Origin of the sequence: Fontibacillus panacisegetis (genome assembly GCF_900102215.1) — a bacterium.
GTDB classification, from domain to species: Bacteria; Bacillota; Bacilli; order Paenibacillales; family Paenibacillaceae; genus Fontibacillus; species Fontibacillus panacisegetis.
On the sequence record NZ_FNBG01000030.1, the window covers coordinates 1 to 57,671 of the forward strand.

At 43.3% G+C, this 57,671-nt stretch carries 61 protein-coding genes, 1 pseudogene, 1 riboswitch and 1 other annotated feature (1 of these 64 running past the window's edge); of the genes and pseudogenes, 4 read left to right on the forward strand and 58 right to left on the reverse strand.

Features of this window, described 5'->3' with window-relative positions; translation table 11 throughout:
* Positions 1-66: 66 nt before the first annotated feature.
* From BLS49_RS19800 to ribD, 18 genes and pseudogenes are all read right to left on the reverse strand, one after another.
* Entirely contained in the window at positions 67-1,011 is a 945-nt protein-coding gene (locus BLS49_RS19800) for an alpha/beta hydrolase (RefSeq protein WP_245742587.1), read from the reverse strand.
* Between the two features lie 166 nt (positions 1,012-1,177).
* Entirely contained in the window at positions 1,178-2,620 is a 1,443-nt protein-coding gene (locus BLS49_RS19805) for an ATP-binding protein (RefSeq protein WP_091234956.1), read from the reverse strand.
* 1 nt (position 2,621) lies between these two features.
* Complete coding sequence (locus BLS49_RS19810; protein WP_091234957.1) at positions 2,622-3,338, reverse strand: response regulator transcription factor; 717 nt, start codon at positions 3,336-3,338, stop codon at positions 2,622-2,624.
* A 62-nt stretch (positions 3,339-3,400) separates the two neighbouring features.
* Entirely contained in the window at positions 3,401-4,663 is a 1,263-nt protein-coding gene (gene ccsA / locus BLS49_RS19815; RefSeq protein WP_091234959.1) for a cytochrome c biogenesis protein CcsA, read from the reverse strand.
* Positions 4,660-6,330, reverse strand: coding sequence for a cytochrome c biogenesis protein ResB (gene resB, locus BLS49_RS19820; RefSeq protein ID WP_091234961.1), 1,671 nt, complete (start codon positions 6,328-6,330; stop codon positions 4,660-4,662). Before resB ends, ccsA begins: the two co-directional genes overlap by 4 nt.
* 21 nt (positions 6,331-6,351) lie before the next feature.
* Entirely contained in the window at positions 6,352-6,879 is a 528-nt protein-coding gene (locus tag BLS49_RS19825) for a redoxin domain-containing protein (RefSeq protein ID WP_091234962.1), read from the reverse strand.
* Between the two features lie 506 nt (positions 6,880-7,385).
* A pseudogene (locus tag BLS49_RS19830) lies at positions 7,386-8,093 on the reverse strand (pseudouridine synthase); the annotation flags it as partial.
* A gap of 117 nt (positions 8,094-8,210) precedes the next feature.
* Positions 8,211-8,744: a spore maturation protein gene (locus BLS49_RS19835; RefSeq protein ID WP_091234964.1), complete on the reverse strand. Its 534-nt coding sequence runs from the start codon at positions 8,742-8,744 to the stop codon at positions 8,211-8,213.
* 6 nt (positions 8,745-8,750) lie between these two features.
* Positions 8,751-9,380, reverse strand: a complete 630-nt coding sequence (locus BLS49_RS19840) for a nucleoside recognition domain-containing protein (protein ID WP_091234966.1) — start codon at positions 9,378-9,380, stop codon at positions 8,751-8,753.
* A gap of 39 nt (positions 9,381-9,419) precedes the next feature.
* Positions 9,420-10,562, reverse strand: coding sequence for a D-alanyl-D-alanine carboxypeptidase family protein (locus BLS49_RS19845; RefSeq protein WP_091234968.1), 1,143 nt, complete (start codon positions 10,560-10,562; stop codon positions 9,420-9,422).
* 162 nt (positions 10,563-10,724) lie between these two features.
* Complete coding sequence (gene ytfJ / locus BLS49_RS19850; protein WP_091234972.1) at positions 10,725-11,183, reverse strand: GerW family sporulation protein; 459 nt, start codon at positions 11,181-11,183, stop codon at positions 10,725-10,727.
* Positions 11,156-11,866 (reverse strand): DUF2953 domain-containing protein, encoded by a 711-nt coding sequence (locus tag BLS49_RS19855; protein WP_245742589.1) that lies wholly within the window; start codon positions 11,864-11,866, stop codon positions 11,156-11,158. The genes ytfJ and BLS49_RS19855 overlap by 28 nt, the downstream gene beginning before the upstream one ends.
* Positions 11,867-12,023: 157 nt before the next feature.
* Positions 12,024-12,680, reverse strand: coding sequence for an SMC-Scp complex subunit ScpB (gene scpB / locus BLS49_RS19860; protein WP_091234979.1), 657 nt, complete (start codon positions 12,678-12,680; stop codon positions 12,024-12,026).
* A complete protein-coding gene (locus tag BLS49_RS19865; protein WP_091235075.1) occupies positions 12,649-13,464 on the reverse strand; it encodes a segregation and condensation protein A in 816 nt (271 codons plus the stop codon). The genes scpB and BLS49_RS19865 overlap by 32 nt, the downstream gene beginning before the upstream one ends.
* A 78-nt stretch (positions 13,465-13,542) precedes the next feature.
* A complete protein-coding gene (gene ribH, locus BLS49_RS19870; protein WP_091234981.1) occupies positions 13,543-14,010 on the reverse strand; it encodes a 6,7-dimethyl-8-ribityllumazine synthase in 468 nt (155 codons plus the stop codon).
* Positions 14,011-14,039: 29 nt separating this feature from the next.
* Positions 14,040-15,272, reverse strand: coding sequence for a bifunctional 3,4-dihydroxy-2-butanone-4-phosphate synthase/GTP cyclohydrolase II (locus BLS49_RS19875; RefSeq protein ID WP_091234983.1), 1,233 nt, complete (start codon positions 15,270-15,272; stop codon positions 14,040-14,042).
* A 60-nt stretch (positions 15,273-15,332) separates the two neighbouring features.
* Positions 15,333-16,016 carry a riboflavin synthase gene (gene ribE, locus BLS49_RS19880; RefSeq protein ID WP_091234985.1) on the reverse strand — a complete coding sequence of 228 codons (684 nt, stop codon included), beginning with the start codon at positions 16,014-16,016 and terminating at the stop codon, positions 15,333-15,335.
* A 50-nt stretch (positions 16,017-16,066) separates the two neighbouring features.
* Complete coding sequence (gene ribD, locus BLS49_RS19885) at positions 16,067-17,170, reverse strand: bifunctional diaminohydroxyphosphoribosylaminopyrimidine deaminase/5-amino-6-(5-phosphoribosylamino)uracil reductase RibD (protein ID WP_091234987.1); 1,104 nt, start codon at positions 17,168-17,170, stop codon at positions 16,067-16,069.
* 224 nt (positions 17,171-17,394) lie between these two features.
* Positions 17,395-17,583: riboswitch (FMN riboswitch) on the reverse strand.
* Positions 17,584-17,796: 213 nt separating this feature from the next.
* Here ribD and tlp point away from each other — a divergent pair.
* Positions 17,797-18,021, forward strand: coding sequence for a small acid-soluble spore protein Tlp (gene tlp, locus BLS49_RS19890; RefSeq protein ID WP_091234989.1), 225 nt, complete (start codon positions 17,797-17,799; stop codon positions 18,019-18,021).
* Positions 18,022-18,214: 193 nt separating this feature from the next.
* Here the strand turns inward: tlp and BLS49_RS19895 are convergent, their stop codons facing one another.
* From BLS49_RS19895 to fur, 15 genes are all read right to left on the reverse strand, one after another.
* Complete coding sequence (locus BLS49_RS19895) at positions 18,215-18,652, reverse strand: peptidylprolyl isomerase (protein WP_091234991.1); 438 nt, start codon at positions 18,650-18,652, stop codon at positions 18,215-18,217.
* Positions 18,653-18,811: 159 nt separating this feature from the next.
* Positions 18,812-20,143 carry a diaminopimelate decarboxylase gene (gene lysA / locus BLS49_RS19900; RefSeq protein ID WP_091234993.1) on the reverse strand — a complete coding sequence of 444 codons (1,332 nt, stop codon included), beginning with the start codon at positions 20,141-20,143 and terminating at the stop codon, positions 18,812-18,814.
* A gap of 120 nt (positions 20,144-20,263) precedes the next feature.
* Entirely contained in the window at positions 20,264-21,913 is a 1,650-nt protein-coding gene (locus BLS49_RS19905) for a spore germination protein (protein ID WP_175471483.1), read from the reverse strand.
* Between the two features lie 29 nt (positions 21,914-21,942).
* Positions 21,943-22,365: a stage V sporulation protein AB gene (locus BLS49_RS19910; RefSeq protein ID WP_091234997.1), complete on the reverse strand. Its 423-nt coding sequence runs from the start codon at positions 22,363-22,365 to the stop codon at positions 21,943-21,945.
* On the reverse strand, positions 22,365-23,012 hold the full coding sequence (locus BLS49_RS19915; protein WP_091234999.1) for a stage V sporulation protein AA: 648 nt from the start codon (positions 23,010-23,012) through the stop codon (positions 22,365-22,367). The genes BLS49_RS19910 and BLS49_RS19915 overlap by 1 nt, the downstream gene beginning before the upstream one ends.
* 339 nt (positions 23,013-23,351) lie before the next feature.
* Positions 23,352-24,107 carry an RNA polymerase sporulation sigma factor SigF gene (sigF, locus tag BLS49_RS19920; RefSeq protein WP_091235001.1) on the reverse strand — a complete coding sequence of 252 codons (756 nt, stop codon included), beginning with the start codon at positions 24,105-24,107 and terminating at the stop codon, positions 23,352-23,354.
* Between the two features lie 11 nt (positions 24,108-24,118).
* Positions 24,119-24,571 (reverse strand): anti-sigma F factor, encoded by a 453-nt coding sequence (spoIIAB, locus tag BLS49_RS19925; protein ID WP_091235003.1) that lies wholly within the window; start codon positions 24,569-24,571, stop codon positions 24,119-24,121.
* Complete coding sequence (spoIIAA, locus tag BLS49_RS19930) at positions 24,568-24,921, reverse strand: anti-sigma F factor antagonist (RefSeq protein ID WP_091235005.1); 354 nt, start codon at positions 24,919-24,921, stop codon at positions 24,568-24,570. The genes spoIIAB and spoIIAA overlap by 4 nt, the downstream gene beginning before the upstream one ends.
* Before the next feature lie 89 nt (positions 24,922-25,010).
* A complete protein-coding gene (locus BLS49_RS19935; protein ID WP_245742594.1) occupies positions 25,011-26,216 on the reverse strand; it encodes a D-alanyl-D-alanine carboxypeptidase family protein in 1,206 nt (401 codons plus the stop codon).
* 366 nt (positions 26,217-26,582) lie between these two features.
* Positions 26,583-27,914: a pyrimidine-nucleoside phosphorylase gene (locus tag BLS49_RS19940; RefSeq protein ID WP_091235007.1), complete on the reverse strand. Its 1,332-nt coding sequence runs from the start codon at positions 27,912-27,914 to the stop codon at positions 26,583-26,585.
* 19 nt (positions 27,915-27,933) lie between these two features.
* Entirely contained in the window at positions 27,934-28,737 is an 804-nt protein-coding gene (locus BLS49_RS19945) for a purine-nucleoside phosphorylase (RefSeq protein ID WP_182535293.1), read from the reverse strand.
* A 65-nt stretch (positions 28,738-28,802) separates the two neighbouring features.
* The gene (locus BLS49_RS19950; protein WP_091235011.1) at positions 28,803-29,990 is read right to left on the reverse strand and encodes a phosphopentomutase; all 1,188 of its coding nucleotides are present in this window, start codon (positions 29,988-29,990) and stop codon (positions 28,803-28,805) included.
* Positions 29,991-30,042: 52 nt separating this feature from the next.
* Positions 30,043-30,960 carry a site-specific tyrosine recombinase XerD gene (gene xerD / locus BLS49_RS19955; protein WP_091235013.1) on the reverse strand — a complete coding sequence of 306 codons (918 nt, stop codon included), beginning with the start codon at positions 30,958-30,960 and terminating at the stop codon, positions 30,043-30,045.
* Between the two features lie 78 nt (positions 30,961-31,038).
* The gene (locus BLS49_RS19960) at positions 31,039-31,275 is read right to left on the reverse strand and encodes a DUF4227 family protein (protein WP_091235016.1); all 237 of its coding nucleotides are present in this window, start codon (positions 31,273-31,275) and stop codon (positions 31,039-31,041) included.
* Between the two features lie 177 nt (positions 31,276-31,452).
* Complete coding sequence (gene fur / locus BLS49_RS19965) at positions 31,453-31,929, reverse strand: ferric iron uptake transcriptional regulator (protein WP_091235017.1); 477 nt, start codon at positions 31,927-31,929, stop codon at positions 31,453-31,455.
* A gap of 386 nt (positions 31,930-32,315) precedes the next feature.
* On the opposite strand from fur, the gene BLS49_RS19970 reads away from it, so the two are divergent.
* Positions 32,316-32,732, forward strand: a complete 417-nt coding sequence (locus BLS49_RS19970) for a hypothetical protein (protein WP_091235019.1) — start codon at positions 32,316-32,318, stop codon at positions 32,730-32,732.
* A gap of 464 nt (positions 32,733-33,196) precedes the next feature.
* Here BLS49_RS19970 and spoIVA read toward each other — a convergent pair whose 3' ends face one another.
* From spoIVA to BLS49_RS20075, 22 genes are all read right to left on the reverse strand, one after another.
* Positions 33,197-34,675, reverse strand: a complete 1,479-nt coding sequence (gene spoIVA, locus BLS49_RS19975; protein WP_091235079.1) for a stage IV sporulation protein A — start codon at positions 34,673-34,675, stop codon at positions 33,197-33,199.
* Between the two features lie 91 nt (positions 34,676-34,766).
* The gene (locus BLS49_RS24895) at positions 34,767-34,937 is read right to left on the reverse strand and encodes a hypothetical protein (RefSeq protein ID WP_175471481.1); all 171 of its coding nucleotides are present in this window, start codon (positions 34,935-34,937) and stop codon (positions 34,767-34,769) included.
* Positions 34,938-35,263: 326 nt separating this feature from the next.
* A complete protein-coding gene (locus tag BLS49_RS19980) occupies positions 35,264-36,037 on the reverse strand; it encodes a hypothetical protein (RefSeq protein WP_245742592.1) in 774 nt (257 codons plus the stop codon).
* Positions 36,038-36,078: 41 nt separating this feature from the next.
* A complete protein-coding gene (locus BLS49_RS19985) occupies positions 36,079-36,426 on the reverse strand; it encodes a 2Fe-2S iron-sulfur cluster-binding protein (RefSeq protein ID WP_091235021.1) in 348 nt (115 codons plus the stop codon).
* A gap of 14 nt (positions 36,427-36,440) precedes the next feature.
* Positions 36,441-37,088 carry a nucleotidyltransferase family protein gene (locus BLS49_RS19990; protein WP_091235023.1) on the reverse strand — a complete coding sequence of 216 codons (648 nt, stop codon included), beginning with the start codon at positions 37,086-37,088 and terminating at the stop codon, positions 36,441-36,443.
* A gap of 16 nt (positions 37,089-37,104) precedes the next feature.
* On the reverse strand, positions 37,105-37,284 hold the full coding sequence (locus tag BLS49_RS19995; protein ID WP_091235025.1) for a DUF2768 family protein: 180 nt from the start codon (positions 37,282-37,284) through the stop codon (positions 37,105-37,107).
* A gap of 523 nt (positions 37,285-37,807) precedes the next feature.
* Positions 37,808-39,103: a glycosyltransferase family 2 protein gene (locus BLS49_RS20000; RefSeq protein WP_091235027.1), complete on the reverse strand. Its 1,296-nt coding sequence runs from the start codon at positions 39,101-39,103 to the stop codon at positions 37,808-37,810.
* A 172-nt stretch (positions 39,104-39,275) separates the two neighbouring features.
* A complete protein-coding gene (locus BLS49_RS20005; protein WP_091235029.1) occupies positions 39,276-40,151 on the reverse strand; it encodes a diguanylate cyclase domain-containing protein in 876 nt (291 codons plus the stop codon).
* Between the two features lie 36 nt (positions 40,152-40,187).
* Positions 40,188-41,291 carry a glycosyl hydrolase gene (locus BLS49_RS20010; RefSeq protein WP_091235031.1) on the reverse strand — a complete coding sequence of 368 codons (1,104 nt, stop codon included), beginning with the start codon at positions 41,289-41,291 and terminating at the stop codon, positions 40,188-40,190.
* A 169-nt stretch (positions 41,292-41,460) separates the two neighbouring features.
* A complete protein-coding gene (locus BLS49_RS20015) occupies positions 41,461-41,766 on the reverse strand; it encodes a stage VI sporulation protein F (protein WP_091235033.1) in 306 nt (101 codons plus the stop codon).
* Between the two features lie 51 nt (positions 41,767-41,817).
* Positions 41,818-42,858 (reverse strand): NAD(P)H-dependent glycerol-3-phosphate dehydrogenase, encoded by a 1,041-nt coding sequence (locus BLS49_RS20020; RefSeq protein ID WP_091235034.1) that lies wholly within the window; start codon positions 42,856-42,858, stop codon positions 41,818-41,820.
* Complete coding sequence (gene plsY / locus BLS49_RS20025) at positions 42,851-43,462, reverse strand: glycerol-3-phosphate 1-O-acyltransferase PlsY (RefSeq protein ID WP_091235036.1); 612 nt, start codon at positions 43,460-43,462, stop codon at positions 42,851-42,853. The genes BLS49_RS20020 and plsY overlap by 8 nt, the downstream gene beginning before the upstream one ends.
* Positions 43,463-43,476: 14 nt before the next feature.
* Complete coding sequence (der, locus tag BLS49_RS20030; protein ID WP_091235038.1) at positions 43,477-44,799, reverse strand: ribosome biogenesis GTPase Der; 1,323 nt, start codon at positions 44,797-44,799, stop codon at positions 43,477-43,479.
* Between the two features lie 217 nt (positions 44,800-45,016).
* Positions 45,017-46,252 carry a 30S ribosomal protein S1 gene (rpsA, locus tag BLS49_RS20035; protein WP_091235040.1) on the reverse strand — a complete coding sequence of 412 codons (1,236 nt, stop codon included), beginning with the start codon at positions 46,250-46,252 and terminating at the stop codon, positions 45,017-45,019.
* 122 nt (positions 46,253-46,374) lie between these two features.
* Positions 46,375-46,965 carry a lysophospholipid acyltransferase family protein gene (locus BLS49_RS20040; RefSeq protein ID WP_091235042.1) on the reverse strand — a complete coding sequence of 197 codons (591 nt, stop codon included), beginning with the start codon at positions 46,963-46,965 and terminating at the stop codon, positions 46,375-46,377.
* On the reverse strand, positions 46,966-47,667 hold the full coding sequence (cmk, locus tag BLS49_RS20045) for a (d)CMP kinase (RefSeq protein ID WP_091235045.1): 702 nt from the start codon (positions 47,665-47,667) through the stop codon (positions 46,966-46,968).
* A 126-nt stretch (positions 47,668-47,793) separates the two neighbouring features.
* Positions 47,794-48,006, reverse strand: a complete 213-nt coding sequence (locus BLS49_RS20050) for a hypothetical protein (protein WP_091235047.1) — start codon at positions 48,004-48,006, stop codon at positions 47,794-47,796.
* An 80-nt stretch (positions 48,007-48,086) separates the two neighbouring features.
* On the reverse strand, positions 48,087-48,740 hold the full coding sequence (locus BLS49_RS20055) for a flagellar brake protein (RefSeq protein WP_091235049.1): 654 nt from the start codon (positions 48,738-48,740) through the stop codon (positions 48,087-48,089).
* 136 nt (positions 48,741-48,876) lie between these two features.
* Positions 48,877-50,235 carry a germination protein YpeB gene (gene ypeB / locus BLS49_RS20060; protein ID WP_091235051.1) on the reverse strand — a complete coding sequence of 453 codons (1,359 nt, stop codon included), beginning with the start codon at positions 50,233-50,235 and terminating at the stop codon, positions 48,877-48,879.
* 318 nt (positions 50,236-50,553) lie between these two features.
* On the reverse strand, positions 50,554-51,243 hold the full coding sequence (gene prsW, locus BLS49_RS20065; protein WP_091235053.1) for a glutamic-type intramembrane protease PrsW: 690 nt from the start codon (positions 51,241-51,243) through the stop codon (positions 50,554-50,556).
* A gap of 71 nt (positions 51,244-51,314) precedes the next feature.
* Positions 51,315-51,935 carry a genetic competence negative regulator gene (locus BLS49_RS20070; protein ID WP_091235057.1) on the reverse strand — a complete coding sequence of 207 codons (621 nt, stop codon included), beginning with the start codon at positions 51,933-51,935 and terminating at the stop codon, positions 51,315-51,317.
* 207 nt (positions 51,936-52,142) lie between these two features.
* A complete protein-coding gene (locus BLS49_RS20075; protein WP_091235060.1) occupies positions 52,143-52,517 on the reverse strand; it encodes a hypothetical protein in 375 nt (124 codons plus the stop codon).
* Positions 52,518-52,706: 189 nt separating this feature from the next.
* Between BLS49_RS20075 and BLS49_RS20080 the strand changes: the two genes are divergently transcribed.
* On the forward strand, positions 52,707-53,477 hold the full coding sequence (locus tag BLS49_RS20080) for a polysaccharide deacetylase family protein (RefSeq protein WP_091235063.1): 771 nt from the start codon (positions 52,707-52,709) through the stop codon (positions 53,475-53,477).
* 55 nt (positions 53,478-53,532) lie between these two features.
* On the opposite strand, the gene serS is transcribed toward BLS49_RS20080, so the two are convergent.
* The 3 genes from serS to BLS49_RS20095 form a co-directional block, all read right to left on the reverse strand.
* Positions 53,533-54,819, reverse strand: a complete 1,287-nt coding sequence (serS, locus tag BLS49_RS20085; protein ID WP_091235065.1) for a serine--tRNA ligase — start codon at positions 54,817-54,819, stop codon at positions 53,533-53,535.
* A gap of 670 nt (positions 54,820-55,489) precedes the next feature.
* Positions 55,490-55,828, reverse strand: a complete 339-nt coding sequence (locus BLS49_RS20090; protein WP_091235066.1) for a hypothetical protein — start codon at positions 55,826-55,828, stop codon at positions 55,490-55,492.
* Positions 55,825-56,418, reverse strand: a complete 594-nt coding sequence (locus tag BLS49_RS20095; protein ID WP_091235069.1) for a CPBP family intramembrane glutamic endopeptidase — start codon at positions 56,416-56,418, stop codon at positions 55,825-55,827. The genes BLS49_RS20090 and BLS49_RS20095 overlap by 4 nt, the downstream gene beginning before the upstream one ends.
* A gap of 110 nt (positions 56,419-56,528) precedes the next feature.
* Between BLS49_RS20095 and BLS49_RS20100 the strand changes: the two genes are divergently transcribed.
* Positions 56,529-57,449, forward strand: coding sequence for a hypothetical protein (locus BLS49_RS20100; RefSeq protein ID WP_091235071.1), 921 nt, complete (start codon positions 56,529-56,531; stop codon positions 57,447-57,449).
* Between the two features lie 138 nt (positions 57,450-57,587).
* Positions 57,588-57,671, forward strand: a binding site (T-box leader) (it continues 144 nt past the right edge of the window).

A 57,671-nucleotide genomic window follows, 5' to 3' on the forward strand; every position in this document is an offset into this window, starting at 1 on the left:
CAGGAATTCCGCATCATGACACTATTACACATGAGATACGGTCATAGAATGTATCTTATACAGAAATTATCGATCCCTAAGCCATGATTTGGCTAACATAAGTGCACCCCTCGCTGCTTGTGTATCGACCAGAGCATTCAGCATAACAAAGTCATGAATGATCCCCTGGAACCGGACTGTGATCACAGGTACTCCTGCTTCACGAAGATGATTTCCATACGCTTCTCCCTCATCACGGAGCACGTCAGCTTCAGCTGTAATAATAAGCGCAGGCGGCAATCCTTCAAGCTGTTGTTTGGTCGCATGAAGCGGAGACGCTGTAATTTCTTTTCTCTCATTTGGGTCATCTGTGTATTGATACCAGAACCACTGCATGGCATCACGTCTCAGATAATAACCAGTTGCAAATTCGTGATAAGAATCCGTATCAAATGCAGCATCGGTAACAGGATAGAACAACAATTGCTTGTGAATTTTCGGTCCTTTACGTTCCTTAGCAAGCAAGGTTAAAGCGGCTGTCATGTTCCCTCCAACACTATCGCCTGCAACAGAAATATTGTTAATGTCGAATCCCTGCCCCTTACTATTACGTTCAACCCACTTTAGCACCTCATAAATTTCTTCAATAGCCGTAGGATATTTAGCTTCCGGTGAAAGACTATAATTTGGAAAAACGACACAAGCCTCAGCTCCTACTGCCAGCTCACGGATTAGGCGATCATGAGTATGCTCGTTGCCAAACACCCAGCCCGCTCCATGAATGTATAGGATAATCGGCAGCTTTCCAGTCGCATTTCGCGGGCGAAGCAATCGAATGGATACCCTCCCCTTCGGTCCGCCCTCTATTGTTAAATCCTCAATATTTACAGGGAGCTTATCAGCCTCGCCTAATTGTATTTCATTAACGGCATGTCGTCCCTTTTCAGGGCCTAACTGAAATAAAAATGGTGGTTCTGAGGTATCTTTAACGAAATTCATTGCCACTTCTTCCAATATTACGTTCTTTTTCACAGGAATCATCCCCTCGTATTTTGTTCGAAGCTTATTATTCTATTACCCATTATTCTTGATTTGTTGATCTAAAATACCTATTATTGTTTCACGTTGAACAAGATTAATCTTCTGAATTCAACAAAAAAACATCCCTTTTTTCAAAGGATGTTTGTCTTTGTGATGTTTATTTTTGCTTTTCGACAGGTAATATGATATGAAACACTGTTCCTTTGCCAATTTCGCTCTCAGCTTGAATCGAACCTTGGTGAGAATCCACGATATTTTTCACAATTGACAATCCAAGCCCTGTTCCGCCATTCTCACCGCGAACTCGTGCCTTATCGGCTTTGTAGAATCGATCAAATACATAAGGCAGATCATCAGGTGGAATTCCTACACCGTCATCCTGAATGTAAACATGCATCTCAGGGCCGCGTTTACCTTCCTTCAATTTAGCAGCGATAGTGATTTGTCCGCCTTCATGTGTATGTCTTAATGCGTTATCAAGCAAATTCGTTAACACCTGCTCAAGTCGATCCTCGTTAGCTTCCTGTAAAGTAAGCGTCCCGGCATCAAGTTCAAGCTTGAAATTAATTTCATTCTCCTTCGCGCGAACCAGAAACTTACGATACACCCTTTCAGCAAGCTCGCGAAAATCCATCGGTCTCATTACCATATCGGTATGACCCGCTTCCATGCGTGCTAAATCAAGCAAATCACGTACAAGTCTGCCCATCCGCAGGGATTCATCGTGAATGACCTGTACGAGCTCCTCTCTCTCCTCTGGAGATGTCGCCATGCCATCAAGCAGAGCCTCACTGTAGCCTTGCATCATAGAGAGCGGCGTCCGAATTTCATGAGAGACATTTGCAACAAAATCACGGCGCATTTTCTCAAGTCGTACTTCCTCGGTTACATCCCGCAGAACGGCTACAGCACCACGTACCTCTCCATCAGAAGTGAGCGGAGCCATATGTACAGACCATACTCCCTTTTTGACGTGAACATTCATGCTCTGGTCTTCTTCCTCATCAAGCACACGAGTATACATCGATAAGAGTGGTGTAGGAGCTTTAGTTAACGAAGAATGTACACTATTAATATTGACCTCCTCGAGCTCCTCTTCCTGCAAATCGCCCCACAAATGAAGCAATTCATCACCCGGCGGATTCGTCAAAATAACATAACCATCGCCATCAAGCGTAATCACCGCATCGTTCATGCTACGGAGTATGCTCGATAAATGCTCTTTCTCATGATTGAGACTGCGAATTGTATTTTCAAGCTCCTCAGCCATATGATTAAATGTACTGGCCAGCTGTCCAATTTCATCACTTGTTTTAAGCGACAATCTGGTATCGAATTTTCCTTTTCGCACAGAATCTGTTGCCCGGATCAATTGCTGCATCGGCTGTGTGATTTTGGTAATTAAAAATAGTGCAAAAAAAGTTGTAAGGGAGAAACCAATGATGCAAACAATCACAAACAGCTTCTTGATCGCTCCCGGATTTGTAAAATTGGTATCGATATATGGCAGCAAGAACAGACCTAGCAGCATTAATACACAGGCTACTAGACATATGATCGTAACCCAGAGTTTACCGACTAGCGTCCTCCAGAACCTCACGTTACTTTGCTACCTCCAATTTGTATCCTACACCCCATACAGTCGTAATCATCGCCGCTGATTCGGGAGACACCTTGTTAAGCTTTTCGCGCAGACGCTTCACATGCGTATCTACCGTTCTTAAATCACCAAAAAACTCATAATTCCATACGTCCTTCAGCAATTCCTCACGAGAGAACACTTTATCAGGAGATACAGCCAAGTAATGCAGGAGTTCATACTCTTTTGGAGTCAAGCTAACTTCCTGGCCACTTGCAGTCACCCGATGGGCGTCATGTTCAATTATAAGATGAGGAAAAACAATATTGTTGCTCGCACCAGTCTCTTTAGTCAAATAAGCTGTAGCTGAAGCGCGGCGCATAATTGCTTTTACCCGGTATATGACTTCACGTGGGCTAAACGGTTTGACAACGTAATCATCGGCCCCAACTTCAAACCCTTGTACGCGGTTAATTTCTTCACCTTTTGCCGTTAACATAAGTACAGGCGTTGCTTTGATCTGTCTCAGACGGTTACATACCTCGATTCCATCGATGCCTGGAAGCATAACATCCAGCAAGATAAGACCGTAATCATTTGTGCTTGCCTTTTTCAAAGCAGTCTCACCGTCTTCTGCCTCGTCAATTTCATATCCTTCTTTTTCCAAATACATTTTCAATAGACGGCGAATCCGTTCTTCATCATCTACTACCAAAATACGGTTCTCTTGATCTGACATGAACAACAACCCCTTCATCATCTTACCCATTCATTATAGAACATATGGATACGGTTATATCATTAATCTGTCCCTGCATATGAATGCAAACCGGCAATAATTAGGTTAACCCCAACAAGCGTAAACATAACCACTAGAAAACCAATAACAGCGAGCCAGGATGCCTGACGCCCCTGAAAGCCGCGTGACAAGCGGAGATGCAGATACGCACTATAGTAGAGCCAAGTAATTAAAGCCCATACCTCTTTCGGGTCCCAACCCCAGAAACGGCCCCACGCCTGCTGTGCCCAAATCATTGCAAACACAAGCGCTCCAAGCGTAAAGATTGGAAAACCAATCGCAATCGCCCGATAGCTGATCTCATCCAGATCATCTGGATCGATTCCATTTAAAGTTGGCGCGAGTACTTTACCAAGGGGACGACGACTAACCAGTCTGAGAATAACGTATAACAATACACCGGTTAATACTGCCCATATTACCGTATTAAACTTGCGGCCCGCATGAGCACCATTCATCCAGGATGGAGCTTCGAACCACGGTTTATCCATTCCTAGGAACGGTTGAATGCTCTCTATTTGGCTATTATAAGGAGCCACAATAGGGGGCAATTTATAGACCTCATTGTCTATTGTACTATTTTGCTCCACTTGGCTGTCAATGGTTGTCGTATTTTGTGTAAAAACAGCTTCATAACCAGATGCTCGGAAAGCGAAAACAGAAATAATAAAGCCCAATACTATAATAATAGAAAACATAGTAAATTCAACCCACCATTTTTGTCGGCGAGCTAATTTGTCAGTTCCATTGAAATCAACAGTTCTTAGCAAATACATAAATCCGGCGGCAAAACCGACCGCAAAAAACGATTCTCCGACAGCTGCCAAAGTAACATGGATGTAGAGCCAAATCGATCTCAGCGAAGGTATAAGCGGCTGAACATCCTGTGGAAACACAGCTGCATATGCCATAATAATAATTGCAATTGGAAGTGCGAACATACCAAGCAATATTTTGCGATAAATCAGAAAAATAATAGTAAATGCCGTCATGATCATCATCGACAGGAACGTCATAAACTCATACATATTACTTACCGGAATGTGACCGCTATAGCCCCACCGTGTTCCGCAATAAATCAAATGTGCAATGAGCCCCAATGTTGAGGTCGTGAATGAAATTTTACCCCATTTGCGTTCATGCTGCTTCGGATCACGATTACTCCAGGTACGTCCTGTTACAGCTATTACATAAAAAATAAATGCTCCACAATATAAATAAAATGCCGTGACAAAAGCGTACCTGCTAATTTCCAATAAACTCATGACCGGTTACCTCCGTTATCGAGTGACTTCTCTTCCACATCAATTCCCATGACCTTCAGTAACGAGGCCACTTCGCGGCGCATTCCGAACCAGTTTTTGGTCGTATGCCCCCCGAGTGTTAACACCCCGCCATCGATACGAAGCCAAATTCGCCGGTGCTGCCAATAAAATCCCATAATCAGGCCGAGCATAACAATACCAAGACCCGTCCATACGTAAGGCATCGCACGATCGATTCTTATGTTCAAATAACTGGAGGACTGTATGAAATCCACATCTTCCATTCCAATTACGTCTAAAACGAGCTTATTCTGCAAACCGCCTAACTTCTCGTTAATGGAATCCTGTTGAAATCTTTCTTTATCGATCTGTTTAGGAAAATAAATGTATTGACTGCCTTCCTCCGGTAAATCGGGACCTTTGATAACAAAAAGAAATGCCGGAGCATTAGGGTCCTTTGATTTAGAGATCGGTTGTCCCTGTTCATTCAAGGAGAAATCCATGAATTTATTTTTTAGCTCCAAAGTATATGGTCCTACATCAAAATTACGCTCCGGATTCGTCATCTCAAGCTTGAATTTACCATACTGTTCTCCGGTTACTTTATCTACCAGCATCGGTTGAACAGAGCGTAGTTTAGGAGTTAGATCATAATCGAACTGGTAAGCCTTCAAGCCCTTAAAATTGAGAGGATCATTAACCCTTATGGCATGCTGCTTAACCTCGGTTAACTGCGGTTCCCTGGAAGGATCGTCACAATCTGCGGTACACTCATAAAGTGTAACTTGAGTCTCAAACAGCTTGGGAACAATTTTTCCTGTGCTCCGAAACTCCTCAGACATTTCATCCTCCGTGTAATACTCGACAGTGAACTTCTCGTTCTTCATATACATCTTCGTATCCGGGATTTTCGTAATTTCACCCTCTGGAAACCAGTAATGCTTGTCAAGATGAAGTCCTGGAAGACCACGAAACAATACCGCTAACAAAAAGACAATAAGTCCAATATGAATGACATATGGCCCCCATCGACTGAATCTTTGCTTCTCAGCTAGCAGAGCATCATGCTCCACGTGCACCCGGTATCTTTTTTTCTTTAGTACAGCTGCAGCCTGCAATACCCACTGAGCCGCATCTCCATGAATCGGCCCTTGATACACAATCTTTTGACGGGTTAAAAACTGCATATGCTTGTGTATTTTTTGTTTTGAAAGCGCTTTGTAAAGTGGCAACACACGATCCAGGCTGCAGATTACAAGTGAGGCCCCGATCATCACGAGCAGCAGAACGAACCACCATGATTCGTATGTATGTGATAACCCTAGATTGTAGTAAATATCTCCGATCGCCCCGTACTTTTCTTTATAAAATGTTGAAGGGTCAAAATTAACAAAATTGCTCTCCTGTTCAAAAATCGTCCCGAAAATAGCTCCGATCAAGGTGATGATAATGAGATAGATAGCTACTTTTACTGACGAGAAGAAATTCCAAATCTTATCTATAAAATTCGGATTACTTCGTTGAGATCGTCTAGCGACACCATCATAACGCATCTCCAGCAATTCATCGGGATTCGAAATTTCATAGAGCGGTTTGCCACAAGCTTCGCAGAGCACCGTCCCTACTCTGTTCTGATGCCCGCACTCGCATTTTGTATTTTTAATCAAGATACGGCCCCCTTATATTCATCAAGGCTTCACCAGCTGCTTAATTTGATCATCTAAAGTAGTCAAATTAAGCTCCCCTTCATGGATAGAGGCAATCTTACCCTTCTTATCTACAAAGAAAGTCGTAGGCATCGGAACGACACCATATCGTACAACGGCTTCATTATTGGAATCGTATAAAACAGGAAAATCGACGCCCATTTGCTCTGTAAAATTCTGAACCGTCATCTTGTCTTCACCCGTATTAACGCCAAGAATCACTACTCCCTGATCACGCCACTTCTCCCATTGCTGCTGAAGAGCAGGCATTTCCTTGACACAGTAAGTGCACCATGTCGCCCAGAAATTGATAACAATGGCGTTGCCCTTGTAATCATCCAGCGTATGTACTTTGCCATCCAGACCAAGAAGCTTGACAGCTGGAGGTTTATCCCCAATCTGCGGCTTTTCGCTTCCATTGCCAAGAACAGCAGAGCCGATTGCATAACTCCCAAGGATAACAATAAATATGAGTATGATGATCTGTACGGGACGTCTCGCTTTCCCCATTGCCAACTCTCCCTTACCATGACATTAATCATAATTAATGGACAAATAGTGAATATCCTATGAACATTATAACGAAAAATGACACAGTTTCAGCAAGGAAAAATTTGAATATTATGTGTCCTTATAAAAAAATGCGGTGAAAACCGAAATAATTTGAGCCTTTTTACGGCAACCACTCAGTTGGCTTCAAATATTCCGCTTGTTCACCGCACTATTTATTATTATCGTATCAAAAATTATCTTTTCGGCGATTTGCCTGATCTTCCTGGATTGTTAGTTCTTCTGCTAGAATTATTGTCTGATTTATTTGGGCGATTCGGCTTATTGTTTCGTACGCTTGATTTATCTTGGCTCTGACTATTCGGCCTGGCAGATGACTTGCTCCAGTTGTTTGTTTTTGGCTTTCTTGTTCTTCTAGGCAGGGATTCAATTTGACTACTCGTACTAGAATCGGCTGATTCGGCTGGTGCTTCAGCCTTGTTATACTTACCGGCGAGTCGAACCTGCTTCAACAACCCTTCAATTTCTTCCTTCGTCAAATGGCGATAAGATCCTCTTTTTAAATTGCCGAGGAATAAATCGCCAAATGAAATTCGTTTCAGCTTATTTACTGGATGATTAATAGCATCAAACATGCGGCGAACCTGACGATTCCGTCCTTCATGAATAGTAATGGAGATCGTTGATTCTTTTCCTTCAGGATTAATATCGTGATATTCAACCTCAGCCGGTGCTGTCATGCCATCCTCCAGCATGACCCCCTTCTTCAGCTTGTCCAGCTCGCTGCCGTGAGGCACACCTTTTACAGTGGCGTGATATGTCTTGGGGACATGGTGCTTCGGATGAGTTAGCATATGAGCAAAATGTCCATCATTCGTTAACAGAAGCAAACCTTCAGTATCATAATCCAGGCGACCTACCGGATAGAGCCGCTCAGTTATTCCCTTCAAATAATCGGTGACGATTTTTCTGCCTTGCGGATCAGACGCGCTCGTAATAACGCCCTTTGGCTTATTAAATACAAGGTACATCTTCTTCTCGGCGCCAACAGGCTTACCGTCTACTGTAATTTCATCTACTGCAGGATCAGCTTTCGTTCCAAGGGTGGTAACCGTCTCACCGTTCACTTGGACTTTGCCGCTTAGTATCAATTCTTCGCATTTGCGACGCGATGCTACGCCCGCTTCAGCCATTATTTTTTGCAATCTTTCCATTGTTATTAAGTCACCTCATACACATGATACCTATAAGAGAACAAAATCACAATAGCGGCAACGATCGACAGCACAACAAAACAGTCAGACGAAGTAGATCGCCTGACTGCATAAATATTAGCCGAATAAGAGCAAACACACGAATATAGCGGCAACAAAACCGATTAAATCGGAGAAAAGCCCTACTTTCAGAGCATATCGTCCATTTCTAATGCCTACCGCTCCAAAATATACGGTTAACACATACAATGTAGTATCTGTACTGCCCTGCACAGTTGAAGCTATTCTTCCGATCATCGAATCCGGTCCATAGGTTTTGATCAGGTCTGTTGTGAAGGCCAATGACCCTGTTCCTGTCAGTGGCCTGAGAATTCCGAGGGGAAGCACTTCTGGCGGAATATGTAAGCTCTGTAGAAACGGAGTCATCCAACCTACGAAAAACTCAAGTGCACCAGATGCACGAAATACGCTGATAGCGACCATCATACCGACCAGGTGAGGAATTATACTGATCGCGGTGGAGAATCCATCCTTTGCTCCATCCACAAAAGATTCGTATACAGGCACTTTTTTAAAATGGGCATATAACGGTATAAAAGCGATCATGACAGGCACTGCCCAGGCGGACAATATATTAATCCATTCCAGCAAGGAGACTCACCTCTTTAGTGTTAAGGTCGGAGGAGGAGCAGCTACCGGTGGTTTTTTTCGCAAATCACGATGACGATACCAACGGTCCGCCACAATGGCAGCGGTTGTTGCAACAGCTGTGGCGAGTAGGGTCGATCCAACGATTTCGGCAGGATTTGCAGAATTAAAATTCAGGCGGATCGCAATGAGTGTGGTTGGGATTAAAGTAATACTGGCGGTATTTAGTGCAAGCAGTGTACACATAGCAGGTGAAGCGGTCTCTTTATCCGGATTCAATTCCTGGAGCTCCTGCATAGCCTTGATCCCCATGGGTGTTGCGGCATTTCCGAGTCCCAGCAAATTAGCGCTCATATTTGTTAGTATATATCCCATTGCCGGATGATTTTTCGGAACGTCAGGAAATAAGTAGCTAACGACAGGACCGAGCCATCTGGAAATGGTTTTGACAAGTCCCGCATCTTCTGCAAGCCGCATAATGCCAAGCCAAAAAACTAATACACTGATTAGTCCGAAGCATACTGTAACCCCTGTTGCAGCTCCATCAAAAGCAGCTTGAGTGACAACATTGATGTCTCCTTTGATTGCGGCGAATGCAAAGCCAATTATGATGAGTGCAAGCCAAATTTTATTCACCATCGCTTCCCAGCCCCCCCGTCATAATCACATTAAATTTATCTAGACTTCAATAAGAAGCTTCCTCATGATCAATCTAAAGGAATCGATCCAGCTGCCTTTCTGCTGCTCCAGAGCCAGTGACTCCGTAGCCTTTTGATCATATATAGGAACCGATCCAATCTCCTTGCCATCCAATGAAATAGTTATTTTTCCCTTGTATCCGAAATCATCAAGTCGTGATGTTTTCTTCAGAATAAGACGCCGCTCGATTTGTTCCGTCTCTCCTTTGGATAAGGCGTAGTTGAATTCGCTTCTCGTCACTAAACCGCTCTGTACTCGCTGTCCTTCACCTATTAGCTCAGTTAAAGGATAATTCTCGAATCCGTAATCCAAAAGCTTTGCATGGTCGTTCCAGTCATCCCCATCGTTAATAGTTACGGCAACAAGCTGCTGTCCATTTCGAGTAGCGGAGCTGACAAGACAACGCCTTGCAATTTTCGTATATCCTGTCTTTACACCATCAGCTCCCTCGTAAAATCGCAGCATTTTGTTTTTGTTATCCCATTTATAGTCCCAAGGATCATTGGGATTGGGTGCTTTTTTGGCCTTCGTTCGCACAATTTCTTTAAATACCGGATTATGCAGCGCATATGCCGTCATTGCGGCTAAATCATTAGCAGAGGAGTAATGTCCCTTGGCATCAAGACCATGAGGGTTTTGAAAGCGAGTATGCTTTAACCCCAGCAATTCTACTGTTTCATTCATCAGAAGCACAAAACCTTCTTCTGAGCCCCCGACATGCTCTGCAATTGCTGTAGCCGCATCATTACCTGAACGAAGCATTAATCCGTACAGCATATTTTCAAGGCTCATTTCCTCTCCAAGCTGCAGATAGATTGATGATCCTTCTTTTCGATATGCTTGATTGCTTACCTTGACGATCTCGTTCATTTTTCCGTGCTCAATCGCAACAATTGCTGTCATTATTTTGGTCAGACTCGCAATCGGAAGCTCCTCATCTCCATGACTGCTGAACAAAATCCGGCCCGATGTTACATCAATCAATGCCGCAGCTCGTGCATGCGTAGACGGGGGGACAATAGTTTCTTCTTTAGCTTGTACCTTTTGCATTTCTATTTGTGAAGCAAGTATCAGACTGAGTGCCATGAGGCAAAAACTGCGAATCAAAGTTGGTTTCCTCATTTCGATTCCCTCCGACCTTCGCTTTCGCGAACTAGTTTAACTATATGCATACCCATACAAAAGTATGTCCAAGCCCAGGCTTATCCATTAAAAAAAGACCCTTTCCGATGTACAGGAAAGGATCAATTGTCATCGCAGTTAAAGTGTGGGTTGAAGTCGATTTTACAGTTCCGGTGTTCCCCCACTGTTGTTTTTACCGCAAGATGCGATCATGTTCTCGATTCTGTCGATTACTCCAGGAACCGAATCAATCACTTTTTCCATAAGATGTGTCTGATTGTCAAGCGGTACGATATTAACCCCCTGCTTACCGACGACAAGAAAAGCGATCGGGTTTATCGACACACCACCCCCGCTGCCTCCGCCGAACGGACGAAGTCCGCCGTTATTGGAAGCAGAATCGGAGTCAGAGCCTTGACTGGATGAATTTTTGTGTTGTCTGTCATCGACATTAAAATCGCTACCTCCAGCTGCAAAACCGAACCCGACACGACTGATGGGAAGAATGACGCTTCCGTCCGGTGTTTCAACCGCTTCCCCCACTATCGTATTGACATCGACCATATCCTTAATGTTTTCCATTGCCGTCTTCATTAGGCCTTGAATAGGATGCTCAGCCACTTACGGATTCCTCCTTTCACTTTTAACACGCGAACTATGAGTACCAGTCCAGCATGTATAGCATAACCGCAGCGAATTTGAGCTATGCAGTGTATCTCCGTGGTAAATAACGGCCGACTGCCAAAGACGGGAACAACAAAAATTTTGGGTCTTTGCAGCAGGGTAACATGGTAACTTAAAAACCCGACCAGGACAGATTTGACGCCCCATAAAACTCCAGTTAACGTGGCAGTATGCGCTGCATCAGATAACGCTATATTCGTTGACCAATCCAGTTTGCGAATCGCGACTCGGTCCAGCGTGTTACGCATCCATTTTTTTAGCCCTTTCGTAGCTGAGAGTATCTCTTTGAACTCTTTAGTCCATTGATGCACTTTTTCCTGATCAATAACCTGCTCCTCATTTGAAGTATGTCCTTTGAGAATATTATCGCTTTGGCTTTTTTCTACCCACACACCTTCCTGCAAGCTCTTCAGTACAATTGCAGGCACTTCATAATGGAGAGTAACAAGCCCATACAACATCTTCACATCAACAATTACTGAATCATCCCAATTTTTCTTAGTTACACTTAGCCGAACCGTAATTACAGATGTCAGGAGCAAGGCGATGATAATCAGCAACAGGAGCAGGATGCTTCCGATCCATATCCACACCGGCAAGCCCTCCATTGCCATTGTCATTTAACAACATTCTTTTATTATGTCTATAGGCTCAGAAAACATTCCAGCTTTGGCATCGATAACTAATAAAAGAGGGGTGTCACCATGCGGATAAAAATCCACTTATGGGACACCCCCCTTGCTTAGAAGCCTATGCTATCTAAAGCAAAGCAAACAATTATTCTTCACTTGATAACAATACCGGATCAGAATCTACATTCGACTCAATTGCCTCACTATCCACATCATCAAACGTCAATTGCTGCTCCTCGAGCTTTTGAAATAAGAGCTGTGTCTCCTCTTCAAGCTGCTCCGAGCTTTCAAAATCCGCGAGGTCTGGTAGATCCTTAAGACTGGCGAGAGCAAAATAATCAAGAAAGGCTTTCGTTGTTCCGTACAAAATCGGACGCCCAATCGCCTCAGCTCGTCCCACTTCCTCGATCAAATCTTTGTTAACGAGAGTATGAATCGCTCTTTCGGACTTGACTCCGCGGATTTCTTCCACTTCAATCCGTGTAATCGGCTGACGATAAGCTACGATAGAAAGTGTCTCTAATGCGGCTTGAGATAAGGACGAGCGAGTAGGTGAATACGCCAATTTCTCAAAGTAAGGAGCATGCTGCGGCAGCGTAGTTAGTTGATAACTTCCCGCAATCTGCACGATTTGAAGTCCACGCCCCTCCCTTTCAAAAGAATTCTTCATATCTTGAAGCGCATCGAGAATCAAATCCTGACGTTGTTCCGTCACTTCTACTAGTTGTTTTACGCTGATTCCTTCTTCACCCGCCAGAAATAATAATCCCTCAATAATCGATTTCAAGTCCTGAAAATTCATTGACCGTTCCTTCCCCTCTCCACTCCATAACGATGTCATCAAACAGCTTGTTCTGATAACATACAATTTGTTTCATCTTCATGAGCTCCAATATCGCCAAAAAGGTAACTACGATCTCATGACGGTACATTTCTTCGTGCAACAGCTTAGAAAAAAGCAATCTTCCACCTTTTCCTGCGCTCTCAAGCGCGGATACTACTTCCCTAATCCGATCCTTGACCGATATTTCATCCCGGTGAATACGGGCTACTACATTGCGTTTTACCGCTTTTCTTAGCGCCTTCTGAAACACCGCGATCAAATCTGCAGCGTGAAGTCCTTTTACCGGATTTTCCACTACCTCTGGCAAAAATGGAGTCAAGTCCTCAGGCTCTTTAGAAAAAATAAGACTTCTTTCCCACTCGCGTTCATGCAAATGCTCGGCAATTCCTTTATATTTACGATACTCAATCAGTTTACGAATCAGTTCGTCTCTTGGATCTTCTTCGTCATCCATTAAATATTCGAAATCGTCATCAAATTCAATGACAGGCGGTTTAGGAAGCAGTTGCTTGCTCTTAATAGACAACAAAGTAGCTGCCATAACAAGAAATTCGCTAGTCACTTCCAGCTCCAGTTCTTTCATATTATGCAAATATTCCAGATACTGATCTGTTATTTCACTAATGGAGATGTCCTGAATGTCAATCTCGGATTTATCGATCAGGTGCAAGAGCAAATCCAGCGGGCCCTCGAACGTCTCCAGCTTATAAAGTACAGTCGTCAATGAATATCCTCCACCCATACATTGCATATGGCCTATTGGCCCACAACGTAAAAAAATGCAGTACCCTAAAAATAAGGGTACTACATTAAATAAGCACTATTTTAGCTGATTCGTCAAGTTCGCCATTTCAATTGCTGCCATCGCAGAGTCCCAGCCCTTGTTTCCGGCTTTAGTTCCGGCGCGTTCAATGGCTTGCTCAATATTTTCAGTCGTTACCACGCCAAAAATCGTTGGTACTCCTGTTTTTAGACCGACTGCTGCTACACCTTTTGCAACCTCGTTGCAAACGTAATCGTAATGGGTGGTTGATCCGCGAATAACAGTTCCAAGCGTAATTACTGCATCGTATTTGCCGCTCTCTGCCAATTTTTGGGCAGCAAACGGGATTTCAAAAGCTCCTGGAACCCAAGCCACGCTAACTTCCTCATCTTTAACGCCATGACGTTTCAATGCATCAAGCGCTCCGCTGAGCAGCTTGCTCGTAATAAATTCGTTAAATCTTCCAACTACGATACCATATTTTAGACCTTCCGATACGAGATTTCCTTCAAATACATTTAACATAATGATCCTCTCCTCATCAATTATCGAATTTATTTAATTTCATCCTGCTCTAAATCATCAAACTTCAGCAAATGCCCTAATTTGGCTTGCTTGGTATGCAAATAGTTGGTGTTGTCTGCATTTTCCTTCATTTGAATGGGTACGCGTTCAACAACTTCCAGCCCGTATCCTTCCAGGCCTTTGATTTTACGCGGATTGTTGGTCATAAGACGGATTTGGCGCACTCCAAGATCCTTCAAAATTTGAGCGCCAATCCCATAGTCCCGTAGATCTGCAGGAAAACCCAGCTTCAGGTTCGCATCCACTGTATCCAACCCCTGCTCTTGCAGCTTATATGCTTTTAGCTTGTTAATCAGGCCGATTCCACGACCTTCTTGACGCATGTACAGCAGTACCCCTGAGCCTGCCTCTTCGATTTGACGCAGAGCCGCTTCAAATTGTGGTCCGCAATCACAACGATGTGAATGGAACACATCCCCGGTCAAACATTCCGAGTGCACACGAACGAGTACTGGGTCATCGCCGTTAATATCGCCTTTTACCAGAGCAACATGCTCCTTGGAATCTACATCATTCGTGTAAGCAATCGCACGAAACTCGCCATAATCTGTTGGCATCCGCACCTCTACCTCACGATGCACAAGCTCCTCTTTTTCATTCCGGTAATGTATTAAATCTTTAATTGTAATCAGCTTGAGATCATGTATTTTGGCAATTTCCGCAAGATCAGGTAGTCTTGCCATCGTGCCGTCTTCCTTGATGACTTCACAGATGACTCCAGCCGGATAAGAACCACATAATCGAGCCAGATCAACTGCAGCCTCTGTATGGCCTGCCCGTCTCAGAACCCCGCCCTTCTTGGCAATAAGGGGAAACATATGTCCAGGACGACGGAAATCACTTGGTTTTGCCGCAGGGTCCATAATCCCACGGATTGTTAAGGAACGTTCAGATGCAGAAATCCCGGTCGTTGTCGAATGATAATCAATGGACACCGTAAATGCTGTTCCATGATTATCTGTATTGTGAGAAACCATTGGCTGGAATTCAAGCTCTTCCGCACGCTCCCTCGTCATTGGCAAGCAAACTAATCCTCTTCCGTGTGTAATCATAAAATTAATGACTTCCGGCGTAGCTTTTTCTGCGAGAGCGATGAAGTCGCCTTCATTCTCACGGTCTTCATCATCTACAACGATGACAACCTTGCCTCGCATCAAATCATAAATGGCATCCTCTACTCGATCCAATTTTATTTCGCTCATTTTTTTAACCTCCTACTCATTCCGGAGCTGCATCAATCGTATCTCTGTTCCAATATCCAATCACATAAAACCATGCTGTGACAAAAAAGGAATATCAATGGTCTCCCCTTCGGCATCACCCTGCTCATTACTGTCAGAAACTGGTGAAGCGCCAGCGAACTTTAACAGGTGCTCGACATATTTGCCTATAACATCACCTTCAAGATTCACCGTATCACCAGAGTGCTTGTAAGCGAGAATCGTCTCGGCTAATGTGTGTGGAATGATCGATATTGAAAAACGCCCCTGAGACACTTGTGTTACCGTCAAACTAATTCCATCAATCGTTATGGAGCCCTTTGGAATGATATATTTTAACAATGCTGAATTTGCAGGCTCAATTTCATACACGACTGCATTCTGGTCCTGCTTCTTACCTATAATTTTGCCCGTACCATCGATATGGCCTTGTACAATATGTCCTCCAAACCTTCCACCTGCCAGCATCGCTCGCTCCAAATTCACTTTACTTCCAGGCTTTAAGTCCTTTAAGTTAGTGTTTCGAAAGGTTTGCGGCATGACATCAACGGCAAAAGAAGTATTGTCAAAAGAAGTAGCCGTCAGGCATACTCCATTTACTGCGATGCTATCACCGAGCTTGATTCCGTCTGTGACTACTTTAGCCGAAATATGAAGCACCATCGCTTCTCCCTTACGGCTAATCGATTTCATTGTCCCGATTTCTTCCACAAGTCCGGTAAACATAGACTTCCCTCCTTGTCTGCCAGGCTAATCCTTATCTTAATTTCCTAGTCTCAAGCGGAATAGATCGGTTTACCCGAGACACAGATGTTGTCGCCAATCTGTTCAACAACAAGATTCTGTAACGTAATTGCATCCTTCATTAGTTCATATCCTTCGAACATAAAGCTTCCCGGGGCATCCAGCCCTCCGATCAGCTTAGGAGCCAGGAACAATACAATTTCATCTGCCAGTGCATTCTGAAGGATCGCCCCGTTCATGCGGCCGCCGCCTTCCACCAGAATTGATGAAATGCCGAGTTCACCTAGCTTCTTCATAGCCTGCTGCAAATCAACTTCAGGACCGTCTCCACAGAAGACAATCTGAATTCCACGCTCTTGCAATGCAGCTGCCCTGGATTCATTTGCCTTAGTCGTCGTAAGCAGGATGGTTTGTGCCAGTCCATCGGTCAATACATTGCTATCATCGGGAATTCGCAAGCTGGAATCAACCACGATCCGAACAGGTGATATTCCTGGAACCGCAAGTCTTGTCGTAAGCTGAGGATCATCCGCAACGATTGTGCCGACGCCAACCATAATACCTTGATGCCGATGACGCATCGAATGTACGATTTCTCTTGCAGACTCATTCGAAATCCATTTACTGTCTCCGCTTTTTGAGGCAATCTTGCCATCAAGAGTGCTTGCGGTTTTGATGGTGATATACGGAAGGCCAGTCGTAATGTACTTAATAAATTTTTTGTTAAGCTGCAATGCTCGTTCTCTGAGAACTCCTACCGCAACCTCTATACCGCTATTGCGAAGCATTTCAATTCCTCGCCCAGCAACCTGAGGATTGGGATCTTCACACGCAACCACAACTCTTGCTACCTTCTCATTGATGAGACGCTCGGAGCAGGGTGGGGTAATTCCGTAGTGGCTGCACGGCTCCAGCGATACATACACCGTACTTCCTTCAGCGCGTGATCCTGCCATGTTAAGAGCATGAACCTCTGCATGGGGTGTTCCCCTCTTCAAATGTGTCCCTACGCCTACAAGCTCACCATCCTTGACTACAACAGCACCGACTACCGGATTAATTCCGGTCTGTCCTTGTGCCCGCTCCGCCATGTCGAGCGCAAGCCCCATGTAATACTCATCATTGATGTTGTTCATGCCGCAATCTCTCCCTTTACAAACCAATACAGCTAAAATTAATAAAACAAAAATAACCCTACCTTTATTCCTTGGCAGGGTTGATCTCTATGAGAGTTGTCGTACGCAAATAAAGTGAGCCTAGCTTCCCAAGTTACCAATAGAACTTCATATGTGAAATTTGGAACTTGAAAAATATACTCTATCATGAAGCACACTCGTACAAGAAACGTCGTGTGCTCTGCGCTCTCCTTCTCCCATCCAGACTTTACTGTCGGTCCCGGAATCACACCGGCTCAGCCATATGCTTAATATATGCCGCATACGGGTCACGGACTTATGCTTGCCTTGAGCTGCAGAATTACTTAATTGCTTCATGGCTCAGGCTCGCCATCACCGTCGGTAGGGAATTTCACCCAACCCCGAAGGATAACTAATATGCTGTTGTCCATTCATTACTTTGCTTACAAACCGAATGTTAACACTATTAATCCTAAAAATCAAGGTGGATACTTATATTATCAATTTTCCCGGATTGATTTACCACGATTTCCATTGTGAAGAAGTAAACCTTATGAAGAATAAATGCGCTAAGAAATTGGAATTTTAACAGAGACGTCCTAAACACCATACCAGGAGGGATTTAAGTGGCAAAACCAGATGACCGCTCAGATAATGTAGAAAAACTGCAGGAAAGTGTACAAAATACAATTGAAAACTTTCGTGAAGCTCAAGATTACTTAAGCGAGCATGCGGACGAAATTACAGGTGATGAAAAACAACAAATCGAAAGTAAAAACGCCAAACGATTAAGAAGTATTGAAGGTCAACGTGCAGAAATAAAGGATGAGGCTAATCACTCTAATCAATAGGTGTTGAGGAAGAAGAGGCGGTGTAGGAGATGTTCTATGCATCGCCCCCCTCAAACCCATGTATTTACCATAATAATTTCGAGTGTATCAGTCAAAAGAAAAACCACCTCTTCGTATGAAAGTGATCAATTAAAGCTTCACTTTATCCAACGAAAAGGTGGTTTATTATTTTACAAATTCTGTTTTTGAGTTCCTATTCTTCGTCCCAAACAGATACTTCTTTCATTTTGTCGCCAGGGCGAACTTGATCGATCAATTCCATGCCAGTGGTTACTTTACCAAATACAGTATGCACACCATTCAAATGTGGTTGTGGCTCGTATACGATAAAGAATTGGCTGCCGCCAGTATCTTTACCTGCATGAGCCATTGAAAGCACACCACGTTCGTGTTTTGTAGTATTTGTTGCGGTTTCACATTTGATGGAGTAACCTGGACCACCAGTACCAGTTCCATTTGGGCAGCCACCTTGAGCAACGAAACCAGGAATTACACGGTGGAAACTAAGTCCGTTATAAAATCCTTCGTTCGCTAATTTTTCAAAGTTTGCTACTGTACCTGGGGCTTCTTCAGGCAGAAATTGAATTTCAACCTCTCCGCCTTTTTCCAATACGATTTTACCCTTTTTCATATACTAACACTTCCTTTTCTTCTTATAAGGTTGTTCAATAAAATCAACAGACTTCTTACAGTTTACTATGAAATTACGTCAGGAGCAAAAAAACAGCGCCAAAGATATCAAGCCCGCTAATTCAAGGCCTGCTCGTTCGGCGCTGATTCCTAAATAATTTTATTTGTATGAAGGTTGTTTAGCAATTCGCTCAGGGATAACGTCGCCTGATACGATGTCCTGCAGCGTCTCACGCTTAACTACAAGATCGCTTTGACCATCCTTAGCGAACACGACTGCCGGACGACGAATCCGGTTGTAGTTGCTCGCCATCGCGTAATTGTATGCACCTGTACAGGATACAGCTAACAAATCGCCACTGTTCACTTGCGGCAAGTCCAAATCCCAAATCAGCATATCTCCACTTTCGCAGCATTTGCCTGCAATAGAAACAGTCTCTTCATTTGCATCGTTGGCGCGATTAGCGAGCATCGCCTCATACTTGGATTCGTACAAGGCTGGACGAGGGTTGTCAGTCATACCGCCATCAACAGCAACATATTTACGTACGCCAGGAATGTTTTTACTTGTACCAACAGTATAAAGTGTAGTTCCAGCATCACCGACAATACTACGGCCTGGCTCTACCCAAATCTCAGGAAGCTGAGCATATGCGCCTCCAAAAGATTGTTTCACAGAATCTGTAATTGCCTTCACATAATCAGAAACTTTGAGCGGAGTATCACCTTCGGTATAACGAATTCCGAATCCACCACCAAGATTGATCACCTTAAAGACTACTCCGAGCTTTTCTTTTACTTGAATGGAGAAGCCCGCCACTCTCTCCACGGCCATCTGGAAGCCTTCAACCTCAAAAATTTGCGAGCCGATATGGGAATGCAACCCAAGCAGGTTAAGATTCAGACTGATAGAAGCCAATTCCACTGCTTCGAATGCCGATCCGTTACCGATATCAAAACCAAATTTAGAATCCGTTTGACCCGTTGAAATATACTCATGAGTATGAGCCTCAACACCTGGTGTCACACGAAGTAAAATGTTAACCGAAAGACCTTTTTCGGCTGCAATTGCCTGAAGCATATGCATTTCCGTGAAATTGTCCACAACAAAACAACCAATGTTAGCGGAAATAGCCATTTCCAATTCTTCCGGTGTTTTGTTATTGCCATGAAAATGAATACGGTTTGCAGGGAAACCTGCTTGAAGGGCTGTATACAATTCACCTTCAGAGACTACGTCAAGAGATAACCCCTCTTCTTCAACCAATCGGCACATCGCCATTACACAGAAAGCTTTGCTGGCATACGCAACTTGAAAATTCAAGCCAGATGCTCTAAACGCTTCCATATATTCGCGGCTTCTTTGCCGAACAAGGGCTTCATCCATAATGTACAGCGGCGTTTCGTAAGTTTCTTTCAGTTCAACTGTATCGCAGCCGCCGATCTCAAGATGACCTTTTGTATTAATTTTGCTGGTACCGTGTAAATACATCTATACAGTCCTCCACAATCAATTTTACACCAGTATAGCAAACAACCAGCCGCCTGAAAAATGGATTTTTTGAAATATGATTTGTGTTTTTTTACTGACAAGCCCGTTGTCTACCGATTGCTATTCTTTTTGAGGCATCCGCGTATTGTCTCTTGTTTTGTTAAAAGACGGTCTTAGTTTTGAAGTTATGACAGGCACACGAAACAGAATCGCTGCCATAGCCTTTGCATTAAATGGAATAAATGGCCACATGTAAGACGAATTGTAGGAGCGCTGCGTCGTAAGATAAATGATAAACACGGTTGTGCCCACAATTAATCCCGGTGCGCCAAAAATCGCAACTGCCACTAACAGAAACAGCCTTACCACTCGATTCGCGAGACCTAATTCATAGCTCGGTGTAGCAAACATTCCGATTGCAGCCACCGCCATATACAGCACTACCTCGTTTACAAAAAGCCCCGTCTTCACTGCGATATCCCCGATCAAAATCGCTGCAATGAGGCCCATGGCTGAAGCAAGTGGTGTCGGAGTATGCACCGCGGCCATTCGCATCAAATCTACCCCAAATTCTACAATCAAAAATTGGGCAATAAGCGGTATTTTCGCTGTTTGCTGTGGTCCGATGAACGAGAGAGCGACTGGCTTTAATTCAGGATGAATAACAACAAGGAGCCACATAGGAAGCAAAAACAGCGATGCAAAGATCCCGAAAAATCTCACCCACCTTAAATAGGTACCCATAAACGGAGTTTGCCTGTTTTCTTCCGCGTGCTGACACAGATCGAAGAAGGTTGTTGGAAGAATAATTACGCTTGGGGAAGTGTCTACAAAAAGAACCACTCGTCCTTCAAGCAAATGAGATGCCACGACATCGGGACGTTCCGAATAACGAACCAACGGGTAAGGATTCCATCCTTTTTTCACTATCGCTTCTTCCAGTTGCTTATCGGCTAACGGGATGCCATCGATATCAATGTTTTCAATCTTTTTGCGAACGGCATCCACTTGAGCCTTATCAACGATATCATCGATATAAGATATGCAGACATCTGTCTGCGTTCTCCTGCCAACCTTCAAAACTTCAAACTTTACCCCGGGATCTCGCAGACGTCTGCGGACAAGAGATACGTTGGTAAGCATCGTTTCTGTAAATCCGTCTCTTGAACCACGCACTACTCGCTCCAACGATGGCTCCTCCGGACTTCTTACCGGATAGGAACGTGTATCCATGATAATCGCAATCCGTTCACCCTCAATAAACAATGCGCTCATGCCAATCAGAACATCATTAATAACCTTGCTCAACTTTTCAGTTTTTTCAACCTGAATATGCGGGATATACAAATCAAAAAATGAATGCAATGCCCCGGAGTCCAGGCTTTCAGGTGTCAGATAGGTTAATCTTTTTATAATTTCTTGCATAATATAGTCTTTCGCAAAGCCATTAATAAAAAACAGCCCCGTCTTCACACCGCCAAAAGTCATCTCGCGAAAGACAACATCAAAGCTCTCACCGAGTGCCACCACTTTATCCAGCGTTTTTTTTGTTGTTTCAAGACTGCGGCTGATTGCATCACTCTTTTGCCAATAGGCTACTGATTCCTCAACTGTATCGGACATCTCCGATTGTTTCTTGATCTGTTCCGCCCTATTAACCGAATTGTCCTCCTCATGGTGTTCCAGCTCATTCGTGCCTGGGACATATTCAACGACATGCCGGGGCTCTTGTTCATTTTCGAAGCCCGTTCCGCCCTGATCTTGATTCATCATTCTTTAAGTGCCTCCTCTTCAAAAAATTACTGTCTATACACAAACCATTCAAATAATGAACCTGCTACCTTTCCGCATACCATAGCGAGCAATAAACCGAACAAATAACGTTGCATACGAAGTCTCTTGGCGAGAACAGGCAGCACATTGAGCACCTCAGTCAATGCTGCTGCGAGCATCCCGACAAAAAAGCCGTCAAACAGCCCTACAACACCGCTTCCGATCCATGGACCGTGAAAGTGCCAGTTCCAGAAATCCGCCACCGTCCCCACAACAGAACCTCCTACCATGGCTCCTTCGTACCAATGGACCTTATCATATGATCTCGTTACCTGTGCCAGTCTTGGTATCATATCCAGCACAATATACAAAGCGATAACTCCACCCCCTACAGCAATCCCCCCCGCCAAGCCTAAAAAAAGAGTTACGAGTAATGCTGCTGGCGACATCAGGACGTGTTCCCCTTGGAGTTTCGTTCTGCTTCACGTTGTTTTTTGAATTCCTCGGCAATTACATATTGATTTAGGTTTTCTTGATACAAGTACATTTCAACTTCCAACGGGGTAGGCTCCTCGTTCCACTTTTTTTTGAACAAATGATTGAAAAAAACAATCATCCCCAACCCGATCCCTATCGAGTAGGCTGCCTGGAACAAATAAGGATGCTCATCCTTTTCTCCAGTAATCATCTCGACAATACGAATTTGTACAGCAGGCATACTGACATCCGCATGAAAATTCATAATGGTTAGTGCGGCTCCAAAAAACAGCAGCAGCCATACTGCTATGAACAAAATAACCGAAGGCTTCTTTTTCTCGGCAATCATCTCTACCAGCACATGTGCTTCTCCAATGATTTCCACCTGAACATCAGGGAACAGCTCTTTGATTTTGGCAATCACCTGAAGCATGTCAATCACAATCAAATTGCCATCACTGCACTCAGGCCGATCCATCACAATGTCAAGCAGCTTATGTTCAATTTGGGGCTCAGCCAGCACATGCGCAATATCCTTTAGCCGGATCAGTGATCCCAGCGGGATCGCAACTTGTTTACATAGACGCAAATACACATAAGAGGCGGACTTTTTCTCCATCCCGGTCACCCCTTTACTTACGTAATGGCCATAGTATGCCAAGACAGGCGTATATTTACTCTAAAAGAGATTGTTCAAAAAGTCATCTTCCCATGACGAAGCAAATCATGAAGCGGACTCGACATCGAATCTTGAATTCAGCCGGGCCTTCCGGTGCTCACGTACCCAAATGTACGCTCCGCTCCTCATGCCCTAGCTTCATCCAACCTTCTCGGTCCTGAGAACCTGACTTTTTGAACTCGCACTAAAACTAGTACACAAAAAGGACGAAGCAGATCAAGATCTGCTCCGTCCCTTTGTAGTGATTGGCTCTATGGTGTCGATTCCCTACCGCGCCGCTTATTGTGCTATTTGATCACGAATGCTTCGCAATATTTTTTTCTCAAGACGTGATACCTGCACCTGGGATATTCCGAGCCTTGCAGCCACTTCAGACTGAGTCTGATCACGATAATATCGCAGATACACGATCAATCGTTCCCGCTCGTTCAAACCATGAATCGCATCATGAAGCGCGAGCTTATCAAACCAGCGGTCCTGGGATTCATCGGCAATCTGATCCATCAGGGTAATCGGATCACCATCATTTTCGAATACCGTCTCATGAATAGAAGCTGGCGGTTTATTCGCCTCTTGAGCGAAAACGACGTCCTCAGGGGTTACGCCCAGTTCCTCAGCCACTTCCTTCACGGTTGGAAGTCTGTTCAAAATTTTGGACAGCTCATCCTTCTTCTTGCGTACTTTATTCGCCATCTCCTTCAGCGAACGACTGACCTTAAGCGTTCCGTCATCACGCAGGAAACGCTGGATTTCTCCGATGATCATCGGTACAGCATACGTTGAGAACTTCACATCATAGCTGAGATCAAACTTGTCGACCGATTTGAGAAGACCGATACAGCCGATTTGAAACAAATCCTCCGGCTCGTATCCCCGGTTCATAAACCGTTGAACGACAGACCAGACAAGCCGGATATTACAACTTACGAGGCGATCCCGTGCTGCGGAATCCCCGTTTTGACTTAGCGCAATCAACCGTTTTACTTCACCGTCATCCAAATACTCTCTCGAGGTTTGCTTCACTTCGGCATCCATAGATCCAACCCCTAATTATATAAAGCTTTCTTAGATACAATCCTCTTCTTCATTCGAATGGAGGTTCCGCCGCCAATTTCACTGGCGACCTCGAACTCATCCATAAAATTCTCCATAATCGTAAAACCCATCCCAGAGCGTTCCAGCTCCGGCTTGGATGTATACAAAGGCTGCTTAGCCAATTCAACATCTTCAATTCCATAACCCTTGTCTTCAATGACCAAAGTTACGGTATCACCTTCGATTGATGCGGAAATAGTTACAATCCCCGCAGGATTACTATCATAACCATGAATAATGGAGTTCGTTACTGCCTCCGACACAACTGTCTTCAAATCAGTAATTTCATCCATGGTAGGATCGAGCTGTGATACAAAAGCAGCGACTGTTACCCTTGCAAAAGATTCATTCTCCGATTTAGCGGCAAACTGCAGTGACATAAAATTGCTGTCCATTTGGTTCATTGAGCAACCTCCAATTCAGAAAGCGCGCTGCTCTCATTTTCGTATGTGGACATAATTTTGAACAAGCCCGACATTTCGAATAGTCGATACACTGAAGGATTCATTCCACATACAACGGTCTTGCCGCCCTTTTGCTTAATCAGCTTATATCTGCCGAGTATTACTCCAAGCCCTGAGCTATCCATAAATTGAAGAGACTCCAGGCTCAGAATGAGATGGCGGCAATCGCCGCGAGCAATCTCTTCATCCATGCGCAGTCGTACGTCATCAGCCGTATGATGATCCAATTCCCCATTCAAACGAACGATGAGCGTATCACGATGTCTTGTCATTTCTAAATGCAGATTCACTTCTGTTCACTCTCCTCCCTGACATGAACACAACATTTCTACAACCATGAGAATTAATCCTGCTCGTTGACAAAACTAGAAGAAAAAACCTAAGAATCTACAAAAAACAATTGTGATGTCGTCCGCTTAAACAATGTCCAGAAGCCAGCTTTTTCAATTGTGGTTGATGCTCTCAGTTCGAACTCCGTGATCGGTTTTCCGTCCTGATATACTACAAGCTTGCCAATCACTTGTCCTTCTTTAACTGGAGCCACCAGCTTATCCGGCAATTCCAGCTTCTGAGTAATGCTCCCAGGCTCAGAACCCTTCTTGATTAACACACTCATCGTTTTAGAGGCGGCTAATTCAATATTGGAAGTCTTTCCCTTCTTTATCTTCACTTTACCGATAACTTCTCCTGTTTTATAAATAGGCTGAACTGAATATTGAGAAAAGGCATAGTCAAACATCGCCGACACTTCACTGTTACGCGTCTTCGTATTCGGTTCTCCGAGAACAACAGCGATCAGTCTGAGTCCATCTCTTTTCGCTGTAGCTGCGAGACAAAACTTCGCTTCCGAAGTATACCCTGTCTTAAGTCCGTCAGCTCCGCTATAGAAGCGAACTAATTTATTGGTGTTTACTAACCAAAAGGGCTTTTCTGTCTCTTTACGCAAATAATCCTGATAGGAGCCAGTGTACTTCGTAATCCCTTCATACTTGAGAAGTTCACGACTAATCATCGCAATATCATGAGCCGAGCTGTAATGATTCTCTACAGGCAGGCCGTTGCAATTCTCAAAATGAGTGTCCTTCAACCCAAGCTGCCTGGCGCGATCATTCATCATTTTTACAAAGTTTTTTTCCGTGCCTGCAATTTTCTCCGCCAGTGCTACAGAAGCGTCATTGCCAGATGCCATAGCTACACCTTTGAGCAGCTCATCAACCGTCATCTGTTCGCCAGGTTCAAGAAAAATTTGCGATCCACCCATAGAGGAAGCATATTCGCTCGCCGTCACTTTATCGGTCAGCTTCAGCTTTCCTTTATCAATCGCTTCCATCGTGAGCAGCATCGTCATGATCTTCGTAATGCTCGCCGGAGGTAATTTCTCATGACTCTTCTTCTCGAATATTACTGTTCCCGTATCTGCATCGATCAGAATTGCAGATTTGGAATTCTCTGCGAGCACTGCTTCATCACTAGATACCTCCGCCCCAGCATCATGCGGCCCTCCATGATCAGCATAGGTCACAGATGACCATAAAGGCATTGCCAGCACTAAAGCTAGCAGCCCAAGCACCACTTTCTTCAAGATTAGTCCTCCTTTAGACAAAACTCTGGATTCTGGTAACCTAGTATGGGCTAAATGATGTCATATTATTCCACTATGAAGTGTAATGGACAAAAAAAACTAGATACCTCGAAAAGCCTGCAAATCTGCAGTTTATTACAAGCAAAACTGCTAACTTCGAGCAAAAGCCTGCAAATCTGCAGGAAATCTACCCCTTTATTCAAAGTTTAGCTAATTTCCGCTAACAAAGATGCACATTTGCAGGAACTTCACCTCAACATGACAGTCGTTCGAGAAAAAATGTATTTTTGCAGCAAAAAAGCAGCAGCTGAGAATTCAAAACGAAATTCTCAAGCTACTGCTCTGCTATAAGTTACTATTTACAACGAATCAGAATCTCTTAATTCCTTCCGGTGTTACTAGAGCGAACACTAGAGGTCTTTTGGGAATCCTGTCGTTGGAGAAGCCGTAAGCACCTAATACTTTGGATCTAGCCTCTTCAAGCCCTTTCTCATGCTGGCGATTCAGATGAAGGACGGCCAAAACCTCGCCAACGCGCACAGGATCACCGATCTTTTTGTGCAAATCTACTCCCGCAGCAAGATCAATAACAGAATCCTTCGTCTCTCTACCTGCGCCAAGCAGCATTGCAGCAATTCCGATTTCTTCGGCCTGAATCGATTCAATATATCCGTCTCGATCCGACTTCACTTCAATCTTAAGCTCAGCCTCCGGTAAAAGTGAAGTGTCATCAATTTGTGTGACATCGCCGCCTTGTGCAAGAACCATTTTTTTCAGCTTATCTAAAGCCTCGCCGCTATCGATCTTTTGCTGCAACATTTCTCTGGCCTCTTCTTCAGAAGCAGCCTTGCCGCCAAGCACCAGCATATGTGATGCCAGTATTAGACATACCTCTTGCAGATCATTAGGTCCTTTACCCTGCAAAGTAGCGACCGCTTCTTTAATCTCCATCGCATTTCCTATCGCATGACCCAAAGGCTGATCCATATCGCTGATTACCGCAACTGTATTTCTTCCTACCTGAGTTCCGATATCAACCATCGCTTTAGCTAATCGTATGGAATCATCCAGTGTTTTCATGAAAGCGCCGCTGCCAGTCTTCACGTCAAGAACAATCGCATCAGCACCTGCGGCGATTTTCTTGCTCATGACCGAACTTGCAATGAGTGGAATGGAATCCACAGTCGCCGTCACATCACGCAAGCTATACAACTTTTTGTCAGCTGGTGTCATATTCCCGCTCTGACCAACCACAGCAAGGCCGATCTCATTCACCTGACTGTAGAACTCTTCCTTTTCCAGCTCCACATTGAAGCCCTGTATGGCCTCCAGCTTGTCTATCGTTCCACCGGTATGACCAAGTCCACGTCCTGACATTTTCGCAACGGGAACACCTGCAGCCGCTACAAGAGGACCGATTACTATGGTAGTTTTATCGCCGACTCCACCAGTAGAATGCTTGTCGACTTTTACACCATGAATCGAGCTCAAATCAATCGTATCTCCGGAGGAGGCCATATTGAGCGTAAGATCAGCCGTTTCGCGTGCACTCATCCCTTGATAGTATACGGCCATCGCCCATGCGGCCATCTGATAATCCGGTATCGTTCCCTCACTATAGCCACGGATTAGAAAAGCGATCTCCTCACCGCTCAATTCCAGTCCGTCCCTCTTTTTTCGGATTAGATCAACAGCTCTCATCAGTATTCACCTCTTATGATTACAATTCTGGAATAATAGCTAGCACAAGATTAAGGAACTTCTCACGAACACGATCAGTCGTCTCCATCACTTCCGCATGAGATAGCGGTTGATCCAGGATACCTGACGCCATGTTGCTAATGCATGAAATACCGAGTACATCAAGCCCTGCATGTCTCGCCACGATAACCTCTGACACGGTGGACATCCCGACAGCATCTGCTCCAATCGTACGAAGCATTCTGATCTCAGCCGGAGTCTCATAGGAAGGACCTAATAGACCTGCGTATACTCCTTCTTGTAAAGGAACATTATGTTTGCCGCCAATTTCTTTTGCCAGCTCACGAAGTGAGCGGCTATATGGCTGGGACATATCTGGAAAACGTGGGCCTAGCTCAGGATCATTATGACCGATTAACGGATTTCGACCCGTCAGATTGATATGGTCGGAGATTAACATCAGATCACCAGGATTGTAGGAGGTATTAACTCCGCCTGCCGCATTCGTTACGAGCAATGTTGTGACACCAAGCTCCTTCATTACTCTTACCGGAAATGCCGTCAGCTCAGGGTCATAGCCTTCATACATATGGAAGCGGCCTTTCATGAGAACTACAGGAGTTCCTTTCACCGTGCCGATCAGCAGTTCACCAGCATGTCCTTCAACTGTGGATGTTGGAAAATGCGGAATATCCTTATAGTCAATCTCAATAGCTTCCTCAATATAGTCAGCCAGTACGCCGAGACCCGATCCAAGAATGAGTCCAACCTTAGGAGCTACATCTCCGCGAGAACGGATGTAATCCGCCGCCTCCTGAATCATTGCTTTAGTTAACGTATTAGACAATGCAATCTCTCCCATCTCATAATGTTATTCGTTCATATCGATTACTTCAGTTCACGTAAAAAGCTCTTGCCATGATCACTGCCGTGCACTCCAAAATTGTCTGCTATCGTAGAGGCCAAGTCAGCGTATGTTCCTCTAACCCCCAAGTTTCCCGGAGTTTTGAGATTTTTGCCATACACAAGAATTGGAACATATTCCCGAGTATGATCTGTACCCGCATGAGTTGGATCGTTACCGTGATCAGCCGTGATGACCAGAAGGTCATTTTCACCCAGATTGTCCATTAGATCCGGCAGAGCAGCATCAAATTCCTCCAATGCACCAGCGTATCCCTCAGGATCACGGCGATGTCCAAACAAGGAATCGAAATCGACCAAATTCGTAAACAGCATTCCGGTAAAAGGCTCCTGAATCAGACGCAGCGTCTCTTCAATGCCATGTGCATTACTTTTTGTCGGATAAGAAGCCGTAACCCCTTCACCTGAAAAAATATCGTTGATCTTCCCCACAGCAACTACCTCTTTGCCTGCATTTTTTAATGCATTAAGCACCGTTGGTTCCGGTGGAGTAACGGCATAATCATGACGATTCGGAGTGCGCTTAAACTCTCCGGGCTGTCCAACGAATGGGCGTGCAATCACCCGACCTACCGAATGCTCCGGCTCTAGTGTAAGACGTCGCGCCACTTCACAAGCCTTATACAATTCGGATAATGGAACGACATCCTCATGAGCCGCAATTTGAAATACACTATCAGCAGAAGTATAGACGATCCATGACCCGGTCTTCATATGCTCCTCACCAAGCTCCACGAGAATTTCTGTACCTGAAGCTACTTTATTCCCGATCACCTTGCGTCCTGTCTCATGCTCAAAGCGTGAAATCAGATCACGCGGAAAACCGCTCGGATAAGTCTGAAAAGGAGTTTCGGTCTTAATTCCCATCAGCTCCCAGTGACCCGTCATCGTATCTTTACCAGATGAAATTTCTGCCATTTTCCCATAATAACCAGCAGGAGCTTCAGCAGGCTCCAGATTCGGTAAAGGAGCGATGTTTCCAAGTCCCAGCTTCTGCATATTAGGCAGCTTAGTACCAGGTACAGTCTCCAAAATGTGACCTAGTGTATGCGAGCCTTTATCTCCAAATTTCACAGCATCCGGCAATTCACCGATCCCAACACTATCCAATACAATCACAGTAATTTTATTAAAATGTTGACTTGCTCCCATTCCTATCACTCCTTAATTCTTTGCTGTTATTTTATCCCAGTGACAAGTCATATCATTCGGATTCTTTACTATTGCTCCTATCCCTTGCCCTGGGATGGTATGCATCGTATACGGACTTAAGATTAGGTCTCGTTTTATTCAGATACACCTGAATCGTTGACACATCGGCATGTCCGAGCATCTCCTGTACAGCCCTTACATCAGCACCTCTGTCGAGTAAATGTACGGCGAACGAGTGGCGGAGCGTATGAGGAGTAATGTCCTGCTCTATTCCGGCTTCCTTTCCGTATTTCTTGAGCACTTTCCAGAAGCCCTGACGGCTAATGCGCTCTCCAAGGCGGTTGGGAAACAGTGCTGCATCCTGTTCCTTAGAGATTAAATGCGGCCTACTCTCATTAATGTATCGTTCTACCCATTCAGCAGTCACATTACCGAAAGGAATAATTCTTTCCTTCCCCGACTCACTGCAGCAGCGAAGAAAACGCAAATCGTTATCCACATCCCCCAAGTTCAGCGAAATCAATTCACTTACTCTTATTCCGGTAGCATATAAAAGCTCAAGCATCGCCTTATCTCGAAGTCCAAGCGGAGTGCTGGGATCGGGCATATCCAGTAGCTTCTCCGTTTCTTCTACAGATAACGTCCGAGGAAGCTTCTTATCTACCTTCGGTAATTCCACCATAACCAATGGATCGTGTTCGATAATTCGCTCCCTTACCAGGTATTGAAAAAAGGCCCGTAAGGTTACGGATATACGAGTTATCGTTGCAGGAGCTTTTCCACAATTTTTGAGCGTGGAGAAATATAGCAGTATCCCTGTACGGGTCACCTCATGAATGTCCGTCGTATTTCGATCCTGCAGGTAACTCAAAAACTGCCTCAAATCACGATTGTAGGATTCAAGCGTTGATTCGCTTAACCCCCTCTGCCGGGCTAAATATGAAATAAAAGAGGACGCATATTGCTCCATCTCCCGCGCCTCCTTTCACTTATTTTACTATTCTACACATTAGTGCCTATTCCCTGCCTAAAATACATATGTTCAAAATTACTCTCCGTACCACAAGAACAACTTTAAGCGATCGCTCATTTCCTCGAGTCTGGAGCCAAACTCGTTATCGGTCTGGAAAGCTTTTACCGCTGAGCCTTCAGGAACCCGATACTTGTCCAAAGTGAATACATATTCATCCAACAAACCGAGCATCTGATACATTACATAAGCTAATACGATAAAAATGATTGCATATATTGCTGAACCTAACCATTTTCTCAGCGATATTACCATGCTTCCCCCTCATTTCATATACAGATAGAATTGAAAATGCAGCAATTCGTTTATATCAGTATATAAATGAACAAGGATGAATATGAAAACTATGTAATGCTATCATGGTATGTGAACAATCGATGCCAAAAACGCAAAAAAGCCCCTCACAGCGCTTGGCTGGATGAGCTTTACTACTTAAGATTTCTTATCATCGTTACCGGAGGCATCGCCCTTCTTATCACGACAACGGTAACAGATACCTTGAAAATCTAACCTGTGGTCAAGGACTGTAAAGTGAAACTCCTTCTCCAGACGTTCTTCAAGCGGGCCAAGCCAATCCTCACGGATTTCATCCATCGCTCCGCATTGGACACAGATCAAATGATGATGATGATGTTTGGTTGTATCTGTTCGCAAGTCATATCTGGCAACTCCGTCACCAAAGTTAATCTTCTCTACAACATGAAGCTCACTAAGCAGCTCAAGAGTCCGATACACGGTCGCCAGACCAATTTCCGGAGCTTTATCCTTAACAAGCATGAACACATCTTCTGCACTTAGATGATCGTCTTCATTCTCGAGCAGTACGCGAACCGTAGCTTCCCTTTGGGGCGTCAATTTGTAACCGTGGGATTGTAACTGCTGTTTGATTTTCTCGATTTTTGTTTCCATGTTCTCCCTCCCCCAGGACTAAGCCGCACATATATATAAATACATTAATATACGGATTTTCACAAATATCCACTTCTTTCATTATAGGGGGAGAGATCAGGCAAAGTCAAACATTTTACTAGAGTTGTACAGGTGACAGAAGCTATTCACAACTCGGTATGACTGGACTAATCGTCTGTATCGTATCTCACATGCTTTGGGACCATTTCTTGTACAACTACTCGCTTCCACCAAAATTATCATTTGAACCAGATTGATGCCTGATAATCTTCACACCTGTCACGATCGGGTACAAGATAGTGCTTATTTTCACTTTACTTATTTTGTATTTGGAAATATAATTTGTAATTAATATTTAATATAATTTATTCCAAGGAGAATTATCTATGAACCGTCGTTTTAAAGCAGCACTTCTGTTACCTGTTATGCTATTTGCAATTACCGGTTCCGCCTTTGCTGAAGATGCAGCAATTTCAAACAATGGTGAAGGAATACCTTTAAGTGCTAGTGCTCGCATTTCTGAGGATTTAAAAAATTCCGAACTGCCTGTTAGCTTACCTAATGAATTGACTGTTTCTTCTGAAAACATAGTGATTCCAAATTCGGAAAAAAATATTACAGTTTCAAGAGACTTTGCTGCAAATGAGGATATTCACGCATTAATTAACTATTCAGAGGCCAGCGGATCTTTAGGCAAATGGAGCGGAACTCTATACAGAACAAATAATCCTGTGCCTGTAGCACTTCCAGATGAAGGCTTTAGAGTTTATTTCAAAGGCACCGTTTATAAGGATTTAAACTAAATAAATCATAAAATTAATAAAAAGAGGCCGTCCCAAAAGTTATCTAGGATAACTTTGAGGGGCGCTTCTTTTTTTGCAGTGGAAAGGCAAGATATCAGGAAAAGCTGCAAAAATGCAAAAATGCAGTTTTATATAAATAGCCATGAAAGGATGAACAAAAGCGTGCAATAATGCAGGAATAAGGTTCAGAATAGACTAGTTTGAAGAGAATCCTTAGAGAAAGCCTGCACATTTGCAGCAATTTAGGGCATTTAGAGGCTTTACATGATCAAAGCCTGCACATTTGCAGCAATTTCAGGAATTCCGCATCATGACACTATTACACATGAGATACGGTCATAGAATGCGGCAGGATCAAGCGGTGCAGGGAGCGTCTTCCCTGCACCGCTATTTCTAGTTTTAACAGTAACCCTACTTTTGGGACAGCCCCTTATATTTGCATCTATTCAGACTTCCAGGCTGCATTATAGGATAATTGCGATCAACCCGCCAGAGCCTTCATTAATAATTCTACCCAGTGTTTCTTGCAGCTTATAGCGGGCATTATCCGGCATCATGGCTATTTTACCCTGGATACCTTCTCTAACGATGGAATGAAGCGAGCGACCAAAGATGTCAGACTCCCAAATTTTGATAGGGTCATTCTCAAAGTCCTGCATCAAGTAACGAACCAACTCTTCACTCTGCTTCTCTGTGCCGATGATTGGAGCAAATTCAGACTCTACATCTACTCGGATCATATGAATCGATGGAGCCGTAGCCTTTAATCTTACGCCAAATCTTGAGCCTTGACGAATAAGCTCGGGCTCATCCAACGCCATTTCTGCAAGTGAGGGAGCTGCGATTCCATATCCTGTTGTTTTGACCATTTCCAGCGCTTCTGCAAAGCGATCGTACTCCCGCTTGGCGTGAGTGAACTCCTGCATCAGTTGCAGCAAATGATCCTTACCACGAATCTCTACACCGACAACTTCAACGAGGATTTGGTCATAGAGCTCATCCGGTGCGTACAAATCAATCTCTGCTACACCTTGCCCCATATTCAGACCGCTTAGACCTGCCCTGTCAATAAAGTCGTATTCCATGAAATTGCTGACGACTCTATCAACATCACGAAGACGTTTAATGTCTTTTACGGTATCGCGTACAGAGTTTTCATAATTGCTGCGGAGCCAGTGGTTCTCGTTGAGCACCATGACCCAGCTAGGAAGATTGACATTGACCTCATGAACCGGAAATTCATAAAGCACTTCCCTGAGCACACCTGTAACATCCTCTTCAGTCATAGTAGCTGCACTCAAAGTGATGACCGGAATATCATACTTGGCAGCCAGTTCACCGCGCAGCTGTAATGCTTCATCACTGTTTGGCCGCGTAGAGTTAATTACTAGCACAAAAGGTTTACCCACTTCTTTTAATTCTGCTACTACACGTTCTTCCGATTCTACATAGGAGTAGCGCGGAATATCAGCAATCGTACCGTCAGTTGTGACTACTACACCAAGTGTGGAGTGCTCTTGGATAACTTTACGTGTTCCAATTTCCGCAGCCTCCTGAAAAGGAATTGGCTCTTCAAACCAAGGTGTGGAGATCATACGCGGGCCATTTTCATCCTCATAACCCTTGGCACCTTCCACAGCATAGCCCACACAGTCTACGAGTCTTACATTAACATCAAGTCCTTCAGCCACCTTGATCTGCACCGCGTTATTTGGTACAAATTTTGGTTCTGTCGTCATAATCGTCTTGCCAGCCGCACTTTGCGGGAGTTCGTCTATTGCCCGAATTCGGTCGGACTCACTGGCGATATTCGGCAATACCACGGTCTCCATAAATCTTTTAATAAATGTCGATTTCCCTGTGCGAACAGCTCCGACAACACCCAAGTAAATATCCCCACCGGTCCGTTCGGCGATGTCCTTAAAAATGTCTACCTTCTCCAATACCAATGATATCCCCTCCTCAAAATTCACCGAAGGAAAAATGCCTTGAGAGCATCCGCTTCGTTATTCAACATTATTTTCAAAATCATTGCTACGGCAGGAGCGGCAGCTCCCCTAACGCCCGTGTCCGCCGCCGCATACCACTGTGGAGAGTGCCTGAACGAAGCGGCGTAACTCGTACATGCATTTGGACTAGTAACATCATATGTACCAGATGCGGAATTATGACGGTATTACCCGTCCGAGCCTGCTTTTTTTTCAAAAACGCTTCGTCACGAACAAGGCGGGCTTTTTTCCGCCATATTACAATAGTTATGATCCTACGGATTCATGTATTCCGGAAATTTGATATTGAGATAGAGTGATTGATGACCACTATAAGAAAAGATATAATGACTCCATAGGCAGAAAAGAACACGCCGCATGAATGCAACCAAGCTCTGGATGAGATGGCTGTATTTATGCGGCGTTTTATTTTGGCAGAGAAAGGTGTAGGGTGCAATGTCACAATTTGAGTCAATGTACGAGGAATGGCTACAGTCAAATACCTTAGAACCCGTTTTTGCACAAATAAGAGCACGACTAGGTTCATAGCATCGGTTCAGGAGCCTTATCCACCCACTGATAAGGTAGCGATTTTACGGGCACAAAGTAAGATTGCTCTGTAAGCAAAATACGCAAGTCCTCGTATTCAGCAGGAGCAGCTCCAAATTTATCGATAGCCTGCATAATATCATAAGCATAATCGATGTATACTTGTCCTTCATTATCCACTAAATACGATAGTTCCTGTCCGCTAAACACACTTTTTGCTGCAAAAGACTCTGCGCTTGCGAGCTTCAAATCCACTGTATACAGGCCGGGATATGCTTCAACCTGATCCAGAACAGGGAGCTTATTGTCATTTGCAATTCGATATTTGCTGACCTGACGCTGAACATCATTCACTTTTTGTACAGTAGTCAAATCCATTACTTTAACAGTCGGCTTCACCTCTTCATTCAATAAAAGGAAGTAGGCGCTGCCTCCATTCTCAAAAGCAGTGGCCGGGATCTCGTCGATGTATCCCATTTTTTTAAGCTTATCGAGATCAATTCGAAATTTCTCATAACGTGGTATCTCTTCTCCGGCAGTATGTATCGGTAGAATCCCCTGAACCGCTTGAAATTGATCGATAGCTCTCTGGAGCCTGTCCACACTTTCACGGTAAGATACTTGCTCCCCCTGACTTTTTCCTCCTGAATAAAGACAGCCTGACAGCATAGTGGTTACGATAGACAATAGTAGCAGTGTGAAAAAACTTCGCGAAACCGTTGAAATTTTATATTTTGTACGCAGTTTTTTACGTAATTGATATTTCAAAGCACTTCTCCTCTTTATTTACATTATCAATGTTAGTGTTATTACCACAAATCATCGCTGTTGTTCTGCTCCAGCTGCTTACGGATCGCAGCCTTTAAGGGGTCCTCCGGCAATTTGACTTCAGCCTGTCCACATATGGATGCCTGACAAGCAAGTCGAACACCCTCCTTCAAAAGAGGTCCCAGCTTACGGTGCTCAGCATCAGTTGGCGGCGTAAGCGCTGAAGTGTACTCGGGATCGACTTCTACCTTACACATCAGACAGCCGGCATTTCCGCCGCAGCGCGTCTTAATCAGCACTCTGCCTTCACGCGCAGCACGCAACACACTTGTTCCCGGGCGAACCTTGACGATTTTACCTAGCGGCTCAAATCGAATTTGTACATCCACCGCCGATGACCTCCTTATTTATGACCATTCCGGCATTCCTTCCATTGTCCTGACAATAATGGTTGATCCAAAATTTCAGCCATTCTGCTAACGTACTGGGCATTCCATTCGTTTCTCTCTAACAGATTGGACAAAAGTGGCAGATGTTTTGCAGGATGGTTGCGAATAATTGTGGCAATAGCCAAATATCGATCCGGACGATTTCGCAAAATATTAAAAACAAACTCATGAGCCAACGGCATCAACGAAATCACGATATTGCCTGATTTCCATTGAGGAGCCTCTGAAGACAATACATCTGTAACCTCTGTCCGATAGTAAGCTCCCTCTGTTCTAACTTCAAAACCGCCAACCAATTCCATCGGCAGCTCATCCAAACTGTAGTGACTGAGACAAGAGTGATACAGCCCCGTATCATCCAAATACGGCTCATCCAAAGCAAATCCCGATAATTTCGTATGGATTTCCTCTACATCCTTCATATCAACATAAACATCAATATCGTTAGGTGTTGCCGTAATGGATACATCCTGCAGCCATAAGCTGCAGCTCCCTCCAAGCAACCAAGTACCTTCTGAATCCTTACATTGAGACGCAAGCTTTGTTAGCGCGGGGATCACCTTGGAAAATATTTCGTCATGACCATTGACCCCAATTATCATGTTATTTCCTCTTCTCTTAAGTAATGGACACTAGTCCGGTCAAAAATCCTGCTAACATAATTATAAAAGCAATCAAGGACAAAATACCTCTGAGGAATCCTTTAGTTTTCGTACGTGCAAACGTAATCAAAAATACGGACAACCCCATTACAAGAATTGCCGCTATGGACAACCACATTTTTGTCATTGCATCCATGAACGTAACACTCCCACTATTCAATTCCATAGATTAATATGATCAATATTATAGCATTTACATGTTGATCAAGCTACGCACAGAAATAGAACTAAAAAAGAGGCTGTCCCTCAAAGTTATCTTAGATAACTTTGAGGGACGCTTCTTTTTTAGCAGTGGCAAAGCAAGATATCAGGAAAATCATGTAAAAATGCAGTTTTATAAAAGTAGCCATGAGAGGATGAACAAAAGCCTGCAAAAATGCAGGAATATGTTTCAGAATAGACTAGTTTGAGGAGAATCCTTAGTGAAAGCCTGCACATTTGCAGCAATTTAGGGCATTTAGAGGCTTTACATAAACAAAGCCTGCACATTTGCAGCAATTTCATGAATTCCGCATCTTGACACTATTACACATGAGATACAGTCATGGAATGCGGCGGGATCAAGTGGTGCAGGGATCGTCTTCCTTGCACCGCTATTTCAAGTTTTGGCAATAAATCTACTTTTGGGACAGCCCCCACGAGATACATACTATCCCTTTTTAACCAAACCGTTGTGTTTTATACCATTTGCTCTGTCTTCCCGTAATTTTGTCCACCAGCATACTATAGAATGCTCTAATTGATAACACTAGGAATAGCTGAGCATAAGTGTAAAACGACACGCATGAAAGAATAAAATTACGAATTGTACTTTGCCCGAAATCCGAAGCTAATGCCAAATTAATCTGCAGTACATAAATGAAATACATAAGTCCGCCTGAAATAAGCAAATACACTAGCACATCTGGAGCAAACTGGAAGGGAGATATCACTCCAGGGACAAATAGCTGCACTATGAAATAGCCGATGTTAATAACAAAAGCAAGGTCCAAAATAATTACGGCTAGCAAGAACCAGAAATAACTTGCCGCATAATAGGCTACAAGCACTTTGATTCGCCAGTGGGACGAGTCAAACAGATGATGAAAATTGTCCAGAACCACTCGTAAATTCCCTTTACCCCAGCGTTCCCGTTGCTTCATATAGACAGTAAGATTTTCGGGCTCTTGCTGATAAGCTTCAGCCTGTGGCGCTAGGGCAATCAACTGTCCCTTTGCCATAATTTCAAACGACACAGCAGTATCTTCAGTAATCGCCTGAGTGTCCCAGCCGCCAAGCTCCTTTATAAGCTCAGTTTTAATAATGTAGTTCGTACCCGGAATAGTTCCAATCTTGAAGAGTTCCCACAATCCAGTATGATAAATACGTTGGCTCGTCACCAGCTCCAGATTGATACATTTAGATAAAAAGTTCTGATTGCGATTTCGCGCCTTGTTCCGTCCAAATACAGCTCCATATTTTTCAGGATTCTCCAGAGATTTTTGAGCCAGAAACATCAGTGCATTCTTCTCAGGAGCCGCATCGGCATCATAAATACAAATCCATTCGCCTATGGCAAACTCGATTGCATCATTAAGCGCCCCTGATTTTCCTCCTGTGCCCTTTCGCTCCATAATCATAAAGTCACGTTCAGCATATTGAGGATTAGCCTTAAGCTCTCTCAATCTTCCTGCTGTATCATCGGAGCAATTATCTGCTATAACAATGACCTGCACCTTTTCGGGCGGATAATTCAAATGCAAAATATGCTTTACTGTTGCTGCTATAACGACTTCTTCATTATGTGCTGGAACCATCACTGTTACGGTGGGTAGTTGTTCATTATTATCGGGGAAGGCAAGAGGTAGTTTATTTTGTCTATGTATAAAACGAATAGCTCCCATCATAATAACCACGGCTTCACTTGATGCAATCCAAATACTAATAACACAAATGATCAGCAGGATATCAAGCATTGAGCTTCCCCCGATCATATTTTTTGTTCACTTTAGCCCTAATGATTAAGGTCACTACTGATAACGCAAATGTCATGATAGCGAAAATTATGGTCACGGCAATACTTATCGGAACAAACCAGCTCGTGTACGTCTTTAACACGCAGGAGTCACCTCTCTCTCTTTAAATACATTAAATATACTCTCCAATCAGATCTGTCTCGGTTTTTCTCTCCAGTGCAGCTATCACACCATCGATGTTCTCGTATTTATCAAATTGTTCTTTATGAAACACTACTGCTCCCGTGCGCACCACAAGCTTGAGGGGCTGTTCCTTCTTATCTAGAAAATCTTTATCCATCATGGACGTTTTAATTCGGTCTGTAAGCATTTGTAAATAGTCATGGTTCATCATGGGACACAAAATAATAAATCTTCCTTCTTCAATAAAAAACTTATAATCCTCGTACCGAATCTGCTTTTGAATCGTATCAGATAAATCCAATAATAGCTGAGCATAACGTTCAGAACCTAATGATTCCAAAACTATTGGTAAAAAGTCGATTTTAAACATCGCCATACAAAAGCCATATTGCTCAGAGTAACGTTTTGCCAAATTAGACTGCTTAATTACCGTATCTGCCAATGCTTCCTTATTACCTAACGTCGTATCCAAATCAATGATCGGATTCATATCCTTGAGGTCATTAAGCCGTTGAACCAGTATTTTATTTCGGATGAGCAGCGTTTTAATCAGGGTTGCGATCAGAACATTTGCAGGAATAAGCAAAATCCATGACAACGTCAATAAATTTATTTCACCGTAGATTGCGAGCCATACAAAATAACTCACAACGAACAAAAATACTCCTACTACCGATACGCCGGTTGGCAACAAAAGTCCTACCAGAATAGCGACCGTAGTTGCCACACTGAAAATCAATTCTACCGTAGAAAAATTCTGATCCCAATACACATTTAAATACACAAATAATTGCTGAACAATAGCTAATCCAATTAGCGCTGTATAGCCCCAAGTAATACGTTTGGTAGTTAAATCTTGATTCATTAACCGAACACCTTTCTTAGAATTCTTTTTCTATTTTTATTTTTTGGAGTAAAGAGATGCTTCTGCAATTAACGGAAACATATTGTCAAAAATATGTGTGTTCTTATTAAAAACATAACCGCCAGGGTATGCAGCATCCTTGCCTCGTAATGAAAGCATCTTATTATTTAACTGCTTTGCCAACGTTTGATCATCACATTTTAGTGCAAGAATAATTCCCAGTCCGTACACGGCAGACGATTCATAGGTTACAGTAGGCTTTAGAGTCAACCTATTATAGCGACCGTACAATCTTTTTTGTTGCTTAAATTCTTTTTTCAAAAAGGAGAGTAGTTCCTCTGGCTCTTCACCCATTGCAGTCAGATGAATACCTACAATCAATTGATCAATTAAACTAACATCGTCTTCATATGAGTACTTATTACTGTCTACATCAAATGATTTAGGGAAGAAAGCTCCTTCCTTAGGCATATAAAGCAGCAAGTTTACATATTGCTCGTACGTTGCAGCATCAATTAGTTGATGATCACGCATAAGCTGGAGTGAAGTAATATCTGCATATACAAGACTCAATGTCGATGTTGATAAATTCAAATTAAAATCATGAAAATCCACGAAGTAACCATTTTTCTGAACCGAATTTTGTAATGTCTCTGTAATAACTCTCGCTGTAGTTAAATACTTCTCCTCCGGCCATTTTTCGTAACCTTTTAATAAATTCCCGACAATCCGAAGATCATCTCCCAGTGCATTTGTTTGAACATTTGCCACCCCATCAGCCTGAAGTTTCCATACGATATAATTTTGTGGTGTGAGAAAATGTTTGGTTAACAAATCATAACCCTGATTGAAATTGAGTTGATCTTGCTTTACTTCTGAATACTGTAGCCATAATCCTAATGACTCTGATAATGCCTCTTGTCCTGCAACAATGTCTGGATTATCTGACGTATTTGCTTTTAAGTAAGTTGAAAAAGTACCGTTAGTATTTCGCATATTTTGTGTAATGAATTTTTCTGTAGGGGAGTTGAACTTTTTAGGTGGGATTGCCGCATAAGTTACACCAATAGCAATTGAAAGGCCTAATGAAGTTACTGCTAATACACCTAGAAATGATTTGTGCTTTAATAGACGCGTCATTATGATGTAACCACTCCTATCTTTTTTTAGAACTTATTTCCTATAACCCCATTACCATACTATACCATACTATTATTTGAAAATAATCTCTTGTAAAATTAAAAATCATAATTTTTAAAAATAATGTGCTCATAAAAAAACGCCCGACAATCTGTCGGACGGTTTATCTCTACTTCTTTATCATTAATTTCATTAGAGCTTCCATATTGCTTGGATTCATTCCGCTTTTTTTAACGGCCCCTACAATTTCTGATATGGTGCTCTCTGTTACAGGTAATTTTGCCATCGCAGCTACCTGCTTGATGAGCTTGCGTAATTCAGCTTCGCTTTGCATAGTCGATGGTTTTACCGAGCTGGCCAGTTTTTTTACTGCACCAGGTGTTATATTTTTACCCGCTTTTTTATTGATCGCTTTCAGGGCATCATTAGAAATTTTGTTCAACACTCTCGCCTCCTCCGTTGTCCTCCCCAACATAGTATGAGAAGGTAACAGAAAAAGTGAGTAGGCCTGTGCGGAATAACCAATTTACGTATGCCACTGTTCCCAGGTTTCAAGCGTAATAACTTCCATCTCCGTCTTCCGATCACGTCCCATTAATGCCTCTACAGCTGTTTTGGGATCTAGATTTTCGAACAATACATTATATAGCTGGTGGGCAATCGGCATTTGAACCTGATATTTTTCCGAAATCGTATGTGCGGCTTTGGTCGTCCGAATACCTTCCACAACCATGCCCATGGAACTCAGCACGGTATCCAAAGATTTGCCTTCGCCAAGCATGAATCCAGCCCGCCAGTTACGGCTGTGACGGCTTGTCGCCGTTACCACCAAGTCCCCTATTCCTGCTAGTCCAGCAAATGTAAGAGGATTTGCACCCATTTCCACACCAATCCGAGTAATTTCCGCCAATCCACGTGTCAGAAGAGCTGCTTTGGCGTTATCACCATAGCCAAGACCATCCGACATCCCCGCACCCAGTGCGATGATATTCTTTAACGCTCCTGCCAGTTCAACACCAAGCATGTCCCGATTCGTATACACTCTAAAATACGTATTCATGAACAAATCCTGAGCTCTTGAAGCTTGTTCTTCATCGAGGGAGGCAACAACAACAGTAGTTGGGCAACGTTTGACAACCTCTTCAGCGTGACTAGGTCCAGATAGAACCACAATTTTCCCTTCTTCACAGCCAAGCTCCTCAGAAATTACAGTAGAAATACGCTTAAGGCTTTCCGTCTCAAATCCCTTAGTTGCATGAACAACGAGCATGTCTTCGTGCCAATAAGGCTTCAACATTGAGGCAACCTCGCGTACTGCCGAAGAAGGAGCTACAATAACCACGGCATTCGTCCCGGTTACCGCTTCCTTCATATCAGATGTAGCAACGAGATTAGGTGACAAATCTACACCTGGCAGGTAACGATCATTTCGATGGTTATTGTTAATCTCATCCCGCTGAGCTTCATTACGTGTCCAAACGGCTACTTCCATATTTTTGTCGGCGAGTACACTTGCTAGTGCGGTTCCCCAACTGCCAGCCACCAGTACAGCAGCTTTATTAGACAACGCGTGTACCTCCTTTGGAGCCCAATTTATTTTCTTTCCCTTGGGCAAGCTTTACAATGTTTGTACGATGTCTCCAGAAGGCAAAAGCACAAATGATCAGACTAGCCCAGAAGTAAGGTCCAATATCATTTGTGAAGACGAAAAATATCGGTGTCAACAACACAAAAATCAATGATCCCAGCGAAACGTATCTTGTAAATACGATGGATAGAATGGCAATGATTCCAGCAAACAGAGCCGGAAAGAAAATAAGTGTTGCCATTACTCCAATCGTCGTTGCAATCCCTTTACCTCCACGAAACCGGAAGTATATCGGCCAGTTATGACCAATAATTGCAGCTAAACCGCAAAGTGCTGCTACCCATGCCGAATCTCCACCAAGCCAGCGACCGATCCATACAGCAGCAATCCCTTTCAATACATCAAGAGCTAATACCAGTATCGCCGGACCTTTACCTAACACACGCAACGTATTTGTTGCTCCGGCATTTCCACTGCCATGCTGCCGAATATCGATCCCTTTAAGCGCCTTCGCCAGCACAACACTAAAACTAACCGAACCAAGCAAATAACATATGATGAAAGCTATGACATTTAAAGCCACCTTGTTATTCTCCCCTAACCTTCGTCAGACTTGCGCCGAGTAAACAATCTGATCGGCGTCCCTTCAAAATCAAAAGCGGCCCGGATTTTATTCTCCAGATACCGTTCATATGAAAAATGCATCAACTCCGGATCGTTAACAAATACGACGATCGTTGGCGGTTTCACGGTAACCTGTGTGACATAATTAATCCTCAGGCGACGCCCCTTATCTGTCGGCGGCGGGTTAATTGCAATGGCATCGGAGACAACATCATTGAGCAAATGTGTCTGTACTCGCTTGGAATGCTGATCAGCGACATGTTGAACGACTGGAAGCAGCTTGTGCAAACGTTGTTTCGTCTTCGCAGAAAGAAATACAACAGGAGCATAAGTCATGAACAGAAAATGATCTCGTATTTTCTGTTCAAATTGATGCATCGTTTTGTCATCCTTTTCAACAACATCCCACTTGTTCACGACAAAAATAGTTGCCTTGCCAGCTTCATACGCATAACCTGCTATGTGCTTATCCTGCTCTATGATGCCTTCCTGTCCATTAATCAGAACAAGTACAACATCCGCACGCTCAATCGCTTTCATAGCGCGCATAACGCTGTATTTTTCGATATTTTCGTATACCTTGCCGCGTTTCCGCATACCGGCTGTATCAATCAGAACGTACTTCTGACCATCTTTTTCAAACGGAGTATCAATCGCATCCCGGGTCGTTCCAGCGATATCACTTACAATAACGCGTTCCTCTCCCAAAATTGCATTGACCAATGAAGATTTCCCAACATTTGGTCGTCCGATGAGCGCTACCCGAATGACATCATCCTCATAAGCAACATCCGACAACTCAGGCAGATTTTCAGCAATAGCATCCAACAAATCACCGATACCAGTTCCATGACTACCAGATACGCCTATTGGTTCACCAAAACCCAAATTATAAAATTCATAAATGTTATCCATTCGACCGATATTATCCACCTTGTTAACGGCAACAATAATCGGTTTACCACAGCGGAATAACATACTAGCGACTTCTTCGTCGGCTCCTGTCACCCCTGTTTTTCCATCACACATGAAGACGATTACATCAGCCTCTTCAATCGCCAATTCTGCCTGCATACGAATTGATTTGAGAATCGGCTCTTCATCGTCCAACTCAATACCACCAGTATCAATAATGCTAAACGCCTTGCCGTTCCACTCAGAAGCACCATAGATCCGGTCACGGGTTATCCCCGGCTTGTCTTCTACAATAGCCAGTCGGTCGCCTATAATGCGGTTGAATATAGTGGACTTCCCAACATTAGGTCTGCCGACGATAGCCACAACAGGTCTTGCCATAGACACTCCTCCATAAAATTTAGATTTATATTCGAGTTCATTATTATCTACAATTATGTCTTGCACCAAAATCATCATAGCAAAAAAAACATGAATTGGCTAACACATACCGTAACGCCAAAATACTACAAACTACGCAATCTACCATACATTACAACAAAATCGGCGAACCCGCTATTAGGGGGTTCGCCGATTATAATGCCTGCTTATATCCCGCTTATTTCAATTTGCTAAGCTTGTCGCCGAAACGTTCCCCCAGCGTGATACTTAATCCTTGATTGCTCAGCGAGACATTCGGGTTGTCACCCAAATCTTCTTTTCTTACACTGCTGCCTTTAGATGGTTTTTCAGCCTTTGGAGCAGGTTCTGGAGCTTCCTCTGTTTCTTTGATGCTGAGGCTAACCCGTTTCTCAGCTGGAATTACATCCAAAACTTTCACTTGGACAGTTTGTCCTTCTTTCAGCACTTCATGAGGTGTGCCGATATGTTTATGAGAAATTTGGGAGATATGAACGAGTCCTTCAACTCCAGGAGCAATCTCAACGAATGCACCGAAATTAACAAGGCGTTTTACTTCACCACTAACGATGTCGCCGATATTAAATTGATCTGCAGCAGTATCCCAAGGTCCTGGTGTAGCAGCTTTGATACTCAAGCTGATTTTACCTTTTTCAGGATCAACTTTCAGAACTTTAACTTTAACTTTATCACCTTCGGACAATACGTCAGCAGGTTTATCAACGTGATTCCATGCGATTTCGGACACATGCACCAAACCGTCAACTCCGCCTACATCTACGAAAGCACCAAACTGTGTCAGACGTTGAACTGTACCTTCAAGGGTTTGGCCTTCAGTAAGCTCATTCATTACTTTCAGCTTGTTAGCTGCAAATTCCTCATCCAGAACGTCTTTTTGGGACAGGATGACTTTATTGTTCTCACGATCGATTTCCTTCACCTTAACTCGCAAAGTACGGCCTTTGTAATCGCTGAAATCTTCAACGAAATGACGTTCTACCATAGAAGCAGGAATGAAGCCACGAACGCCTACGTCCGCTACGATGCCGCCTTTTACCACATCAGCAACCGTAACTTCAAAAATTTCGCCGTTATCAAAGTGTTGTTGGAGAACTTCCCAAGCATTTTCACTATCGATCGCACGTTTGGAGAGAACAAGTCGCTCTTTATCATCGTCGATGCTTACTACTCTAGTCTCCACTTCTTGACCTACTTGAACTGCTTCTGCAGCATTGTCCAAGTGAACGGAAGACAATTCACGAATAGGAATCACACCGTCATATTTATATCCAATGCTCACGTAAGCCTGGTTATCCTCGATTTTGACGATCGTTCCTTTCACGGTGTCCCCTTTTTTCAAGGATACGATTTGTTCCAATTCATCTTGGGTTGCCGTTTCAGCAGCTTCTAACCCGTTTTTTGTTTCTTCCGACATGTCAATACCCTCCTCAATTCAAAAAACCCATTTATTTAAACCCGCCTTTAGCGAGGTTCAAAACAAACAATAATCCTATCTTTCCAAATGTCCCCTGCCTTCATGCATGAGTCCGGCATACATCATAATTCATTATTTTTGATTCTTAACTCAGCAATCCTGGACATGATGAGATCAGTAGCTTTTTCTGCGGCATCCGGCACATCTTTGTCCATAAAAGGAGTCATATCGATCGGTGCGCCATATACTACTTTCATTTTTTTAAACAGCTTATAATTTCCGATAATAGCTACTGGAACAACTGCAGCGTTACTACGAAGCGCAAAAGTTGCCGCACCCCTCTTGCCTGCAGCCCCATCTTCACCCTTCGAACGAGTGCCTTCAGGGAAAATACCCATTACATTTCCCGTACGAAGCAAGGTAAGAGAAGTTTTAATCGATTCCTTACTTACTCCTCCGCGCTTGACCGGAAATGCACCGAGCTGCTTAATAAGCCAGCCAAATCCAATAATGTCGAATAATTCTTTCTTAGCCATAAAATGAACCTTGCGCTGCAGCAAAATACCAATTGTTGGCGGATCAAACAGACTGATGTGATTGGAGCAGAGCAGAACGCCACCCTCTTTAGGGACATGCTCAATTCCTTTTGCTTCAAGACGAAATAAAAACTTATAAATGAGGCGAAGCAAGCCCCTGCAAAAACTGTAGATCATTCAAATTCTCTCTCTTTCTATAGTTCTGCACAGAGAAACGATGGCTTCTACGACCTCATCAATCGTCATATCCGTCGTATCCAGCAAGGTTGCATCATCTGCTTTTCGTAAAGGGGAAATTTCCCTTTGTTCATCCTGACGGTCACGTTCTGCGATGTCTCGCATAAGCTGTTCAAGACTGATTTCACCTTGTTCCTTCATTTCCTTGTACCTGCGGAGCGCACGTTCTTCGACAGTAGCTGTCATAAACACCTTAACTTCAGCATCAGGAAGCACCATTGTTCCGATATCGCGTCCATCCATTACAACGCCTTTACGCAAAGCCATTTGCTGCTGTATAGAAACAAGTTTTGTACGCAGCCCCTCGATTTGCGCATATCGGGATACTTTAGCATTTACCGCTAGAGAACGGATAGCCTCAGTCACCTCGTGACCATTTACGAGCACCCGTTGTCCATTTGCTCCCGGTATTAATTCAATAACCAGATCTGATACCATTTGAAGCACATCTTCTTCTTTTTCCGGTTCGATTCCGAATTTGAGACAATACCATGTTGCCGCCCGGTACATAGCTCCGGTATCCACATAGATATAGGACAACTTGCCAGCAACCTTGCGGGCAATTGTACTTTTGCCTGCCCCGGCCGGACCGTCGATCGCGATGTTGATCTTATCACTTGATGTTGACGTCACATTTGCCAAAAGGGCATTCCTCCTCAAATTCGCTTCTCAAGAAAAAAGCAGGCATTGCCTGCGACGTGAAAATTATACCACACATAGCAAAGGGATGCAAAAAGGTTGACGCCTTTCCCACAGTGGAAAAGTTTGTTATGGTTCGTTTTTCCTGTGAATGGAAGTTCCTTCATACTTATCTGCAGATGCAAGCCACTGCCGGATTTCCGGAACTCGAAGCACAGCCTGAAAGAGGCACAATCCAATAACTAATACTATGACAATTCTTCGCAACCAAACCTCAATGCTATCGCTAAAAACAACAAACATCTCACTATATTCACGAGCCGCTTCTTCATCTTTTTTCAAGGTAAAAAAGCCCCCTTGGTAAACTTGGATACCTATAGCTTATCCAAATTTGTAGCAAGGGAGCCTGTTGTTTTTATTAATTAGCGATTCTTAAAATCAAATTGACGTTCAAAGCAATATCGAATCAAGGTTTGTCTCTCCAGATTGGAAATGCTGACAAACTTCAGCATAACTGTAGTTCTGCCTGATTCCAAGCTTTTAGTTCTGACTACTTCAGCTTCAAACGGCACATGATCGATCAGCCCATTTTTAAAAGGAAGCAGCAGCCAGCAATAGATAAGATCACCTTGGTTAAGTACATACTTGCTATCACAAATGAAGGAGACACCGCCACCCCCAACATCCTCTGTATGAGCGATGAATTGGGTACTGTCCTTCAGCTTAACCGCTAATTCCAACTCTGCGACCACACGCAAAAAATTACGCCGTTGGATTTTACTAATTGTATCTTCTTCCGGTTTACGAATACGAACTAATTGCACCACATCTTCGGCGAATCCAAGAACATATGTATTGAAGTAATTTTTAACTCCGGTATCAGACAAAAAATATACAGACAGCTCATCTCCGATGAATAACCGTTTGACTTTACCAGTATCACTTTCGATCGGAATTTCAATCAAAAAAGATTCTTCTTCTATGTCTGCAATACGGGACTTGCACTCTTTCTCCGCTTCCTTCTTGCTAGCAGAGGCGACTTGGATATATACCAGATCATTTACTTTTGGAAACAAAGCCTTCCACCCACCTCAAATTGATATAGAGCCATGTACTACACGATTATAGCATGCTGTCGTACATTTGGAGTGAGATTTTTTTAGCTATGCACAAAAAGAAGGAAGCGCCAATATCCGCGCCTCCTTCTCGGCTTTATTTTGCAGTAGCATTTGGCTTGGCGCTCCGAATCTCTTCGATGCTCTCTTCGTTACCGTTCTCGGCATTAATAAAAATCTTATAATTGGACCCGTTGATCGACCCTCCGAATTCATAAGCAAGTATCTTTTCCGACTGGTCATTCTCAATCAATGCAAGACGCTGATACTTCTCTTTATAATCCGAATTCAAATATTTGCGTGCTTGCTGAAGTGACAATTTTGGTTTAGTTACTTTAGTTTTGTTCTCACGTTCATAGACATAATCACTTGCTTGCATGCCAGTCACTTGCCCATTATCCAGAGCAACGCGTACCGTTAATTTCTCAGGATAAATTAGCACCCCATCCTGCTTGCTTACGAACGTGAAAGTACCGATATTGTCATATTCATCGTAAGAAACCGGCGTCAACCCAGGATATCCCTTATTACCTAAAAACCGGTCAGCTTGCCGTCTCGCCTCACTGGAAGATACACTTTTGGGTCCAATATTCCGATCATGAGTATAGGAGATTAAATGACCACCATTTTTGGTGAAATCAAGACTCCAGAATTCATTCTTCTTCCCCTTAACATTTGCAGTATAAGAAGCCCACTCCGTACCGCGTCCATTTTCAATTACCTTAATGGCATTCTGATTGGAATTTTCGGTAAACTTAGCTGCCTTCTGTTTAACCCCTTCAATCGTCACAGGTGTCCCGCCTAATTTTTTAACCGAACGCTTGTTATACATACTGGAGATGGAAGGCCCCCAGTCGAGCTCTGGATATTCTCCAACTTTTTTGTCTACGGTTTTAAAACCGTCAATAATCGTATTATCCAACGGCTCTTTTTCACTCGCCAGCGCAGTTTCTACATCCATCCAACGCAATCGACTGCCGATTACTTTTTCCTGAACTCCCTGAAGATCCTTAGAAATTTGAGCCGAGCTGCTATACAACTCCTTCAAATTCTTTAGCTCTCCGTCACTTAACGGTTTTTTAGTCAAATCCCGGATCGCTGTTTGATATGAAAACTTGGAAATTCTGGATAAAAACTCTTCCGTTTTATTAAATGGCAGAAGAGTCAGGGGCAGCTGATTAATTTCATTTTGAGCTTCACTCGTAATTCGCCATACGTTAACCAATCCTTTACGCTGTGATCCAGTGGAAGCAGAATGAACAGCAAGCGTATTGCCTAATTCGCTGTGAAGCTTGTCTACATGAAAACTTAAATCATGAAACGCCCGCTGATACTGGTTCTCCGCTTTGATCAATATCGCATTTTTCTCTTGATTCTCCTGATAGCCCCATACTAACGCACCGATCAATAGAAGCGTCGCAATCGGAAATAAAATGGCGCTTAATCTCTTATACACCTTGTAACGCACTCCTTTCATCAACTGTCTGACGTTAGTTTGACTAGAAGAAAGGAGCTTTATTCATCAATATTCCAAGACTGGATTCATGCTCAGAGCAATTCTTCTTCAATATCGAAGTTGTGTTTATTGTCACACAGACACTGCTTGAAACCAGTCTCGATCATACCCTTATCTTTTTTGCCACGAAGAATGAATTTTTCACCGCACGATTTACAAACGATTTTCACTTTTACGCGCACCAAAAAGGCACCCCTTCCAGTTGGCTAACGTTAGCCCATTATCAACTAGAATCAGGATGCCCCGAATGATTAATATTTAGTCCCGTCGACCAGCCTCTGTGAGTCTGAAAGGCGAACGACTGTTAGCACGATACATCTTGCCAATCCCGCCGTACCAAAGGAACGCCATGAGCGGAACGATGTACCATAACCAATATTGAGTCACATTATCGAGGACCCAATCGTAAACCCCATGCCAGAAAAACGGAAGTACAAGCGAATAAATCAAAAACTTACGACTTTTCCATCCAGTTGAGAACTTAGCGCGTCCCAAATAATATCCCATCATTACACCAAACATCGCATGTCCTGAAACCGGAAGCAATGCACGAATCAACAGCGTGGTTATGGATGCATGACTGGCAAGAGCAAAAATTACGTTCTCAACGGTCGCAAAACCGAGTGAAATCGCTGCAGCATACAGGATGCCATCATACGGCTCGTCAAATTCAGTATGATTGTATATCATATGAAAAAGTACAAACCATTTTAATGCTTCCTCAACCCCTGCAGATATTGCGAATGCAGTCACAAATGATCCGTCACCTAACCACATGCTGAGACCACGTTGCACAATCATGACCGGTAGTACTATTAAGAAGCCAAGACAAAAAACTTTTATTACCATGTGTAACGGTTCAGCATCATACTTGTCCTTGAGATAAAAGTAAGTAAGTAAAGCGATACCGGGAGCAACCGCTGCAGTTGCTATAGAGAAAAAGAGCAACGGTTATCCCCCCTTATCCATTGTCAGCCGTTCTTTATCTCTCATGCTCCAACAGCCAATGCAACTTCGCACTATTCCTGACGCTTGAAGTGATTGCAAATCAAATGCACCGCATTCTCCGGCATTACCAGGTTACCGTATTCCTCCAGCATAGCCGGAGTAACCGAGGTAGCCTCACCAAATTCAGCAAGCACAGCAATAACCGCTGGAACTTTCACTTCCTCAAGCTCCTCTGGTTCCAATTGAAGTACCCATTTCCCATTATATTTATACAGCCTGCCAGCATCTTCAAGCATATGCTTAAGAACATGAGCTGCTTCAATTAAAATCTCAAAATCATCAAAAGAATATAGAATGGTATCACTCTGTTCCATCGTAACTTCCATTTCATATACTTCTTCTGGTAACTCATCATCATAAGGTGCTCCCAACCCTGAATGATGATGATCATATTTCCCTTTAGTTACAACTACAATCATCCCTTGTGCCGGGAGAGCATAAACCTCTACTGCTAATGGGCCTGTTGCGTCAAAACCAACCTCATTATAAGCTTGATCCATCATTTCAGTGAAAAGATCGTGAACTTTAGGAACTTCCTGCCACATATCCTCTTTCTGAATACCGCGTTCGCTAAGATCGTCAAACGTGAGGAAAATCCGTATCTTATCCTGGCCAAGTCGTTCAATCCTCATACAGGATCCTCCTCTCCATACCTTGTTATAACAGATTATGAAACCTGCTCTAATATGTGCTGGAAATGGTTCTTTGTATGTATGTTATCATTTATTCTTGCTAAATGCACGTAATAAAATAGACAAAAAAAGAATCATTTTCCGTATGCCTGCGCACAACCAGAAAATGATTCAATAAATTATTCAGAGAAATAATCAATACGACATTTATATACCTGGAATTACTGTGTTTGTTTCTTTAAGAATAGCCTCAACTTCTTTACGAACGTCCCCATTTCCTTTAATAAAATCGGTGATTTGCTTCAGATTGTATTCTTTCGAATGATTCGCTGCTGCCGAAGATACCGAACTGGGATACTCCTGGGCACTCGTCACGGGCCCTTTGTAACAATTTTGATGATGCGTATAACTGGCTGAGCTATGATTTGCACTCTGATCAATTTTATCCTGCTCCGCAAATTTCAACGCCGTACTCGCGCCGCCCATCAGAGACATCAATCCCGTACCAGCCTTACGACGTGATGCCCAGATGGCAGCTCCTGCGCCAAGTAAAACCCCGCACAAAAATGAGGAAGATTTCACCTTAACAACCTCCTTATATATGATAAAATCAAATTTAGTGTTCGCGCTTCTTCACATTCTCATGCGGCATAAAAACAGGAAAGCGAGATGATACACTTGATCAGCAAGAAAATCGTAGCATTAGCCACCGCCTGTATTTTGTTAAGCTCATGCAGTCAATTACAATCTAAACAGGAGAATAATAACAAAATGAACTCATCTGACCCATCTATTACCGCCCCTGCAGCTGCAGATTCCTCCTCGGATACAGACCAAACAAATACGGACGGATCTCCTGATAATTCATCTAATGTAATCGAAGAACCGCAGATAGAAGCAGCACCTGTGACTCAATACCATATCAACAAGGCCTATAATGTCGTACCGAACGATGAAAGCATTAGCAAAAAAGTAGTTCTGTTAACCTTCGATGACGGCCCTAAAGAACAGGATATGATTAACGGACTGCTGGACACATTAGATAAACACCAAGCCAAAGCTATATTCTTTGTTAACGGTTATCGAGTTAAAGCCAACCCTGATTTGCTGAAGCAAATTCACGATCGCGGCCAAATTGTTGGCAATCACAGCTGGGATCACATTGATCTGAAAAAAGAGAACTCCGATAACGCACGCAAACAAGTCGAAGACGTCCAAGAGATTGTGGAAGACACCATTGGGGAACGTCCAAGGTTTTTCAGACCACCATTTGGCTCAGGCAACGAAAACCTTCACAAAATTGCTGAGGACAACGGCTTGATCTACATGACCTGGTCCAATGGCTCCCTGGATTGGGATTCAAAGAGCAAAAACAAACCTGATGTTGTCATTCAAAACGTAATGGATCAGCTTCATAACGGAAGCAACATCTTGATGCATGAGCTTCCTTGGACTGTTGAAGCATTGGACGAACTATTAACGAAGATTGAAGAAAAGGGCTACAGCTTTGTCGATCCACGAACTATTAGCGAAGCTCCATAAGAGCAACAAAGCTGAGGCCTATCCCTTAATTAGCTTAGCTAATGGATTATTGAAACTATTGGGTGACAGGAATTAGCATTTCCCGGTCACCCATATATTTTCTAAGCGCCTTGGGAACGTAAATAGAACCATCTTCACGTTGATGATTTTCCAACAAAGGAATTAATATTCTAGGTGAAGCTGCTGCAGTATTATTTAAAGTGTGACAGTACGTTGTTTTACCCTCTTCATCTCGACACCGAATATTGGACCTGCGTGCCTGAAAGCTACCTAAATTTGACGATGAATGAGTCTCCCCATAAGCCTCTCTGCCAGGCATCCATGTCTCGATATCGTATTGCTTATATGTTTTTTGTGACATATCACCCACACATACCGCCATAACCCGATAAGGCAGCTCCAACAACCCCAGCAGTTCTTCGCTGTATTGCGTAATTTCACGATGCAGTTGATCTGATAATTCAGAATCAGGTTCACAGATCACGACCATCTCCACTTTCGAGAATTGATGTACCCGATACAGTCCACGCACATCCCTCCCTGCCGAGCCTACCTCACTTCGAAAACAGGTTGATATCGCTGCCAGCTTCAGCGGCTGTTTAACATCAACAATTTCATCTGCAAAATAGGAGACAAGAGGAACCTCAGATGTGCCGGCAAGCCACAAATTTTCCTCCTTGATCGCATAGGCTTGATCCCTGCCCGTAGGAAAATACCCCGTATTAACCATTCGCTCTTCCTTTACGAGTAGAGGAACTTCAAAAGGGATAAATCCATGACCCATCAAAAGATCCATAGCCAGCTGCTGCACAGCTCGGTGGTAGAGATAGCCGTCCCCTTTTAAAAAGTAGCTGCGACTCCCACCAGTTTTAACTCCCCGCGGAATGTCAATCATCCCGTGTAACGTACCTAATTCCACATGATCACGCGGCTTAAAACTCCATTGAGGCAATTCCCCCACTTGGCGAACAATAACGTTATCCGCATCCGATGTTCCTATAGGACTGTCCGAAGAAGGAACATTAGGCATCAATAACATCAGACTGCTATACTCCTGCTGGATTGTGTCCAGCTCCTTAGATAATTTTTCAATCGCCATATTTATTTGTTTCAATTTACTGCTCATTTCAATTGCGAGCTCATCGTTTCCGTTCTGTCTTAACAAAGCAACCTGCCGGGAACCCTCGTTTCGCTGCTGCCGTAATTGTTCACTTTGATAAAGCAGCTTTCTTCTTGTATCGTCGCAATTAAGCAATTGCTCGACAGACACATCGATCCCTTTCATAGCTGCTGCTTCCTGCACCTTAGCCGCATTAGCGCGAATCCACTGAATGTCTAACATCGTCACCGCTCCTTTTGAGATATAAAAACACAAAGAGCGCCCTCATCCTTTGGGACGAGGAGCGCTCTGCTCGCGGTGCCACCCAACTTATTAAAGCATACATGCTTTAATCACTTGGTTCCGCGATAACGGGCGGGCCGGTTAACTTAAAGGTTTCCCTTTTGGCGAAAACGCCTCCGAGTTGGATTCTCTTCATAGGCATTTTTCGAATTTTCGATTATTTGTCACATTATACACAAGTCACTTTTAACAATCAACTCTAATTTCCTGATCAAAAGCTGATTTTAGAACCAACCCATTTCAATCAGAGGTTCTAAAGTCAGCTTTTCAGCACCGAGAAGGTTGGATGAAGCTGGGGAACTGAGGAGCGGAGCATAGTGATAGCTATGTGAGCACCGGAAGTCCCTAGCTGAGTTCAAGATTCGATGCCGAATACACTACAGCGCACAACTTCGTGATCAAAAGCTGACTTTAGAACCCTCCTCTTCAATCCGAGGTTCTAATGTCGGCTTTTCAGCACCAAGAAGATTGGATGAAGCTTGGGACTGAGGAGCGGAGCATAGTGATAGCTATGTGAGCACCGGAAGTCCCTGGCTGAGTTCAAGATTCGATGTCGAATACACTACAGCGCACAACTTCGTGATCAAAAGCTGACTTTAGAAGTAACCTTTTAAAAGCCTTGGGTTTTGCCCCAGGGTGAGTCTTGTACAGCCCACCACAACAGCAATCCCATAATTACGATAAAAATATATAACAAAGAATTAAAAAACCATCTAGTCAGCTTTAATCTTTGTGAAGGAAAAAGTTCTTTTCTGGTTGGTAAATCTTCAACCTTGATCTCTTCTTCACTTTCACTGTCACTATCACTTTCTAAAATGGGCACAATGAGCGGCTCATCCTTCGAATCACTGTTCGTGTAAGTATCATCTGCTGGCTTGTATCGTGATCTCCGTTTTGTTGTCTTACGTTCCTGTGCATGCCGCTCCATTCTGCTTAATTGTTCGTTCATGATTCCCTCCGATATCTAATCACAATTCCTGAGACAAAATCAATTAGAAAGTGACACAAAATCGGCGCCCAAAGTGTACCTGTCAATATATAAATATAACCGAGACCATAGCTACTGATAAATACCCAACCTGTCGGAATCCAATGCTTCAAGTAACGAATATGAATGACTGCAAACAAAATACTTGTCCAATACGGTCCAATACCATGCTGAATCGCCCCGCGGAACAGCAGTTCCTCACATATTGCAACAATGATCGAGATTAATGCAATATGCCAAAGCGGCCTTTTTTTAAATAGCATTTCATTAATTCCGCCATCATCCATACTATCTTCAGATACAAATTTCGACAAAATCATATCGACCAGAAACATAATACCAGCGAGGCCCAAGCCGAAATAAATAAAGTTTACATTCTCGGGCAATTTGAATAGCAAAATAGGATTTCTTTTCTGAAAAAAAAGGATCACCAAGCCGATAAATAAAGTAAGTCCCTGAGTAATGTATAAATTGATTAACAATAAACGCTCATTTAATTGACCAGGTTCGATCTTTTCAATTTTTATGTTACCAAGCTTAAACTTTTTCATAATTTTGTCAAACCCTGTCCTTTTATAATGTTCTTTGTGGTGTAACCTGAATTTAAGTAGCAAGTTTTCAAACTCAGTGACTAATACATAGAATTAAGGAGCGCAACGGCATGAATACCAAAAAATCAACTCGTTTTGAAGTATTATACGTACTAGGATTCCTGTTCACACTCATCGTCGCGTTTGGCACGTTCTTTCTAGGGTTTCGCATGGGAGTTAATCAAACTGAAGATAAGTATGTTAACTTAAAAAAATCGCTGATTGTAATGGAATCCAATGACTCTTCCTATAGTCAGCAAGATCTCGTATCCTTTTATTACGTTGTATACCAACCTTATCTTCAATTCAAGGACGATTATTTGACTCGTATTGATTCACTGGACAATAACGGCAACAGGTGGGCAGACAATGCATCAATGAATGAAATCCGTAAATCTGCTCAGGACAAATATGATCTTATTTCATCTTACTCTGTTTCCGCCAATTCACCGCTTCTGAAACAGGCTCATAGTGATATTTTGAAAAGCTTAAAGCTGTTTGACGAAGGTATTGATCGCAATATCAGCATTATAGGCAATAAACAAGGTGTCCAGCTGGCAAGCAGTGTTACCAGTGATGAATTTACGACAAATGCAATCAATTACGGTTTACGTGCCCAGAACAAATTCTATACGTCGATGATGAAATGGGCGGCGAAAGATGATCAGAACATTCCGGAGGAATATACATTCAACCCTGATACCACTGTAAAGCAATGGAACAATTACTCTTTAACCTTGAAAAACAAGGCGATTGCGGACATCATGCTTGGCAGCAATCTATATGTATCTTATATGCCCCAAGACTTGACTGCAAAAATCGATCAGATGATTAGCAGCGGCAAAGCTACAGCATTAAATTTAAATTCTGTATCTTCCATTGTGAAAGTTGTCACAGAAACCGGAGCTGTACAGGGTAATGATTTTATAAAATGGAAACCGACATATTACGCTAGTGAATCACTGCCTGCACTCCCGTTTTTCACGGAATAACTCGATTTTTGGCAACAATAAAATCATAACCAAAAAGAGTATCATATTCAAGACCACGGCCCTCGACACATTTTTGTTGAACGCAATGCTATTGACACCTCTCACAGGGCATGATACATTATGGAAAAATTGAATTTGCAAAAAACGTTGAAGGAAAAAAGTCGTCTAGAAACTTTCAGAGAGCCGGTGGTGCTGAAAACCGGTAGTGGATAGATTGCTTTA

Coding starts and splice junctions, on each gene's coding strand:
- BLS49_RS19810 (WP_091234957.1), bottom strand. CDS start 3,338: ATGTCAGATCAAGAGAACCGTATTTTGGTAGTAGATGATGAAGAACGG.
- ccsA (WP_091234959.1), bottom strand. CDS start 4,663: ATGAGTTTATTGGAAATTAGCAGGTACGCTTTTGTCACGGCATTTTAT.
- BLS49_RS19825 (WP_091234962.1), bottom strand. CDS start 6,879: ATGGGGAAAGCGAGACGTCCCGTACAGATCATCATACTCATATTTATT.
- BLS49_RS19840 (WP_091234966.1), bottom strand. CDS start 9,380: ATGGTGAATAAAATTTGGCTTGCACTCATCATAATTGGCTTTGCATTC.
- BLS49_RS19845 (WP_091234968.1), bottom strand. CDS start 10,562: ATGAGGAAACCAACTTTGATTCGCAGTTTTTGCCTCATGGCACTCAGT.
- BLS49_RS19855 (WP_245742589.1), bottom strand. CDS start 11,866: ATGACAATGGCAATGGAGGGCTTGCCGGTGTGGATATGGATCGGAAGC.
- scpB (WP_091234979.1), bottom strand. CDS start 12,680: ATGAATTTTCAGGACTTGAAATCGATTATTGAGGGATTATTATTTCTG.
- BLS49_RS19865 (WP_091235075.1), bottom strand. CDS start 13,464: ATGGGTGGAGGATATTCATTGACGACTGTACTTTATAAGCTGGAGACG.
- ribH (WP_091234981.1), bottom strand. CDS start 14,010: ATGTTAAATGTATTTGAAGGAAATCTCGTATCGGAAGGTCTAAAATAT.
- BLS49_RS19875 (WP_091234983.1), bottom strand. CDS start 15,272: ATGAGCGAAATAAAATTGGATCGAGTAGAGGATGCCATTTATGATTTG.
- ribE (WP_091234985.1), bottom strand. CDS start 16,016: ATGTTTACCGGACTTGTGGAAGAAATCGGGACAATGAAATCGATTAGC.
- ribD (WP_091234987.1), bottom strand. CDS start 17,170: ATGAACAACATCAATGATGAGTATTACATGGGGCTTGCGCTCGACATG.
- BLS49_RS19895 (WP_091234991.1), bottom strand. CDS start 18,652: ATGAAAAAGGGTAAAATCGTATTGGAAAAAGGCGGAGAGGTTGAAATT.
- lysA (WP_091234993.1), bottom strand. CDS start 20,143: ATGTATTTACACGGTACCAGCAAAATTAATACAAAAGGTCATCTTGAG.
- BLS49_RS19905 (WP_175471483.1), bottom strand. CDS start 21,913: ATGAATCAAGATCAGGGCGGAACGGGCTTCGAAAATGAACAAGAGCCC.
- BLS49_RS19910 (WP_091234997.1), bottom strand. CDS start 22,365: ATGTCGCCAGCAGCATTACTCGTAACTCTTTTTTTAGGCTTGGCGGGG.
- BLS49_RS19915 (WP_091234999.1), bottom strand. CDS start 23,012: ATGGAGAAAAAGTCCGCCTCTTATGTGTATTTGCGTCTATGTAAACAA.
- sigF (WP_091235001.1), bottom strand. CDS start 24,107: ATGGATGCCGAAGTGAAGCAAACCTCGAGAGAGTATTTGGATGACGGT.
- spoIIAB (WP_091235003.1), bottom strand. CDS start 24,571: ATGAACCAAATGGACAGCAATTTTATGTCACTGCAGTTTGCCGCTAAA.
- BLS49_RS19940 (WP_091235007.1), bottom strand. CDS start 27,914: ATGAGAGCTGTTGATCTAATCCGAAAAAAGAGGGACGGACTGGAATTG.
- BLS49_RS19945 (WP_182535293.1), bottom strand. CDS start 28,737: ATGATTCAGGAGGCGGCGGATTACATCCGTTCTCGCGGAGATGTAGCT.
- BLS49_RS19950 (WP_091235011.1), bottom strand. CDS start 29,990: ATGGGAGCAAGTCAACATTTTAATAAAATTACTGTGATTGTATTGGAT.
- xerD (WP_091235013.1), bottom strand. CDS start 30,960: ATGGAGCAATATGCGTCCTCTTTTATTTCATATTTAGCCCGGCAGAGG.
- BLS49_RS19960 (WP_091235016.1), bottom strand. CDS start 31,275: ATGGTAATATCGCTGAGAAAATGGTTAGGTTCAGCAATATATGCAATC.
- fur (WP_091235017.1), bottom strand. CDS start 31,929: ATGGAAACAAAAATCGAGAAAATCAAACAGCAGTTACAATCCCACGGT.
- BLS49_RS19970 (WP_091235019.1), top strand. CDS start 32,316: ATGAACCGTCGTTTTAAAGCAGCACTTCTGTTACCTGTTATGCTATTT.
- BLS49_RS19990 (WP_091235023.1), bottom strand. CDS start 37,088: ATGATAATTGGGGTCAATGGTCATGACGAAATATTTTCCAAGGTGATC.
- BLS49_RS19995 (WP_091235025.1), bottom strand. CDS start 37,284: ATGGATGCAATGACAAAAATGTGGTTGTCCATAGCGGCAATTCTTGTA.
- BLS49_RS20000 (WP_091235027.1), bottom strand. CDS start 39,103: ATGCTTGATATCCTGCTGATCATTTGTGTTATTAGTATTTGGATTGCA.
- BLS49_RS20005 (WP_091235029.1), bottom strand. CDS start 40,151: ATGAATCAAGATTTAACTACCAAACGTATTACTTGGGGCTATACAGCG.
- BLS49_RS20010 (WP_091235031.1), bottom strand. CDS start 41,291: ATGACGCGTCTATTAAAGCACAAATCATTTCTAGGTGTATTAGCAGTA.
- BLS49_RS20015 (WP_091235033.1), bottom strand. CDS start 41,766: ATGTTGGGGAGGACAACGGAGGAGGCGAGAGTGTTGAACAAAATTTCT.
- der (WP_091235038.1), bottom strand. CDS start 44,799: ATGGCAAGACCTGTTGTGGCTATCGTCGGCAGACCTAATGTTGGGAAG.
- rpsA (WP_091235040.1), bottom strand. CDS start 46,252: ATGTCGGAAGAAACAAAAAACGGGTTAGAAGCTGCTGAAACGGCAACC.
- BLS49_RS20040 (WP_091235042.1), bottom strand. CDS start 46,965: ATGATCTACAGTTTTTGCAGGGGCTTGCTTCGCCTCATTTATAAGTTT.
- BLS49_RS20070 (WP_091235057.1), bottom strand. CDS start 51,935: ATGAGGATTGAACGACTTGGCCAGGATAAGATACGGATTTTCCTCACG.
- BLS49_RS20080 (WP_091235063.1), top strand. CDS start 52,707: ATGAACTCATCTGACCCATCTATTACCGCCCCTGCAGCTGCAGATTCC.
- serS (WP_091235065.1), bottom strand. CDS start 54,819: ATGTTAGACATTCAGTGGATTCGCGCTAATGCGGCTAAGGTGCAGGAA.
- BLS49_RS20090 (WP_091235066.1), bottom strand. CDS start 55,828: ATGAACGAACAATTAAGCAGAATGGAGCGGCATGCACAGGAACGTAAG.
- BLS49_RS20095 (WP_091235069.1), bottom strand. CDS start 56,418: ATGAAAAAGTTTAAGCTTGGTAACATAAAAATTGAAAAGATCGAACCT.
- BLS49_RS20100 (WP_091235071.1), top strand. CDS start 56,529: ATGAATACCAAAAAATCAACTCGTTTTGAAGTATTATACGTACTAGGA.